Source organism: Corynebacterium sp. HMSC071F07 (assembly GCF_001810285.1).
Lineage (GTDB): Bacteria > Actinomycetota > Actinomycetes > Mycobacteriales > Mycobacteriaceae > Corynebacterium > Corynebacterium simulans.
In genome coordinates, this window is sequence record NZ_KV800715.1 from 1 (window position 1) to 44,729 (window position 44,729).

At 60.2% G+C, this 44,729-nt stretch carries 43 protein-coding genes and 2 pseudogenes; 28 read left to right on the forward strand and 17 right to left on the reverse strand.

The features are described 5' to 3' along the window. Positions 1 to 50 precede the first annotated feature (50 nt). Positions 51 to 304: pseudogene (locus HMPREF2724_RS09520) on the forward strand (polyribonucleotide nucleotidyltransferase); the annotation flags it as partial. A gap of 141 nt (positions 305 to 445) precedes the next feature. Here the strand turns inward: HMPREF2724_RS09520 and HMPREF2724_RS09525 are convergent. Together HMPREF2724_RS09525 and HMPREF2724_RS09530 are read right to left on the reverse strand one after the other, a co-directional pair. Beyond that, positions 446 to 1,234 (reverse strand): ABC transporter permease, encoded by a 789-nt coding sequence (locus HMPREF2724_RS09525; protein ID WP_070588372.1) that lies wholly within the window; start codon positions 1,232 to 1,234, stop codon positions 446 to 448. After that, complete coding sequence (locus HMPREF2724_RS09530; RefSeq protein WP_070588374.1) at positions 1,234 to 1,950, reverse strand: ATP-binding cassette domain-containing protein; 717 nt, start codon at positions 1,948 to 1,950, stop codon at positions 1,234 to 1,236. The genes HMPREF2724_RS09525 and HMPREF2724_RS09530 overlap by 1 nt, the downstream gene beginning before the upstream one ends. A 261-nt stretch (positions 1,951 to 2,211) precedes the next feature. Here HMPREF2724_RS09530 and HMPREF2724_RS09535 point away from each other — a divergent pair, with 261 nt between their 5' ends. Next, entirely contained in the window at positions 2,212 to 4,452 is a 2,241-nt protein-coding gene (locus HMPREF2724_RS09535; protein ID WP_070588376.1) for a polyribonucleotide nucleotidyltransferase, read from the forward strand. Between the two features lie 164 nt (positions 4,453 to 4,616). On the opposite strand, the gene HMPREF2724_RS09540 is transcribed toward HMPREF2724_RS09535, so the two are convergent. Next, complete coding sequence (locus tag HMPREF2724_RS09540) at positions 4,617 to 5,015, reverse strand: VOC family protein (RefSeq protein ID WP_061923103.1); 399 nt, start codon at positions 5,013 to 5,015, stop codon at positions 4,617 to 4,619. A 149-nt stretch (positions 5,016 to 5,164) separates the two neighbouring features. On the opposite strand from HMPREF2724_RS09540, the gene dapB reads away from it, so the two are divergent. The 7 genes and pseudogenes from dapB (at position 5,165) to HMPREF2724_RS09575 (ending at position 15,405) form a co-directional block, all read left to right on the forward strand. Beyond that, positions 5,165 to 5,911 (forward strand): 4-hydroxy-tetrahydrodipicolinate reductase, encoded by a 747-nt coding sequence (gene dapB / locus HMPREF2724_RS09545; RefSeq protein ID WP_070588380.1) that lies wholly within the window; start codon positions 5,165 to 5,167, stop codon positions 5,909 to 5,911. A 33-nt stretch (positions 5,912 to 5,944) separates the two neighbouring features. Next, positions 5,945 to 6,693, forward strand: a pseudogene (thyX, locus tag HMPREF2724_RS09550) (FAD-dependent thymidylate synthase). A 90-nt stretch (positions 6,694 to 6,783) separates the two neighbouring features. Next, positions 6,784 to 7,692: a 4-hydroxy-tetrahydrodipicolinate synthase gene (gene dapA / locus HMPREF2724_RS09555; RefSeq protein ID WP_070588384.1), complete on the forward strand. Its 909-nt coding sequence runs from the start codon at positions 6,784 to 6,786 to the stop codon at positions 7,690 to 7,692. A 2-nt stretch (positions 7,693 to 7,694) separates the two neighbouring features. Beyond that, on the forward strand, positions 7,695 to 9,800 hold the full coding sequence (locus HMPREF2724_RS09560; protein ID WP_083306125.1) for a ribonuclease J: 2,106 nt from the start codon (positions 7,695 to 7,697) through the stop codon (positions 9,798 to 9,800). A 68-nt stretch (positions 9,801 to 9,868) separates the two neighbouring features. Further along, positions 9,869 to 10,507 (forward strand): TIGR03085 family metal-binding protein, encoded by a 639-nt coding sequence (locus tag HMPREF2724_RS09565; protein WP_062038586.1) that lies wholly within the window; start codon positions 9,869 to 9,871, stop codon positions 10,505 to 10,507. 134 nt (positions 10,508 to 10,641) lie between these two features. After that, the gene (locus tag HMPREF2724_RS09570) at positions 10,642 to 14,067 is read left to right on the forward strand and encodes an FtsK/SpoIIIE family DNA translocase (RefSeq protein WP_070588388.1); all 3,426 of its coding nucleotides are present in this window, start codon (positions 10,642 to 10,644) and stop codon (positions 14,065 to 14,067) included. A gap of 219 nt (positions 14,068 to 14,286) precedes the next feature. Next, positions 14,287 to 15,405 carry a TerC family protein gene (locus HMPREF2724_RS09575; RefSeq protein WP_070456461.1) on the forward strand — a complete coding sequence of 373 codons (1,119 nt, stop codon included), beginning with the start codon at positions 14,287 to 14,289 and terminating at the stop codon, positions 15,403 to 15,405. A 3-nt stretch (positions 15,406 to 15,408) separates the two neighbouring features. Here HMPREF2724_RS09575 and HMPREF2724_RS09580 read toward each other — a convergent pair whose 3' ends face one another. Then, complete coding sequence (locus HMPREF2724_RS09580) at positions 15,409 to 15,702, reverse strand: YciI family protein (RefSeq protein WP_070433231.1); 294 nt, start codon at positions 15,700 to 15,702, stop codon at positions 15,409 to 15,411. 67 nt (positions 15,703 to 15,769) lie between these two features. Between HMPREF2724_RS09580 and pgsA the strand changes: the two genes are divergently transcribed. The 4 genes from pgsA (at position 15,770) to HMPREF2724_RS09600 (ending at position 18,226) form a co-directional block, all read left to right on the forward strand. Then, positions 15,770 to 16,351, forward strand: a complete 582-nt coding sequence (gene pgsA / locus HMPREF2724_RS09585) for a CDP-diacylglycerol--glycerol-3-phosphate 3-phosphatidyltransferase (protein ID WP_070456466.1) — start codon at positions 15,770 to 15,772, stop codon at positions 16,349 to 16,351. Next, positions 16,351 to 16,824 carry a CinA family protein gene (locus HMPREF2724_RS09590; RefSeq protein WP_070456468.1) on the forward strand — a complete coding sequence of 158 codons (474 nt, stop codon included), beginning with the start codon at positions 16,351 to 16,353 and terminating at the stop codon, positions 16,822 to 16,824. Before pgsA ends, HMPREF2724_RS09590 begins: the two co-directional genes overlap by 1 nt. A gap of 44 nt (positions 16,825 to 16,868) precedes the next feature. Then, on the forward strand, positions 16,869 to 17,228 hold the full coding sequence (locus HMPREF2724_RS09595; RefSeq protein WP_061923073.1) for a helix-turn-helix domain-containing protein: 360 nt from the start codon (positions 16,869 to 16,871) through the stop codon (positions 17,226 to 17,228). A gap of 134 nt (positions 17,229 to 17,362) precedes the next feature. Next, a complete protein-coding gene (locus tag HMPREF2724_RS09600; protein ID WP_061923070.1) occupies positions 17,363 to 18,226 on the forward strand; it encodes a PspA/IM30 family protein in 864 nt (287 codons plus the stop codon). Positions 18,227 to 18,299: 73 nt separating this feature from the next. On the opposite strand, the gene HMPREF2724_RS09605 is transcribed toward HMPREF2724_RS09600, so the two are convergent. From HMPREF2724_RS09605 to HMPREF2724_RS09615, 3 genes are read right to left on the reverse strand one after another with little or no spacing between them, the layout of a single operon-like run. Continuing rightward, positions 18,300 to 18,914, reverse strand: a complete 615-nt coding sequence (locus HMPREF2724_RS09605) for an energy-coupling factor transporter transmembrane component T family protein (RefSeq protein ID WP_070456470.1) — start codon at positions 18,912 to 18,914, stop codon at positions 18,300 to 18,302. A gap of 31 nt (positions 18,915 to 18,945) precedes the next feature. After that, a complete protein-coding gene (locus HMPREF2724_RS09610) occupies positions 18,946 to 19,638 on the reverse strand; it encodes an energy-coupling factor ABC transporter ATP-binding protein (protein WP_070588391.1) in 693 nt (230 codons plus the stop codon). Continuing rightward, positions 19,639 to 20,211, reverse strand: coding sequence for a biotin transporter BioY (locus tag HMPREF2724_RS09615; protein ID WP_070588394.1), 573 nt, complete (start codon positions 20,209 to 20,211; stop codon positions 19,639 to 19,641). A gap of 117 nt (positions 20,212 to 20,328) precedes the next feature. Between HMPREF2724_RS09615 and HMPREF2724_RS09620 the strand changes: the two genes are divergently transcribed. From HMPREF2724_RS09620 to HMPREF2724_RS09640, 5 genes are all read left to right on the forward strand, one after another. Further along, on the forward strand, positions 20,329 to 20,544 hold the full coding sequence (locus tag HMPREF2724_RS09620; RefSeq protein WP_070456476.1) for a DUF3046 domain-containing protein: 216 nt from the start codon (positions 20,329 to 20,331) through the stop codon (positions 20,542 to 20,544). 210 nt (positions 20,545 to 20,754) lie between these two features. Further along, positions 20,755 to 21,888: a recombinase RecA gene (recA, locus tag HMPREF2724_RS09625; protein WP_061923051.1), complete on the forward strand. Its 1,134-nt coding sequence runs from the start codon at positions 20,755 to 20,757 to the stop codon at positions 21,886 to 21,888. Beyond that, complete coding sequence (gene recX, locus HMPREF2724_RS09630; protein ID WP_070588397.1) at positions 21,889 to 22,485, forward strand: recombination regulator RecX; 597 nt, start codon at positions 21,889 to 21,891, stop codon at positions 22,483 to 22,485. A 41-nt stretch (positions 22,486 to 22,526) separates the two neighbouring features. After that, positions 22,527 to 24,047, forward strand: a complete 1,521-nt coding sequence (miaB, locus tag HMPREF2724_RS09635; protein WP_082778612.1) for a tRNA (N6-isopentenyl adenosine(37)-C2)-methylthiotransferase MiaB — start codon at positions 22,527 to 22,529, stop codon at positions 24,045 to 24,047. An 11-nt stretch (positions 24,048 to 24,058) separates the two neighbouring features. Further along, positions 24,059 to 24,652, forward strand: a complete 594-nt coding sequence (locus HMPREF2724_RS09640; protein WP_061923046.1) for an Rv2732c family membrane protein — start codon at positions 24,059 to 24,061, stop codon at positions 24,650 to 24,652. Between the two features lie 9 nt (positions 24,653 to 24,661). Here the strand turns inward: HMPREF2724_RS09640 and HMPREF2724_RS09645 are convergent, their stop codons facing one another. Then, entirely contained in the window at positions 24,662 to 25,762 is a 1,101-nt protein-coding gene (locus tag HMPREF2724_RS09645) for a GNAT family N-acetyltransferase (RefSeq protein WP_235591053.1), read from the reverse strand. Further along, a complete protein-coding gene (locus HMPREF2724_RS09650) occupies positions 25,752 to 27,059 on the reverse strand; it encodes a DUF349 domain-containing protein (protein ID WP_070433225.1) in 1,308 nt (435 codons plus the stop codon). The genes HMPREF2724_RS09645 and HMPREF2724_RS09650 overlap by 11 nt, the downstream gene beginning before the upstream one ends. A gap of 96 nt (positions 27,060 to 27,155) precedes the next feature. Between HMPREF2724_RS09650 and HMPREF2724_RS09655 the strand changes: the two genes are divergently transcribed. Genes HMPREF2724_RS09655 through dapF form a run of 3 tightly spaced genes read left to right on the forward strand, consistent with a single transcriptional unit; the run spans position 27,156 to position 29,484 of the window. Further along, the gene (locus HMPREF2724_RS09655) at positions 27,156 to 27,761 is read left to right on the forward strand and encodes a hypothetical protein (RefSeq protein WP_070588399.1); all 606 of its coding nucleotides are present in this window, start codon (positions 27,156 to 27,158) and stop codon (positions 27,759 to 27,761) included. Continuing rightward, a complete protein-coding gene (gene miaA / locus HMPREF2724_RS09660) occupies positions 27,755 to 28,657 on the forward strand; it encodes a tRNA (adenosine(37)-N6)-dimethylallyltransferase MiaA (RefSeq protein WP_061923037.1) in 903 nt (300 codons plus the stop codon). Before HMPREF2724_RS09655 ends, miaA begins: the two co-directional genes overlap by 7 nt. After that, positions 28,654 to 29,484, forward strand: coding sequence for a diaminopimelate epimerase (gene dapF / locus HMPREF2724_RS09665; protein WP_070588401.1), 831 nt, complete (start codon positions 28,654 to 28,656; stop codon positions 29,482 to 29,484). The genes miaA and dapF overlap by 4 nt, the downstream gene beginning before the upstream one ends. Here the strand turns inward: dapF and HMPREF2724_RS09670 are convergent. Next, positions 29,481 to 29,975 carry a hypothetical protein gene (locus tag HMPREF2724_RS09670; RefSeq protein ID WP_246815633.1) on the reverse strand — a complete coding sequence of 165 codons (495 nt, stop codon included), beginning with the start codon at positions 29,973 to 29,975 and terminating at the stop codon, positions 29,481 to 29,483. The genes dapF and HMPREF2724_RS09670 overlap by 4 nt on opposite strands. A gap of 43 nt (positions 29,976 to 30,018) precedes the next feature. Beyond that, positions 30,019 to 30,795, reverse strand: a complete 777-nt coding sequence (locus tag HMPREF2724_RS09675; RefSeq protein ID WP_061923028.1) for a hypothetical protein — start codon at positions 30,793 to 30,795, stop codon at positions 30,019 to 30,021. A gap of 79 nt (positions 30,796 to 30,874) precedes the next feature. On the opposite strand from HMPREF2724_RS09675, the gene hflX reads away from it, so the two are divergent. The 4 genes from hflX to HMPREF2724_RS13295 all read left to right on the forward strand — a co-directional run bounded on the left by hflX (position 30,875) and on the right by HMPREF2724_RS13295 (position 34,751). Beyond that, on the forward strand, positions 30,875 to 32,329 hold the full coding sequence (gene hflX / locus HMPREF2724_RS09680) for a GTPase HflX (RefSeq protein WP_070456484.1): 1,455 nt from the start codon (positions 30,875 to 30,877) through the stop codon (positions 32,327 to 32,329). A 30-nt stretch (positions 32,330 to 32,359) separates the two neighbouring features. Next, positions 32,360 to 33,640, forward strand: a complete 1,281-nt coding sequence (locus HMPREF2724_RS09685; RefSeq protein ID WP_061923022.1) for a uracil-xanthine permease family protein — start codon at positions 32,360 to 32,362, stop codon at positions 33,638 to 33,640. A 113-nt stretch (positions 33,641 to 33,753) separates the two neighbouring features. After that, entirely contained in the window at positions 33,754 to 34,353 is a 600-nt protein-coding gene (locus HMPREF2724_RS13290) for a hypothetical protein (RefSeq protein ID WP_246818242.1), read from the forward strand. Continuing rightward, positions 34,308 to 34,751, forward strand: coding sequence for an HNH endonuclease signature motif containing protein (locus HMPREF2724_RS13295; protein ID WP_246818243.1), 444 nt, complete (start codon positions 34,308 to 34,310; stop codon positions 34,749 to 34,751). Before HMPREF2724_RS13290 ends, HMPREF2724_RS13295 begins: the two co-directional genes overlap by 46 nt. An 89-nt stretch (positions 34,752 to 34,840) precedes the next feature. On the opposite strand, the gene HMPREF2724_RS09695 is transcribed toward HMPREF2724_RS13295, so the two are convergent. The 3 genes from HMPREF2724_RS09695 to HMPREF2724_RS09705 are packed head-to-tail and all read right to left on the reverse strand — an operon-like array spanning position 34,841 to position 38,289. Next, positions 34,841 to 35,110, reverse strand: a complete 270-nt coding sequence (locus HMPREF2724_RS09695; RefSeq protein ID WP_061923017.1) for an HPr family phosphocarrier protein — start codon at positions 35,108 to 35,110, stop codon at positions 34,841 to 34,843. Positions 35,111 to 35,161: 51 nt separating this feature from the next. Then, complete coding sequence (locus HMPREF2724_RS09700) at positions 35,162 to 37,285, reverse strand: PTS fructose transporter subunit IIABC (RefSeq protein ID WP_061923014.1); 2,124 nt, start codon at positions 37,283 to 37,285, stop codon at positions 35,162 to 35,164. Positions 37,286 to 37,326: 41 nt separating this feature from the next. Then, the gene (locus tag HMPREF2724_RS09705; protein ID WP_070588403.1) at positions 37,327 to 38,289 is read right to left on the reverse strand and encodes a 1-phosphofructokinase family hexose kinase; all 963 of its coding nucleotides are present in this window, start codon (positions 38,287 to 38,289) and stop codon (positions 37,327 to 37,329) included. A gap of 201 nt (positions 38,290 to 38,490) precedes the next feature. Here HMPREF2724_RS09705 and ptsP point away from each other — a divergent pair, with 201 nt between their 5' ends. Beyond that, positions 38,491 to 40,176 carry a phosphoenolpyruvate--protein phosphotransferase gene (ptsP, locus tag HMPREF2724_RS09710; protein ID WP_070588406.1) on the forward strand — a complete coding sequence of 562 codons (1,686 nt, stop codon included), beginning with the start codon at positions 38,491 to 38,493 and terminating at the stop codon, positions 40,174 to 40,176. Positions 40,177 to 40,227: 51 nt separating this feature from the next. Here the strand turns inward: ptsP and HMPREF2724_RS09715 are convergent, their stop codons facing one another. Together HMPREF2724_RS09715 and lexA are read right to left on the reverse strand one after the other, a co-directional pair. Then, positions 40,228 to 41,013, reverse strand: a complete 786-nt coding sequence (locus HMPREF2724_RS09715; protein WP_061923004.1) for a DeoR/GlpR family DNA-binding transcription regulator — start codon at positions 41,011 to 41,013, stop codon at positions 40,228 to 40,230. A 309-nt stretch (positions 41,014 to 41,322) separates the two neighbouring features. Beyond that, entirely contained in the window at positions 41,323 to 42,042 is a 720-nt protein-coding gene (lexA, locus tag HMPREF2724_RS09720) for a transcriptional repressor LexA (RefSeq protein WP_061923001.1), read from the reverse strand. A gap of 307 nt (positions 42,043 to 42,349) precedes the next feature. On the opposite strand from lexA, the gene HMPREF2724_RS09725 reads away from it, so the two are divergent. Both HMPREF2724_RS09725 and nrdR read left to right on the forward strand, forming a co-directional pair. Further along, the gene (locus HMPREF2724_RS09725) at positions 42,350 to 42,745 is read left to right on the forward strand and encodes a hypothetical protein (protein ID WP_061922998.1); all 396 of its coding nucleotides are present in this window, start codon (positions 42,350 to 42,352) and stop codon (positions 42,743 to 42,745) included. 253 nt (positions 42,746 to 42,998) lie between these two features. Further along, positions 42,999 to 43,457: a transcriptional regulator NrdR gene (nrdR, locus tag HMPREF2724_RS09730; RefSeq protein ID WP_061922995.1), complete on the forward strand. Its 459-nt coding sequence runs from the start codon at positions 42,999 to 43,001 to the stop codon at positions 43,455 to 43,457. 88 nt (positions 43,458 to 43,545) lie between these two features. Here nrdR and HMPREF2724_RS09735 read toward each other — a convergent pair. Further along, on the reverse strand, positions 43,546 to 44,729 hold a 1,184-nt coding region (locus tag HMPREF2724_RS09735; protein ID WP_141748376.1), incomplete at its 5' end, for a DUF3418 domain-containing protein.

The window sequence follows — 44,729 nt, forward strand, 5'->3', positions numbered from 1 at the left end:
CGCGGTACCAACTACCCCAAATCGACACGGGCTACAAGGAGTAGAAAACTTTGAGCGCTAGAAACGCTGTTGAGTTCAACATTGATGAAGAATTCGGTATCACCGAAGCAATCGCCACCCTTGACAATGGCGATTTTGGCACCCGCACCATCCGTTTTGAGACTGGCCAGCTGGCTCGTCAGGCGGGCGGCTCTGTCACCACTTACCTGGACGAGGACACCATGCTTCTGTCCACCACCACCGCCTCCAACCAGCCGCGTGAGGGCTTCGACTTCTTCCGGTGACCGTGGACGTCGAGGAGCGCAGCTTAGAGTAGAGATAAGTCCTCAGTCCAATTCCTGGGCTGAGGATTTTTGCGTTAGTTGGACCGGTCAGATTTGGTGAGTGCCGACTTAAAACTAAGCTCCGGCACAAAATTCATGTGTCGGAGCTTGTTTATTTCTGATTAGGCCACGTTCCGTGCGGAGCGCTTGAAGAAGTAATGGGTTAGACACAAGAGAATAAGGGCAGTTACCACCCAAAGGAGCGCGTAAAAGCCTTGAGCGGTCCAGAAAGCAGTATTTGGATAGAATTCGAGGAGCGCCTTTCCGCTATCAAGCGGGGTCGAAGAGATGGTGTTGCCCGGAACTAAGTTGAAAGACTCATCCATGCCAGCTTGATTCACTTCGCTGCGCTCGACGGGCAACAAAGGGTTTAGCCAAGAAGCACCCGTTGTGCCGATCACCAATCCTAACGCGAAGGTAATAGCGACGCTAGGGATCGACTTCTTAAACAAGATGCCGGCTAATGCAGCAACAGATACGAGCACAAGCGTAGCTAAGGTGGGGTAGATGCCATGACCAGCGATGTAGGAGTAGCTCATCATATTTTCATGAGGTCCCAAACCATTCGCTCGAAGCTGGCTGACTTCGACGATTCCCCATACGAGTAATCCAAAGATCACAGTTGAGGTAAGTGGGCTGATCATCCTGCAAATGAACAATTTGGAAGGTGAAAAATCCTGACCCAATGCCCAAACTATTGACTTTGATTCGAACTCGCGGGAAAAGAGCGCGACCGCCCAAACAATGCCTGCGAACATGGGCACGATTCCGGCCAGCATTTCGGTCATGCCCAAATACGGCTTAAATTTCACTTCATAAGCCGCTAGAAGGCCCAGCAGAACTAGGATTCCGGCGCAAGCTAGCCAAGCAGTTTTGTCGATACGAAAATAGTGCGTAGCTACCTTAAGCATTAGATTCCTTCTTTCGTGAGGTGGTCCAAAACGAACTTCTCAAAATCGCCGTGCTCCTCATTTTCAATTGTTTCTCGGGGAACCGAAACTAAGAGCTCTCCATGTTCAATAACCCAAAGATGCGAAAGAACAGGGGATAGGTCAGAAACGGTGTGTGAAGAAACAAGAATTCCAACGTTTTCTTCTTTCGCTGCGTATTCGAGAAGCTTACGAACCCAAATCTTTACGACTGGGTCGAGATCTGCCATCGGTTCGTCGAGAACCATAAATCTTTTCCCGCGAGCTAACGCAATAATCAATGCCACTTGGGTGTGTTGACCACCTGACAGCTGCGAAATCTTTGCGTTCATCGGAATCCGAAGCGAGGTGATTTTTTCAGTTGCCCAGTCGAGCTTGAAGCTTTCGTTTAAGTCTTTTGCCAATTGAACATGTTGTTTGACCGTAATCCCGGTGTAAAGCGGACGGCCTTGAGAGACAAAAGCTACCGATGACGCTGCGTTGTCAGTTTTCGGATCATTATTAGACGCTATCGAAACAGTGCCGGAAGCGGCGACGAGATTTCCAGTAAGAACCGACATGATTGTGGACTTTCCGGCGCCATTTCGTCCTACCATGGCGACAATTTCGCCGGATTTGAGTTCTGCAGAGAAGTTATCGACGACAACTGTTTTCCCTCGGGATATTTGTAGATTCTTGGCTACGAGTGAGCAAGCCATTTTTCTCCTTAAATAGTTTTTCTAATAAGGATTACCATCTACTGGTAGCCAGCACAGTTCAATCTAATTGGTGAGTGCTATCTAACAGCCGCGGACAAACCCTACGGCTCTTGAAAGCTTGTTTCACCCGCTTTGTAGACGAGCGTAGTCGCGGCAAAAGCGCAGGATATCTGCTAGGATTGTGCAACGTTGTCATAGACAAATTTTTGAGAAGGCGGCACCGATGATCGCCAAAGAAACCTCCAAAGGAGAACGACTTTAATGAGCGCTAAGAACGCCGTTGAGTTCAACATTGATGAAGAATTCGGTATCACCGAAGCAATCGCCCCCCTTGACAATGGCGATTTTGGCACCCGCACCATCCGTTTTGAGACTGGCCAGCTGGCTCGTCAGGCGGGCGGCTCTGTCACCACTTACCTGGACGAGGACACCATGCTTCTGTCCACCACCACCGCCTCCAACCAGCCGCGTGAGGGCTTCGACTTCTTCCCGCTGACCGTGGACGTCGAGGAGCGCATGTACGCAGCCGGCAAGATTCCGGGCTCCTTCTTCCGCCGCGAAGGCCGTCCCTCCACCGAAGCCATCCTGGCCTGCCGCCTGATCGACCGTCCACTGCGCCCGACCTTTGTCAAGGGCCTGCGCAACGAGGTGCAGGTCGTTGTCACGGTGCTTTCCATGGCACCGGAGGAGTACTACGACGTCATCGCCATCAACGGTGCATCTGCTTCCACCCAGCTTTCCGGCCTGCCGGTATCCGGCGCCGTCGGCGGCGTGCGCATGGCGCTTATCGCTGATGACAAGCATCCAGAAGGCCAGTGGGTTGCGTTCCCGAACCACGAGCAGCACGAGCGTGCGCTGTTCGAGATGGTCGTCGCCGGCCGCATTGTGAAGAAGGGCCGCAAGGAAGACGTTGCCATCATGATGGTTGAGGCAGGCGCTGGTATCAACGTTGCAGAGCGCATCAAGGAAGGCGCACCGGCACCGCAGGAATCCACCGTTGCAGCAGGCCTTGAAGCAGCAAAACCATTCATCAAGACCCTCTGCGAGGCGCAGGCAGGTCTGGCTGAGCGCGCTGCTAAGGAAACCCAGGAGTTCCCGCTCTTCCCGCCATACACCGATGACGTATTTGACGCCGTGGAAAAGGCAGCCTCCAAGAAGCTGGAGAAGCTGATGACCATCCCCGGCAAGCAGGACCGTGACGACGCTACCAACGAGTACATGGAGCAGGTCGAGGCGGATCTCCTCGAGAAGTTTGAGGATGAGGATGCCTCCAAGCAGATCCGCGCTGCGTATAACGCTGTCATGAAGGCCATCGTGCGCAAGAAGATCCTCACCGAGGGCTTCCGTATCGACGGCCGTGGCGTCACCGACATCCGTGACCTGGGCGTCGAGGTTGACCTCATCCCACGCGCACACGGTTCCTCCCTTTTCGAGCGCGGTGAGACCCAGATCCTGGGCGTTACCACCCTGGACATGCTCAAGATGGAGCAGCAGATCGATTCCCTGACTCCGGTCACGGGCAAGCGCTACATGCACCACTACAACTTCCCGCCGTACTCCACCGGTGAGACCGGCCGCGTTGGCTCCCCGAAGCGCCGCGAGATCGGCCACGGTGCTCTTGCCGAGCGTGCCCTGCTGCCGGTCATCCCTTCCCGTGAGGACTTCCCGTACGCCATCCGTCAGGTCTCTGAGGCCCTCGGCTCCAACGGTTCTACTTCCATGGGCTCCGTTTGTGCTTCCACGCTGTCCCTGTACAACGCTGGTGTGCCGCTGAAGGCCCCGGTTGCAGGTATCGCAATGGGCCTGGTTTCCGGTGAGGTAGACGGCAAGGAGAAGTTCGTCGCTCTGACTGACATCCTGGGCGCCGAGGATGCATTCGGTGACATGGACTTCAAGGTCGCAGGTACCTCCGAGTTCATCACCGCGCTGCAGCTGGACACCAAGCTCGATGGCATCCCGTCCAAGGTCTTGGCTAAGGCACTGGAGCAGGCACGTGACGCCCGCGCCACCATCTTGGAGACCATGGCTGAGGTCATCGAAGGCCCAGACGAGATGTCTGGTCTGGCTCCGAAGATCACTTCCGTGAAGATTCCGGTCAACAAGATCGGCGAGCTCATCGGCCCGAAGGGCAAGACCATCAACTCGATTACCGAGGAGACCGGCGCTGAGGTTTCCATCGAGGAAGACGGTACCGTCTACATCTCTGCTGCCACGGGCGAGGCTGCCGACGCAGCGATTGAGAAGGTTAACTCCATCGCTAACCCGCAGCTGCCGAAGGTCGGCGAGCGCTTCCTGGGCACCGTTGTTAAGACCGTAGCCTTCGGCGCGTTTGTCTCCCTGACTCCAGGCCGCGATGGCCTCATCCACATCTCGAAGCTTGGCGGCGACGAGCGCATCGAGAAGGTTGAGGACGTCGTCAACGTCGGCGATAAGATTCAGGTCGAAATCGCAGACATCGACAACCGCGGAAAGATCTCCCTGGTTCCAGTCGAAGAGGCTTAAGGCTTAAGGCTTCAGGCTTTAGGCCTTATGACCTAAAGCCTTGAGTATTCCAAAATAGAAAATCTCCTCCGCTCAACATCTGCTTAAAGTTTAAGCTGGCGCTGCTATTGCGGCGTGAAATGTTGAGGGAGGAGATTTTTGTGTCTTGTTAGTTTTGAAAGGCTTTAATGCTTGAGCTGGACTAGCTGAATCAGGTTGCCCACTGTGTCGTCGAAGACGGCGATGATGGAAGGGCCGACGTCGGTTGGCTCCATGGTGAAATTAACGCCCTTTGCGCTGAGCTTTTCGTACTCGGCCTGCACGTCCTCAGACAGGAACTGGGTAAACGGAATGCCGTCTTTTTTGAGTGCCTCGGTAAAAGGAGCTGCTGCTGGAGGGCCATTGGGCTCTAGCAGGAGTTCGATGCCGCTTCCGTCGGCTGGACCGGAGGCGTTGGTGACAGTGAGCCAACGGAAGTCGCCGTGCGTGACATCGTCTTTGACCTTGAATCCCAAGGTGTTGACGTAGAAATCGTGGGCGCGAGCGACGTCGTCGACAAGCACGGAAGCAATATAGATACGCATGGCACAAAGTCTGCGTTGCCAACTGGCGCGTTAGACTGGTCGGCGTTGGGGCAGGCAATAAGGCCTGCGCTAGATGTAGCGTGCTTATACGTATTTAAATTTAGATTGAACATCGAACATTGAATATTGAACAGGGCAAAGGAGCATTTATGGCTATCAAAGTTGGCGTTTTGGGTGCGAAGGGCCGCGTGGGTCAGGCGATTGTAGAAGGCGTTAATGCGGCAGATGACCTCGAGCTGGTCGCTGAGGTTGACCGCGATACCGACCTGCAGGTGCTGGTGGATAGCCACGCCGAGGTTATCGTTGACTTCACCCAGCCATCTTCGGTGATGGCAAACCTTGAGTTCTGCATTGGCAACGGCATTCACTGCGTCGTGGGCACCACCGGTTTCGACGCAGACCGCCTGGCACAGGTCGAGGAGTGGACCAAGCAAGATGGCGCAGGCAACGTCCTGATTGCACCAAACTTTGCCATCTCCGCCGTGCTGACCATGTTTTTCGCAGCACAGGCTGCGAAGTACTTCGAGACCGCCGAGGTTGTGGAGTACCACCACCCAACCAAGCTGGATGCGCCTTCTGGCACCGCCATCCACACCGCGCAGGGCATTGCGGCCGCCCGCAAGGAAGCAGGCCTAGGTCAGATGCCGGACGCTACCGAGCAAGCTCTCGAAGGCGCACGCGGCGCCGACGTCGACGGTGTCCCAGTCCACGCCGTGCGTACCCGCGGCATGGTTGCCCACGAGGAGGTCATCTTTGGCGCCCAGGGGCAGTCCTTGACCATCCGCCAGGATTCCTATGATCGTTCTTCCTTCACCCCGGGCGTGCTGGTTGGCGTTCGCCAGATTGCAGAGCACCCAGGGCTGACCGTGGGTCTTGAGAAGTACTTGGGCCTATAAGTCGGACTATCAGGGAGACATAAGGCACTAGATATGGCACGCATTAGCGAACTGGACGTCCAGCTCATCGCGGCAACGCAGTTCCACCCGCCGCAGGGCATCGAGTGGGAGAGGGAACAGGCAGCCTCCGATGGCGAGGCTCTCGTCGAATTTGCCGGCCGGGCTTGCTACGAGTCCTTCGATAAGCCGAACCCGCGCACCGCGACAAACTCGGCCTACCTGCGCCACATTCTGGAGGTCGGCCACGACGCATTGCTGGAGCACGCCACGGCTACGTTGTATATCCGCGGCCTGTCGCGCTCTGCCAGTCATGAGCTGGTGCGCCACCGCCACTTTCCTTCTCCCAGCTCTCGCAGCGCTATGTCCACCCGGAGGAAACTCAGGTGGTGCTGCCCAAGCTCATTGCTGAAGACGAGCAGCTGACGCGGCTTACTATGCAGGCCGTTGATGAAACTCGCTTTGTCTATAACGAGCTGCTCAGCGCGCTGGAGAGCAAGTTAGAAGATGAGCCCAACGCACTGCTGCGCAAGAAGCAGGCTCGGCAGGCGGCACGTGCGGTGTTGCCCAATCTCACGGAAAGCCGCATCGTGGTTACCGGCAACTACAGGGCTTGGCGTCACTTCATCGGTGCGCGTGCCACAGAGCAGGCGGATACCGAGATGCGCGAGTTAGCTATTGCCTGCCTAAAGCTGTTGCAGGAGCAGTCGCCGGTGGTATTCGATGACTTCCACATCACCCAGCTTGCCGACGGCACCGAAATGGCAGCGAGCCCATACGCCTAGCTCAAGTCCGTGGCGGTGGACATAGCTTGTTCCGCCACGCGACCACCCCGATGAACAAAATTTCGCGGGAAGCGGGTAATCTTGACGGCTATGAGCACAGGTATGACAGCAAAGACAGGCGTAGAAACCTTTGGACGCGTCGGAGTAGCCATGGTCACCCCGTTTGACGGGGATGGCAAACTCGATGTCGCCGCGGGACGCCGGCTGGCAGCTCACCTCGTTGACAACGGTATCGACTCTTTGATTCTGGGCGGTACCACCGGTGAATCGCCGACGACAACGCTGGATGAAAAGCTAACGCTGCTCAAGGCCGTCAAGGAAGAAGTAGGGGACCGCGCAAAGATCTGCGCTGGAGCAGGTACCAACAACACCGCCACCTCGATTGAGATGGCAAAGGCTTCCGCAGAAGCGGGAGCAGACAGCCTGCTCGTCGTGACCCCTTACTACTCCAAGCCTTCGCAGGAAGGCGTGTATGCGCACTTCGCAGCGATTGCTCAGGCAACTGATACCCCAATTTGTCTCTATGACATTCCTGGCCGCTCGGGCATTCCGATTGCGACGGATACCATCCGTCGCCTCGCGGAATTGCCGACTATTCAGGCCATCAAGGACGCCAAAGGCAACCTTGGTGCAGCCACCCCACTTATTCAGGAGACCGGCCTCGCCTGGTACTCCGGCGATGACCCGCTAAACCTGCCGTGGCTGACCTTGGGCGCATCTGGCGTCATCTCCGTGGTTGGCCATGCAGCACCGCGCGGTCTCGCAGATCTTCTGGATGCCTTCGAAGAAGGCGATCTTGCACGCGCAAGGGAGATCAATGCACAAACTTTGACCCCGCTCATCCAAGCTCAAGCACGCTTGGGAGGAGCAACACTCGCAAAGGCTGCCCTGCGCCTGCAGGGCATCGAAGTCGGAGATCCTCGTCTGCCTGTTGTCGCAGCAAGCGATCAGGAGATTGAGGAACTTCGCCGTGATATGGAAAAGGCTGGAGTCCTTTAAGAATGACTGAACCCCGTAACCGTTCCCGCAAGGTTACCCGCAAGGCGGGCCCACCAGCGGAAACCGAGTCCGCCTCCAACGAGGCGGCTTCGCCGGTTTTTCAGGCACCGAGCAACTCGGAGCCAAAACAGGAATCCGGCGACAAGAAGTCCAATAACAACGGCAATTCCGAGAACTCGAACGGCGGCAACCGCCGCTCGCGTTCCCGTGGCTCCCGCGGTGGTCGCGGTCGCGGCCGCGGCGGCAACAACGCCGAGAACAACGGAAATAACAACAACGGCAATAACGGCAATAACAATGGTGGCCGTGGCAACCGCAACAACAACCGCGGCCGCCGCAACGTTCCGAAGTCCATGCAGGGCGCGGATCTGACCAAGCGCCTGCCGCAGCCGCCGAAGCAGCCGAAGGATGCCCTGCGCATTTACGCTCTGGGCGGTATTTCTGAGATCGGTCGTAACATGACCGTCTTTGAGTACCAGGACGAGCTGCTCATCATTGACTGTGGCGTGCTCTTCCCGTCCTCCGGGGAGCCGGGCGTGGACCTTATCTTGCCGGACTTTGGCCCGATCGAAAAGAAGATCGACAAGGTCAAGGCGGTCGTGGTTACCCACGCTCACGAGGACCACATTGGTGCTATCCCGTGGCTTCTCAAGCTGCGCCCGGATATCCCAATCGTGGCATCGCGCTTTACCATCGCCCTGATTGCGGCGAAGTGTAAGGAGCACCGCCAGAAGCCGAAGTTCGTTGAGGTCAACGAGAAGTCCGACGTGAACTACGGTCCGTTCCGTCTGCGCTTCTGGGCAGTTAATCACTCCGTTCCGGATGCACTGGGCATCATGCTGGGCACCCCGGCTGGCAACATCATCCACACTGGTGACATCAAGCTGGACCAGACCCCGCTGGATAACCGTCCGACCGACCTTCCGGCGCTGTCTCGCTACGGCGACGAGGGCGTCGACCTCATGCTCTGCGATTCCACCAACGCGAACATCCCAGGCGTTTCCGCATCTGAGGGCGATATCCCGGCTACCTTCCGCCGTTTGGTCTCCAATGCCAAGCAGCGCGTCATCATTGCGTCCTTCGCCTCGAACGTCTACCGCGTGCAGGCGGCTATCGACGCCGCCGTTTACGCTGGCCGCAAGGTCGCGTTCAACGGCCGTTCCATGATGCGCAACATGGAAATCGCCGAGAAGATGGGCTTCCTTAAGGTTCCGCGCGGCACCATCGTCCCGATCGATGAGGCTGCCAAGATGGCACCACACAAGGTCCTTCTGATTACCACCGGTACCCAGGGCGAGCCGATGGCGGCACTGTCGCGCATGGCGCGTCGCGAGCACCGTCAGATCACCGTTCGCGATGGCGATCTGATCATCTTCTCTTCCTCCCTGATTCCGGGTAACGAAGAGGCCGTCTACGGTGTGATGAACATGCTCTCCCAGATTGGTGCCGAGGTTGTCACCAACAAGGAGGCTAAGGTTCACGCTTCCGGCCACGGCTACGGCGGCGAGCTTTTGTTCCTCTACAACGCTGCACGTCCGAAGAACGCTATGCCGGTCCACGGCGAGTGGCGCCATTTGCGTGCGAACAAGGAACTGGCTGTCTCTACTGGCGTCGACCACGACCGCGTGGTTCTCGCCCAAAACGGCGTCGTTGTAGACCTGCGCAAGGGTCGTGCCGAGGTCGTTGGCCAGATCACGGTGGGCAACCTCTACGTCGATGGTGTTTCCATGGGTGACGTCGATGCCGATACCTTGGCAGACCGCACCAACCTGGGTGCTGGCGGCGTTGTCTCCATCACCTGTGTCATCGACAACCGCACCTCGCGTCTGCTCGAAAAGCCCGCGGTTTCCACCACGGGCTTCTCCGACGACGACCGTGGAATCGTGCCAGAGGTTGCCGAGATCGTGGAAAACACCATGAACGATCTCGCTGCCGAAGGTGAGAACGATACTTACCGCATGGTCCAGAAGGTCCGCCGCAAGGTCACCAAGCTCATGGATTCCAAGTACAAGCGTGAGCCGGTCATCCTGCCGACCATCATTCCGACCAACTCTGGTCCGTTGCTTGCAGACGACGATGAGGTAGAGGCTTCCCGCGAGTCCCTTTAAAAACCTTTAGGCTTGGCAGCGCGTATCGAGCCGCCTTGTTCGTCTGACGGCGTGTGCCCCAGCAGTCTATGCTGGGGCACATGTCGTTTTCTTCTGCTGAGCGCGCCAAGCTGGTGACGCTATTTCATAAGCTCGGACCAGACGCTCCCACCCTCTGCCAGGGCTGGAGCACCCGCGATCTAGCTGCCCACCTGTGGGTGCGTGAGAACCGTCCCGACGCTGCGGCGGGCATGCTGGTCCCACAGCTTGCCGGCCGTCTCGACGCCGCGATGGAGCAGGCGGCTGCCCGCGACTTCACCGAGCTCGTCGATGACTGGGGGAGGGGAGCCGGACGCGCCAACCCAATGCGTCTTGTTGACTCCAAGGTCAATCTCACCGAGCACTTTGTCCACCACGAGGACGTGCGCCGCGCCAATGGCATGAATGAGCAACGCGAGTTCTCCGCGGTGGTTTTGGGCGAGCTGCATAAGGCTCTGAAAATGCTCGCGCCACGCATGCTGAAAAAGTCTTCCAAGCCGGTCGTGTTGTATCCGGAGAACTTTGGCCGGATCGTCGTCGCGGACGATAGGAAGGTTGCCGATCGCGGCGATGACGTCGTCCGCGTGATGGGGCCCGTTCCAGAGCTCGTGCTGTGGGTCTTTGGCCGCGATGCTTGCTCGCTGAAAATTGAGGGCGACGTAAGCGCCGTCGTTAGGTCAACCCTCTAGACTAGATATAGCCACGTACGTCTTGCGGGCAGCCCTGCAGGCCCGCAGACGCATCATTAACTAAGGAAAATACTTCCTCGAAACCCCGTGTGGCGTATGTGATTAGTGGGGTGTGGGCTACTAAAGTGGCTGGCATGTCTGTCAAAAACGCACCGTCACGCGCCTCGCATCGCGGCCGCTCCGGCAAGGGGGCGGCCCGTCCTGCGAATCGATCGCGCCCCTCGGGGCGGTCTGGAGCGGCCAAGTCCACGTCGCGGAATGCGGCAGAGAACCTGACGCTTACTTCCGCCAACCGCGCTGCTGATCCCTCTTATGAGCGGACCGGCAGCGCATTTCGTGCTGTCGGGCGTGGCCTAAGTGCCGCATTCGGTGCCACCGCGCGTGGCATGGGCGATATGACGCGCGGCGTTAGCCGCGGTTTTGGCAATCTGCGTCCGAGTGACGGCGGGGCAGAAGGCTATGAAGAATTCGCATACGACGATGCAAGGGAGCCAGAGGAAATTTCTACTCGCGGCAAACAAAAGAAAAACAAGGTGACCCGCGCAAAGGCCACAGAAGATCGCGCAGCGCGCGAGCATGAGCTCGATGAGCATCCGGCAACTGCTCCTGATGCAATCGCGCGCGAAGAGCGCACCATCCAGATTTCCAACCCGGATGCCGTTGCCTTAACACTCATCGGCGTAGCCATCGTCTTGGCATGCGCGGTTTGGTTCGACATCGTTGGCGTTATCGGCGCCTATCTCACCGACGCCGTGCGCTATGTCATCGGCGCGGGCGCTTACGTCTTGCCGGTCGCCCTGATCGCGCTCGCCATGGCGCTGATGATGGGAGTTTCCGGCGTAGCTGGCCGTCTGCAGCCCCGCGTGATGGGCGGCATCGGCCTCATCATTGTCTCGATGCTGGGCCTAATTCACATCTTCGCCGGTCTGCCCAAGCTTTCCTGGCATGATAACGCGGCTGGAGACGCCGGCGGTGCCATCGGCTTTGCCGTAGGCCAGCTTTTGGAGGCAGCATTTTCCGCCTACGTCGCCGTGCCGCTGCTGATCCTGCTCATCATCTACGGCGCTTTGAACGTCACGGGCATCACCTTGCGCCAGGCCTTCGACTACCTCTCTGCGCTCTTCAACGACCTGATGGCGGGCCTGCGCGAGAAGAAGGCCGAGCGTTATGACGACTATGACGAGGACATCGACGACGATGTCTATGGCCACGTCGACGATGACATCGAAGACATTGCCGAAGGCCGCGAGCGCACCCCACGTGATAAGCGCCAGCAGTCGCAGCCACGTCGCGCGCGGCGCCAGGCCCCACGCCGCTTGGCGACGCCGATGGATAACTACCCGGCAGATTACCAATCGGCCAACCCGCCCACCGTGTCCTTCGATTCCGCGAACACCAAGCCGGCTGCCCAAGAAGAAGAGCAAGCATTGCTTGACGAGGCCGGCCAGCCCACCGAAGCCTTTTCTAACGCCGCGCCGGTCCAGCACGGCCGCCCAGACTTCGCTGGCTCCCGCAACATCGAGGACACCGACGAGTTCCCGGCCGTGCGTGATGAAGAGCAGACCACCGTTTTACCTTCTGCACCGCAGCGTGGGGAATCTGCACAGCCGACTCAGCAGCCAGTCCAGCAGTCGGCTCAGCAGCCGGCCGCACAACCTGCGGCTCAGCCTGTAGCCAAGAAGGCGTCGCCAAGCGTTGCCGGTGCCGCCGCTGCCGGCGCTGCTGGTGCCGCCGCTGCCGGCGCTGCTGGTGCGGCCGCAATGGACGCTGCTTCCGACGTTGTTTCTTCCGCACACGCGGAGGCAGTGCGCCTGTTCCAGCAGCGCTCCGGCCGCGATGCGGCGACGGGCAAGTCCGTGGAGGAGCCTGCTGCGCAGCAACAGGCCGCGCAGGCCCCTGCAGCGCAGCAACCGGCCGCCGCACAGGTTGGCGCGATGGGCAACGAGTCCGACTACGACCTGCCTACCACCGCATTGTTGACCGCGGGCAAGCCCACCAAGGCCCGCACCGAGGCCAACGACCGCATCATCGAGGCGATTACCGATGTCTTCGAGGAGTTCAAGGTCAATGCTCAGGTCACCGGCTTTAGCCGTGGCCCGACAGTCACCCGCTACGAAATCGAGCTGGGACCAGGCGTGAAGGTCTCCAAGATTACGAACCTGCAGTCCAACCTGGCCTATGCCGTGGCGACGGACAACCTGCGCCTGCTGACCCCAATCCCGGGCAAGTCTGCGGTGGGTATCGAGGTTCCGAATGCGGACCGTGAGATGGTGCGCCTGCGTGACGTTCTGGATTCCCCGGCCATATCCAGTGATGAGGACCCGATGCTCATCGGCCTGGGCAAAGACATCGAGGGCGAGTACTCGTCCTATTCCGTGCAGAAGATGCCGCACCTGCTCGTCGCCGGCGCCACCGGTTCCGGTAAGTCGGCCTTCGTTAACTCGATGCTGGTTTCCCTCCTGACGCGCGCGACCCCGGAGCAGGTCCGCCTCATCCTTGTTGACCCGAAGATGGTGGAGCTGACTCCTTACGAGGGCATCCCGCACCTTATTACGCCTATTATCACCCAGCCGAAGAAGGCGGCGGCGGCCCTGCAGTGGCTCGTCGAGGAGATGGAGCAGCGCTACATGGACATGAAGGCTGCCCGCGTGCGCAAGATCGAGGACTATAACCGCAAGGTCATCTCTGGCGAGCACCAGGCGCCGCTCGGCTCCGAGCGCGAGATGCGCCCGTACCCGTACATCGTCTGCGTCGTGGACGAGTTGGCCGACCTCATGATGACCGCGCCGAAGGAAATCGAGGAATCCATCGTGCGCATCACCCAGAAGGCGCGTGCGGCCGGCATCCACTTGGTACTTGCAACCCAGCGACCTTCCGTGGACGTGGTCACCGGTCTTATCAAGACCAACGTTCCTTCCCGCTTGGCATTTGCTACCTCGTCCCTTACGGACTCCCGCGTCATTTTGGACCAAGGCGGTGCAGAAAAGCTCATCGGCATGGGTGACGGCCTCTTCATTCCGCAGGGCGGCCGTCCGGTGCGTATGCAGGGTGCTTTCGTTTCTGACGAAGAGGTTCAGGCTGTTGTCGATGCCGCGAAGGCACAAGGTCAGCCGGACTACACTGAAGGCGTCACGGAAGAAAAGAAGTCCGAGGCGAAGAAGGAAATCGACGACGATATCGGCAAGGACATGGACGATCTGCTCGAGGCAGTCGAGCTGGTTGTTACCTCCCAGCTGGGGTCGACCTCAATGCTCCAGCGCAAGCTGCGCATCGGTTTCGCCAAGGCGGGCCGCCTCATGGATCTCATGGAATCCCGCGGCGTCGTGGGCCCATCCGAGGGCTCCAAGGCCCGTGAGGTGCTGGTCAAGCCGGAAGAACTCGACACCATCATCTGGATGATCAAGGGCGCCGACCCAGCAGAGGCGCCGAAGGAAATCCAGGACGAGATGGCGCAGGCTGAATCGGCGGAAGATTCTTCCGCCGACGATGCCTCCGCCCCAAGTGGCGAGGACACGCGCACTGTCCAAGCGACGTATAACCCGTCCTCCGGCGCCTTCTAGGCAATAAGTTTCTCGCCCCACCGCAGCCATTGCGGTGGGGTATTAACTTTTGTGTAAGATAGTACAAGTCTTGGAGGGGAGTACCCCGTTCCACAGCGATGATCGTCAACACGGCAACTCCGCAGGGAAATGAGTTCCCGGTCTCGCTGGCTCGCAGTAGACGAGTTGGGGGAGACCTCCGGTCAAATCTTTTCTTACTCGACCGGAGGATATTTCTATATGCATGTCCCTTTGTGGATTTGGATACTAACCATCGCCGTCATCCTCGGCTTTTTCATCTTTGACTTCTTGAGCCACGTGCGTTCGCCGCACGAGCCCTCCATGAAGGAATCCGGCTTCTGGACCTTGTTCTATATGGGCATGGCCGTCATCTTTGGCGGCATCGTGTGGGCGTTGTGGGATCATGAGCACGCCATCCAGTTCTTTACCGGTTGGATAACCGAACAGGCGTTGAGCGTGGATAACCTCTTCGTGTTCGCACTGATCATGGGCGCGTTCAAGATTCCGCGCCGCTTCCAGCAAAAGGTGCTGCTCATCGGCATCGTCCTGGCTTTGGTATTCCGCCTCATCTTCATCATGCTGGGCGCGGCAATCATCCAGGCCTGGTCTGACGTGTTTTACCTCTTCGCCATCTTCCTCATCTACACCGCGGTCAAGCTCATCGTGGACGAGGTCACCGATGCCGAAGAGACTGACCCGAATGACATGCTGATCATCAAGTGGCTGCGCAAGGTCATCCACGTCACCCCGCGCTACCACGGTGACAAGCTGACCCACCGCGAGGAGTCCGGGTCAAAGAAGGGCAAGCTGGCATTGACGCCTTTGTTCGTGGCACTGGTCGCCATCGGGCTTATCGACGTCATGTTCGCCTTCGACTCCATCCCAGCGATCTACGGCATTACTTCGGAGCCGTTCCTGGTCTTTAGCACCAACGCCTTCGCGCTAATGGGCCTGCGTCAGATGTTCTTCCTCATCGATGGCCTGCTCGAGCGCTTGGTTTACCTGCCTTATGGCTTGGGTATCATCCTGGGCTTCATCGGCATCAAGCTGCTCTTCCACGCGCTGCACGAGAACAACCTGTCGTTTATCAACGGCGGTGAAAACGTGGAGGCTATCCCGGAGATTCCGACCTTGGTCTCCCTGCTCGTCATCGTCGGCGTGCTGGGGCTTACCGTCGCGGCTTCTGTCCTTAAGAACAAGCGCGACGAAGCGCAGGGCGGCATCACCGTGTCCCACAACCACTACGACTGGGACGAAGAGGGCAACAAGATCGTCCGCACCAAGTCGGGCGAGCTCGTCGGTAAGGCAGCCGATCTGCCAGAGACCGAACTGCCCTAACCTTTAAGCAAAAGAGTTAATCACCGGGTTCCACTCGCGGAATGCGCGCGCAGTAACAGCGCCGCAGACAAAGAATGGATCTTGGTCCATAATTTTGATGGCTTCGGCAACCTCGGTGGCCTCATCGGCAAATTGCAAAACGATGAGCGCACCGCCCTTGGAATCAGTAAAGGGGCCGGAGCCTAAAATTATGCCCTTTTCATTTAGATCACCGATGAATTCGCGGTGCGCTGGGCGGTTTTCCGCGATGGCCGGGTTTTGCGGGTTGTATTCGTAGCTGACTGCGAAGTATTTCATAAACTTATCTTAAAGAGATGGGGGAGTTTGCCGCAGCGGCTTCAATAGGACAGGTAGGATAAAATCCGTGAATCACTCTAGGGCTCGGCAGAAAACGGCGGCGGCGTCGGATGTAAATCCCCACGTTTCCAACTGGAATCTACCCAATATTCTGACGAGCTTGCGCATCTTATTTATCCCCGTATTCGTCTGGTTGGTGCTGGCCGGCCACGACTGGTGGGCGTTTGGTGTATTCGCCGCGTTAATGATTACGGACAAACTCGATGGCGACATCGCCCGTTCCCGTGGCCTCATCACCGACTTCGGCAAAATCGCCGACCCTATCGCAGACAAAGCCTTAATGACCGCGGCCTTCGTCTGCCTCAACATCATCGGCGCTTTGCCGGTATGGGTTACCGTGGTCATCCTTGTCCGCGAATTCGGCATCACCTTCTGGCGCATGGCCCTTCTACGCCAGGGCAAGGTCGTCCCGGCGTCTAAAGGTGGCAAGCTCAAGACCGTCCTGCAGTCCCTTGCCGTGGCGATGTACCTGTGCCCGCTGCCGAGCTGGATGGACATTCCTTCCTTCGTGGTCATGTTTATCGCCGTCGTGGTCACTGTGGTCACGGGCGTGCAGTACCTCATCGACGGTAGGAAGCAGAACTCCTGATGTCTGCGCCCGCGCTTGTCGATGCCCTGCGCAACCGCCACCAGACCGTATCCTTCTGCGAGTCCTTGACTGCCGGCCTAGCGGCGGCCACGCTCGCTACGGTCCCGGGGGCGTCGGCAGTCTTGCGCGGTGGATTAGTAACTTATGCCACCGAGGTGAAGTCTCACTTCTTGTCGGTTCCGGTGGAGGAGCTGGAAGCCCAAGGGGTGGTCTCAGCCAAAACCGCGCAGGCGATGGCCGAGGCTGCGGTGCGCGAGACCGGCGCGGACTGGGGGCTATCGCTGACAGGCGTGGCAGGACCTGACCCGCAAGAGGGCAAATCCGCGGGAACGGTCTTCGTGGGTATCGTTGGCCCCGGGGTTCCTGCCCGTGGCATACAACTGGAGCAGCTATCGGGCAGCCGTAACGCGATCCGTGAAGCCGCTGTGGAAGAGGTCTTGAGCCTGCTTCTATCAACTTTGAAAGAAAATTAGGATTTTCGGGAACAAAGCCGGCCGCAGCGCCGTTGTACAGATTGATGAACACTACTACTGCACTTCTTGAAAAGCCTTTCAACGCCTCGGCAGGTGCTGTTGAGGCTCCCAAGCGCGCGCCGGAGCCGCTGCTGCGTGAGGCTCTGGGACTGACCCTTCGTGCATTCCGCGCCGACAAGGGCGTGACTCTGCGCGAACTTGCTAGCGTCGCGCGTGTTTCCCCGGGATACCTTTCGGAGCTCGAGCGCGGCCGCAAGGAAGTTTCCTCCGAGCTTTTGGCCTCCGTCTGCCACGCTCTAGAGGTCAGCGTTTCTGACGTCTTGATTGAGGCTGCAGGCTTCATGGCGCTGCCGTCCATGGACGAGGAACTGGCAACCACCGCGCCTGCCGCTTCTGAGCTTTAAAACTCTCCGCGTCTCACAGTGAACTTTATGCCTTCAGGCACCACAGTGGGGCGCGGATTTCGTTAGTATTGGTGGGGTAACGAAACACTTTTAGTCACGCGTTAAACGCAACTTAGGAAGGCTTAAACACACTAATGGCGAACCCATTTTCCAAGGCATGGAAGTACCTGATGGCACTCTTCGATTCCAAGATCGAAGAAAACGCTGATCCCAAGGTACAGATCGAGCAGGCCATCGAGGACGCACAGCGCCAGCACCAGGAGCTTTCGCAGCAGGCAGCCGCTGTCATCGGTAACCAGCGTCAGCTGGAGATGCAGCTCAACCGCCGCCTGAATGAGATTGAGAAGCTGCAGGGCAATACCCGCCAGGCGCTGGAGCTTGCTGATAAGGCTCGCGCTGCAGGTGATAACACCAAGGCCACCGAGTACGAGAACGCCGCAGAGGCCTTCGCCGCGCAGCTGGTTACCGCAGAGCAGTCTGTGGAAGACACCAAGAAGCTTCACGATCAAGCCCTTCAGCAGGCAGAGCAGGCCAAGAAGGCCGTCGAGCGCAATGGCATGGCCCTGCGTGAAAAGGTCAACGAGCGTTCCAAGCTGCTTTCCCAGCTCGAGCAGGCGAAGATGCAGGAGAAGGTCTCCGAGTCTCTCAACTCCATGAACGAGATGACTGCTAACGGCAACACTCCGTCTTTGGATTCCGTCCGTGACAAGATTGAGCGCCGCTACACCAAGGCCCTGGGCCAGGCGGAGCTGGCGGAGAACTCCGTGGCTAACCGCATGCACGAGGTGGAGCAGGCAGGCGTGCAGCTGGCTGGCCACTCCCGTCTGGAGCAGATCCGTGCAGAGATGGGTTCCTCCAAGGCTGTTGAGGGCAACTCCCAGCAGGCAATCGAGGGCAACCGCACCGCTGGTTCTGCAGCGGACCAGGCGGCGCAGCCTAACGCCGCTGCTGACGACGCCGTCCAGGCCCGCCTGCGCGAACTGCGCGGCGAGCAGTAGCTTTTAGCTTTAAAAGACCCTCGAGAACTTCTCTCGAGGGTCTTTGTGGATCTAGACGGTATCTAGTCGGTATCTAGTCGCCCACGCCGCGGGCTTGGAGTGCCTCGCCCATGGCTCGGGCGCGGCGTATCGAACGGATGACCACCGGAGTACCGAAAGCTAGCAGGGAAGTGCCCGCACCGCGGGCCTTGCGGGCGTCCATGACCTCTTGAACCGTGCCGAGCATCAGCGGCAGGAGGCGGATCGTAAGTGACATCGCCAGGCTGATATTTTCCACCGGCAGCCCCAGCTTGCCAAGAGGTGCGAGCGCCTTCTCAAAAGACTCCATCATCTCCGAGACCTTAGTAGCCAGCGTGAGGAGTACTGCCGCGACGATGGCGGCATAAATGCTAAAGAAAGTGGTCACCGCCGTTTCAAGGTCTTGCTGCCACCATTGCAGCGCCGCCAGCGCCACGAGCAAATAGAGCGGGGGATAAAGCTGGCCCCAAGCCACGCGCGCAGGGATACGCGCGAGCGGGTAGACCGCAAGCGCGACTACCGCGCAGCCCACGGCTACGGGAATGGTCTTTGCAAAAATCGTGGTGCTGATGATGAAAGCGATGAGCACTACAAATTTCACCCACGCCGGCAGGCGGTGGATGAAGGTATCGGCATCGACATAAAACCCAAGCGGAGTATTCTGTGGCACGAATGTCTCCCTTTGCTACAACGGGCGGAAATTACAGCGGGCGGGAGGCCATCAGGGAGCGATAGAAGTCGATGACCTCAGCGGGCGCGCCGTCGGCAGCAATGCGGTGCTCATCGATGCAAATGGCTCGGTCGAAATCGTGGATGAAATCCAAGTCGTGCGTGACCACGATAAGCTGCTGCTCCAAGCGCGCAAACTCGCGGCGGATGCGGTCGCGGTTGCGCAGGTCCAAAAGAGTGGTGGGTTCGTCGGCGATGATAAGCACCGGCTCCATCACGAGAACCGCGGCCAAAGCCAGCAGCTGCTTCTGCCCGCCAGAAAGTGTATGCGGTGACTGGTCTGCCAGCTCGCGTAGCCCAAAGCGCTCCAGTGCAGCATCCACGCGTGCGTTCCGCTCGGCCTTGCTGAGCTTGAGCCGACGCAGCGAAAAGGCGACGTCGTCACGCACGTTCGGCATCACAATTTGGTTCTCCGCATCGGAGAAGACAAAACCGACCTTGCGGCGGATTTCTTTTCCGTGGCGGGCGACATCCGCGCCGTCGACAAGCACGGTGCCCGAGGTGGGCTCGCCTAGGCTATTGATGAGGCGGGTGAGCGTGGATTTACCGCCGCCGTTCGCGCCGATGATGGCAATGCGCTGCTCAGAAAGCGTGAGGTTTATATCGCTTAAAACCTCTTCCTCGTCGAAAGCGACGCTGACGTTCTGGAACTCGATGGTGGACATTTATGCCTTCTTGGGCTTGCGTCCCATCAGATCCGGAAACGCCGCGTGCACGCCAATCGCGATAGCGACCATGACCGCCAGCTTTAGTGCGTCAGGGCCCAGGAAAGGAATCTGCGCGAGTGCGGCCTCGCCCCAGCCCATGCCCGCGCGCAAGGCCATGCCGATGGTGCCGCAGGTGTATTGCACGAGCAGGCTGACGATGCCCGCGAGCGCAATGACGATGCACATGCCGGCCTTGTTGCGCGGGGCGCGGTAAGCAATCGCGCCGCCGATGGCAGGGGAGATGACATAGCCCGCGATGTAGCCCACAGTAGGCCCGGCCAGTGCGCTCAAAACGCTGCGGCCGCCAGCCAGGATCGGTAGGCCAACGAGACCTAGAACGATGAAAAGTAGGCCTACGTAGAAGCCACGGCGCCCGCCCAAAATCAGGCCAGCAAGGGTGATGACGGCGTTCTGCAAAACGATCGGAACGCCGGAGACCGGGCTGGGGATCGAAACGAACGCGAAGACAATAATGAGAGCGGTAAAGACGGCAACGTAAGCGATGTCGCCCGCGACAGAGTTCTTCTTCATGTTGGGCAGATTACACGCCTGGCATTGCAGCTGGGAAACTCGCCTTTTGAACGGCGTTCAGGCGGGCGTGTTGAGCGGGGGCTGGGGCTTGGCATTTCGGCCTGTAGGATAGCGGGCATGCGATTGACGGAGTATCACCAACTGATAGTCGATGAATTCGGTGAATCCGAAGGCAAGTGGATAAGTCACTCCCACGTGCTGGCTAAATACGGTGAGACTGCTGACGAGCTCATCGAACGCGGGGTAGACCCAGGCGAGGTATGGGAAGGTCTGTGCGATGATTTTGATGTTCCGGAAAACCGTCGCTTGGGCGTGGACTATCCCACGCTCTAGTTGTTCGAACGCATTCGAAGACCTGTGAGTTAAAAACCGGGCGGACACGCGGGGTTTGTATTTTAGTTTCGAACACTTGTGTGTAAGGTGGTTTGGGGTGTCGGGCGTCGGCGCTAGCTTAGCTTTTGCTGCGGAACCGCAGGTGCGGTTTGGCAGTCTAAATCAATGAGCCTGTGGGATGTGCAGGTAAATCAACGTTAGGAATTGAAAATGGCAACGAAGAAGAAGTCCACCGCTGCGGCGGGCAAGGGAGATGACCGCCAGAAGGCGCTCGACGCCGCGATGGCGATGATTGAGAAGGATTTCGGTAAGGGTGCTGTCATGCGCCTTGGTGATGACGAGCGTCCCCCAATCCGCGCGATTTCCTCCGGCAACACCGCCATCGACATCGCACTGGGCATTGGCGGATTCCCGCGCGGGCGCATCGTGGAGATTTACGGCCCAGAATCCTCGGGTAAGACTACCGTTGCGCTGCACGCGATTGCGTCTGCGCAGAAGGAAGGCGGCATCGCTGCGTTTATCGACGCCGAGCACGCCCTTGACCCTGAGTACGCTCGCCTTTTGGGCGTGGATACGGATAACCTGCTGGTTTCACAGCCGGATACCGGTGAGCAGGCGCTGGAAATCGCCGACATGCTCGTGCGTTCCGGCGCTATCGACATCATCGTTATCGACTCCGTCGCGGCCCTTACCCCGAAGGCGGAAATCGAAGGCGAGATGGGTGACTCCCACGTCGGCCTGCAGGCCCGCCTGATGTCCCAGGCGCTGCGCAAGATGACCGGCGCGCTGTACAACTCCGGCACCACCGCCATCTTTATTAACCAGCTGCGCGAGAAGATCGGCGTCATGTTCGGCTCCCCGGAGACCACCACCGGTGGTAAGGCGCTGAAGTTCTACGCTTCCGTGCGCTGCGATATCCGTCGCATCCAGACGCTTAAGGATGGCCAGGATGCGATTGGTAACCGCACCAAGATCAAGATTGTGAAGAACAAGGTTTCCCCGCCTTTCAAGATCGCTGAGTTCGACATCATGTACGGCGAGGGTATTTCGCGTGAGTCCTCCATCATCGACCTTGGCGTGGAGCATGGCTTTATCAAGAAGTCCGGTTCCTGGTTTACTTACGAGGGTGACCAGCTGGGGCAGGGTAAAGAGAAGGCCCGTAACTTCCTGAAGGAAAACAAGGACCTGGCTGATGAGATCGAGAAGAAGATCTTCACCAAGCTGGGCATAGGCGCCGCGGCCGCGACGGGGGAGGAAGTCCACATGGACGTGCCCGGTGCGGACGATTCCTTGACGGATGACGCTGTCGATTTGGTTCCGAACGTCGACTTCGACGACGACTAAATGTCAAAGCCCGCCCCAGAAAAGCTCGAAAAGCTTCGCCAGGCGCTTGCCGAATATGAATCCGGCGCCGCTGGAGGCGGGCTTTTTGATGCCGAAGCAGAAGAAGCAAAAGCCAAGGTGCGCTCCCGCGCGCTGTTGTTATTGGGTCAGCGCGCCCGCTCCCGCAAGGAATTAAGTGACCGCCTCCTTGCCCTCGAATTCGACGCCGAGGTGGTGGAGATGGTCCTCGATGACCTAACGCACGTGGGCCTGCTTGACGACGCCACCTTTGCCAAAGAGTGGGTGCGCCAGCGCCATGCCCGCAGGGGTAAATCCGCGCGCGTGCTAGATCGCGAGCTGCAGGAAAAGGGCGTGTCCCAAGCCCTGCGGAGTGAGGCCTTGGAACAGGTGACGGAGGAGTCTGAGGAGTCCATTGCCCAGGCCTTGGCGGTAAAGAAGGCGCGCTCTGTGAAAACGGTGCCGGCGGATCGGGCGGAACGTGATAAGTACTTGCGCCGCATCGTAGGCGTGCTGGCGCGGCGCGGTTTCAACCAAGGCATGTCCATGCGGATTGCCATTGCGGCGCTGGATGCGCGCATCGCGGAGCTGGAATCCTAGGGTTTATGAGTTGGCTGCTTTGGCCGATAGAATGACCCGACGTGAGTAATCCCCAGACTGAGGCGCCCCGCACCTACGAAGTGCGTACTTTTGGCTGCCAGATGAACGTGCACGATTCCGAGCGCATCTCCGGCTTGCTGGAGGAGGCAGGCTACTGCGCAGTCGACTCCGGCGACGAGCCCGACCTCATCGTCTTTAACACCTGCGCGGTGCGTGAGAACGCAGATAAGCGCCTATACGGCACCCTGGGCGCATTGAAGAAGACCAAGGAGAACCACCCCGGCATGCAGATTGCCGTGGGCGGCTGCTTGGCGCAAAAGGACAAAGACACCGTCCTCGATAACGCGCCGTGGGTCGATGCGGTCTTTGGCACCCACAACATGGGTGCCCTTCCTACGCTGCTCGAACGCGCGCGCCACAATGACGAGGCCCAAGTGGAAATCGTTGATTCCCTCGAGGCTTTCCCTTCCGTGCTCCCTGCAAAGCGTGAGTCTGCCTACGCCGGCTGGGTCTCGGTCTCGGTGGGCTGCAACAACACCTGTACTTTCTGCATCGTTCCTTCCCTGCGCGGTAAGGAAGAGGACCGCCGCCCAGGCGACATCCTGGCCGAGGTCAAGGCGCTGGTAGACCAAGGCGTCTCCGAGGTCACCCTGCTGGGCCAAAACGTCAACGCTTATGGCGTGAACTTTGCAGACCCTGACCTGCCGCGCGATAAGTTCGCGTTCTCGAAGCTGCTGCGCGAGGTGGGAAAGATCGAGGGCTTGGAGCGTCTGCGCTTTACCTCGCCGCACCCGGCAGAATTTACTTCCGACGTCATCGACGCCATGGCCGAGACCCCAGCCGTGTGCCCGCAGCTGCACATGCCGCTGCAGTCTGGCTCCGACCGCATCTTGAAGGAGATGCGCCGGTCTTATCGTTCGAAGAAGTTCCTCGCCATCCTGGATGAAGTCCGCGAGAAGATGCCGCATGCGGCCATCACCACTGACATCATCGTCGGTTTCCCAGGCGAGACCGAAGAGGACTTCGAGGCCACCATGGAAGTGGTAAAGCGCGCCCGTTTTGCTTCCGCTTTTACCTTCCAGTATTCGCCGCGCCCGGGTACCCCGGCGGCGGAGATGGAAAAGCAGGTCCCGAAGCACAGCGTGCAGGAGCGCTTTGAGCGCCTTGTCGCGCTGCAGGACTCCATCCAGGCCGAGGAGAATGCGAAGCTGGTTGGCACCGACGTCGAGCTGCTGGTGCAGGCCGAGGGCGGCCGCAAGGCTGACAAGACTCACCGCCTGACCGGACGTTCCCGCGATGGCCGCCTCGTGCACTTTGCGCCTATCGACGCCGCCGGCACTTCCATCAGCGCAGATATCCGCCCAGGCGACGTCGTGCATACCACCGTCACCGATTCTGGTTCCTTCTTCCTCGTGGCTGACTCCGGCGTTACCGAGCACCGCCGCACTAAGGCCGGCGACATGTCCGCAGCGGGTCAGACCCCAACCACCGCGCCTATCGGCGTAGGTTTGGGTCTACCGCAGGTTGGCGCCCCCGCCACCCAAGATTCCTGCGGCTGCTAAAGGAGTATTTCATGAGCAATCAGTACGACACCGCCCACGCCGCCGAGCGCGCTGCCGCCCAGAAGATGGAACTGGGAGGCTACAAAACCGCGCTCATCGTAGCGGTTGTCGCGTGGGTGGCGTACCTGGTTCTGCCCTATGCCGGCACCGCCCACGGCTGGGAGGTTCTTGGTCTGGACAGCTCGAGCGTGAAGATTTCCATCATGGAGAACATCTCGGGGTGGTGTGCCCTGCTGGGCATCGGCGTGCTGACCAGCCTCACCGTCATCACCCGCCGCTTAAACTACGGCCTTGCTGCATGGATGCTGGTGGCAATCTCGCTGTTTCTTAACCTTTGGGGCTTCTGGTACCGCGGCTCGACCGCTAACGGCGCCTCCATCGGCATGTGGGTCGGCGTGCTCGCTAGCCTGATTGCATTCTTGGCGTATTGCCGCGTGGCCTTTAGGCGCAGCCCCGAGCAGATTGCAGCGGCCGAAAAGGCCCGCGCCGCAGCCAGCTGCCTCGATCAAGTCGGCGTCCTGCAGACGGAGGCCGCGACCACACTTCCTCCGGAGGAGAATCCGCTGCTTATCGACGACCGGCGCCGCCGAGCGCACAAGCGTTAAGCCCTGAATTTAACTCCGGAGATGCAGCTCCCAGGCTGAGGAGGTGGAAATAACCTTCGCGCCTAGGTGCTTATAGATGCGGTTCATCGCCGGGTCCGCATCCGCGACCGAGCAATATGCCCGGCGCGCGTCCGGCCACCAGCGCGCGACCTCGTGCAGTGCGTGCAGTTTCGCAGCCGTGGCCAGTCCGCGTCGACGCCTATCGCGGGCGGTGACCGTCAGCGTCCACTCACAGACCTCCGGGTCCGCATCCGCGTGCCGGGAAAGCTCCGTCAGCGCCACGATACGCCCGGCTTCCTCGATCGCAACCAGAAGAGTATGCGAGCGCCGTGCCCGCAGCCTGCGATGCGCCTCCTCCAAACGCTGCGCGGTCCAATAAATAGGCTCGGTGCTCAAATCGCCGTAGACCGCATCCGTGGAGGCCACGGTCAAAAGCTCCAGGATGTCATCCAGATACTCAGCGGGGATGTCATAGTCGGCAAAGACGTGAAATTTACGCGAGGCCACCGGGAAAGGCCGCGCCGGCGTATCCGGAAACTCCACGAACATCTGGTGCTCGGCGTGCTTTTGTGCAAAGCCCCGCGCGATATACGGGCCCGAGAACGGGTCATAAGAGTAGTCCGCATCGGCAGGGTAGAGCATGCCTACCTGTGCGACGCTGCGGCCGAGCTTATGGGCCAGGTCGAGGGCGGCGTCGACAAGCTGCTCGGCTACCCCGTACGCTTCCGCGGACAGCTCCTCGCCGGGCATGGGCAGCAGGCCCGCCGCGAGAACGCACTCGATTTCCGCATTCTGTGTTTCTTCAAGAAGAGGCAGCGAGATATGGATGAAGCCGTCGAAATCCAACTCCGGGCTGGGCTCCACCGCGGAAATAGTGGGCAAGCCCAGCGCGCCCACCTCCAGTGGGGTAGGAGAAGTTAGCCCAAAGAGATAGGTCTGCGACTCGTTCGAGCCTTGTAGGCGCTGGACCACCCGCGAAGGCGCAGAAGATGCGGCTGGGTCACCGCTGGCCTCTTGCGCATACAGGTTCGCGTCGAAGACGAAGCTACGGACGCAATCTGCTGGCTCTCCGCGGCCGGGGACAATCTGGACGAGCAAATTATTTGTCATTTACAGCAGCTGCCGCTGCGTCCGCGAACTCCTGCCACTGCGCGGCCTGGGCGCGCAGGTCCTGCTCCTTCTTGGCGTTGCCCTTGGCAGCGGCGGCGTCGGCTTGCGCGTTTAGATCGTCGACCTTGGACTGGAACTGCGCCACGCGTGCCTGAGCTTCGGGATCGGTACGGCGCCACTCGGAATCCTCCGCGGCGGAAACGCGCTTTTCCAGGGCCTCAATCTTGGCCTCGTATTCACGGACCTGGTTGCGTGGGACGAATCCAATTTCCTCCCACTTTTCTTGCAGCTCGCGCAGCTTCGCCTTAGCAGCCTCGATGGACTTGGAAGGATCGATCTGTGAGTCGTATTCCGCAATCAGGGCGTCCTTCGCCTGCGCGTTGGCGGCGAATTCCTTATCGCGCTCGTCGTTGACGGCGTTGCGAGCGGAGAAGAAGTGGTCCTGCGCAGCGCGGAACTGAGCCCACAGCTTGTCATCGGCCTCGCGCGGGGCGCGGCCGGCGGCCTTCCACTCGGTCATCAGGTCACGGTAGGCGCGCGCGGTGGCTGCCCAGTCGGTGGAATCCTGCAGCGCCACGGCGCGCTCGACGAGCTCTTCCTTGCGCTTGCGGGCCGCCGCGCGATTGCGGTCTAGCTCCGCGAAGTGCGCTCCACGACGCCTATTAAAGGAGTCGCGTGCGCGCGAGTAGCGCTTCCAGAGGGCGTCGTCAGTCTTGCGGTCGATTCCGCGAATCTGCTTCCACTCCTCGAGGATGGCGCGGATGCGATCTCCCGCGGCCTTCCACTCGGTGGAGTTCGCTGCGATGTCCTCGGCCTCTGCCGCGAGCTTCTCCTTGGCCGCGATGCCTTCCGTGCGGCGGCGCGCTTTATCGGCCTGCGCCTGCTCGCCGGCGCTTACGGAGTGCTCGATGACAGCGCCCAAACGCTTGTCCAAGGCCGCAATATCGCCGATAACGGCAGCGGTAGGCAAAGACTCCCGCAGCTCCGCGGCGGTGGCCTTGATGGTTTCCGCCTCGCCCGGGTGCGCCTTCAAACGTGTTTCCAGCAGCTCAATCTCGGTGGAAAGGTCATCGTAGCGGGCACCATAGTGCGCCAAGCCCTCAGCCGGGGTGCCGGCTTTCCACTCGCCAATCTTGCGCTCGCCTTCGGGAGCATTGACGAAGACGGAACCGTCTTCCTCCACGCGGCCCCATTTGGCCGGATCATTCTTTGCGACCTTAGCCGCCGGCTGTGCGCCCGGGCGAGGGCCTGGACGAGCACCCTTCTTGGGCATTGCACCTGGGGTTGGGATAGACATGGTTGAAACCGCCTTTATGAAAGTCGCGCCGCGCGTCACGGCTGCCTAGAGTGTTCTCCCTAACAGTACCTTCTCCTGCATTAGGATGAGTGAGCAATGTTAAATCTTTTGATTATGCCTTCCTCGCCGGCCTTGGCGGAGGAATTATCTCCCGCAGATGCCCCTAGCCGCGCGCTATTAGGCGCAGCTCGGCAGCTGGTCCGCGAATACGCGTCGGCCAATGAGGAGCTGGTGTTAGACATCGTTGGCTCCAGGGATGCACGCTGGCATACGGCACATACAGGTTCCCTGCGCGCGTGGGGTGTCCCGAGCGTGGAGCTGGGCGAAGGCAATTACCTGCCGGAGCTTATGGCGCGCTACATGCTTGCAGGTGGTCCGGATTATCGCGTGGGCGAGGTCCGCGAGCACCTAGGCACCCCGCGCGCGGGCGTTCTCACCATCGTGTGCGTAGACGGCAGTGCCGGGCTTACCCAACGCGCGCCGCTCGCGCTTATCGACGCCGCCCCTGCGGCCGCCCAGTGGTGCGAATCCCTGCTAGCGGGCGCGGACGAAAGCTGCGATGAAGATAAGCTGCGTGCCGCCGGCGTCGAGGAGACTGCGCTGTGGGCAGAGCTTGCGGCGCTGCGGCCGCTAAAGGCGGAACTGCGCGCGGCGGATTCGACGCTGGGCGTTGGACGATACGTGGCGGGGTGGCAATGCTAAGACCAATCGCAGTCGTAGGGCCTACGGGTTCGGGTAAAAGTGACTTGGGCGTGCAGCTCGCGCATGAGCTAGACGGCGAGGTTGTCAACGTCGATTCCATGCAGCTCTACCGCGGCATGGACATCGGCACGGCGAAGCTCACGATGGAAGAACGCGAGGGCATCCCGCACCACCAGCTTGACGTCTGGGAGGTCACGGAGAAGGCCTCCGTCGCGCGTTATCAAGCAGACGCCATTTCCGACGTCGAGGCGATCATGGCCCGCGGCAAAACGCCCATCCTCGTGGGTGGCTCGATGCTCTATGTCCAGGCGCTCGTCGACGACTGGCAGTTTCCACCCACCGACCCTGCAGTTCGCGCGAAGTATGAACAGCGGAGGGTGGAAATCGGCGTCGATAAGCTGCACGCGGAGCTTGCAGAAGTAGATCCGGCCGCGGCCGCCATCATCGAGGACAAGGACCCGCGGCGCACCGTCCGTGCGCTGGAGGTCATCGAGCTGACCGGCAAACCCTTCAAAGCCAGCCAGCCGCCGAAGGACGTGCCGCCGCGCTGGAACACGCTGCTGTTGGGTCTGCGCACGCAAGCAGATTGGCTCAACCCGCGCATCGAGCTGCGCAGCCGACGCATGTTCGAACGCGGGCTCGTAACGGAGGTCGAGCGCCTGCAAACACAAGGCCTCGTAGAAGATTCCACCGCCGGCCGCGCCATCGGCTATGCGCAGGTATTCCAAGCTCAGCGAGGAGAGCTGACCTGGGACGAAGCCATAGAGCGCACGATTACCGGAACGCGGCGTTACGTGCGCCGCCAACGCTCTTGGTTTAACCGCGACAAGCGCATCAACTGGCTGGATGCGGCCGCCGATACTCGTGGGCAGGCGCTGCGTATTATTGAGGCATGAAATTTGCCAAGGGACACGGTACGGAAAACGATTTCGTCATTATCGAAGACCATGACGGCCAGCTAGAGCTTAGCCCCGAGCGCGTGCAGCGCCTGTGCGATCGCCGCGCCGGAATCGGCGGCGATGGCCTGCTGCGCGTGGTCCGCGCGGGAGCGCTGAGGGAGCCGCTCGCAGACGGCATCGCGGACGAGGATTGGTTCATGGACTACCGCAACGCCGATGGTTCCGTCGCCGAAATGTGTGGCAACGGCACTCGCGTCTTTGCCCACTGGGTGCGCTCCCGCGGCTTGGTGCAGGCCGTTACCTTCACCGTCGGCACCCGTGCCGGTGCGAAAACGGTGACGGTGCATTCCTTCGATGAGTTCGAGGCGCAGGTTAGCGTGGAGATGGGTGCTGCGCGGGTAACCGGAGTTTCCACGGCGTCGATGGCAGGCGAGAGCTTTGCGGGCCTCGGTGTCGACGTGGGCAATCCGCACCTGGCAGCGGTCATCCCGGGGCTTTCGGCAGAAGGCCTGGCCGAGATGACCTTCGAGCAGCCGACTTTCGATGAGTCCTTCTTTCCCGAGGGAGTCAACGTTGAGGTGCTGACTCAGCTTGCTGAAGGCGCCGTTTCCATGCGTGTCTTCGAACGCGGCGTCGGAGAGACCCGCTCTTGCGGCACCGGCACCGTGGCGGCCGCATGCGCCGCGCTTGCCGACGCCGGCTACGGCACCGGCACCGTCAGCGTCCATGTTCCCGGCGGCACGGTGGAAGTGGAGATCTTCGACGAAGACTCGCGTCTTACCGGCCCTTCGCGCATCGTGGCAACTGGCGAGACCGCGCTTTAGTCTTTGTAGTGCGTGCCGAGGGAAAGGGCCGCGCGGCGGGCGGCGAGCCAGGTCTCGCGCAGCTCGGTGGCGCGGTCATCGGTAACCCTTAAGAGGGATTCCAGCTCGTCGGTTTCGATGTCTGTGCGGTATACGCGGATGTCCAAGCGGCTTAAAAATCGCTTGGCACCGTTTAATTCGTAGCGGAAGGCCTCGATGGTGGGATCCGTGCAATCCAGATCCAGCAGCGCGGGGCGGTGCAAAGTGCGGTCTGCAATGGCATCGGTATTTTGCGAATTGCAGAAGGCGTCGAATTCAGCGATCACGTCGCGGATATCGTCCGCGGAAAGATCGATGGAGGTGCGCAGGGCGGCGTGCTCGGAGGCGTCGGGACGTGCAGAGGCGAAAAGCCATATGGCGCCTGCCACCAAGAGCGCAATGAAAAGGCCAGGCAGTTTCAGGGTCACGATGAGCGCAACGGCTGCCACCACCGCGAGGGTGACGGCGAGCATATGACGCCCTGTCGAGTCCATACCTGGCCCTTCTTCGTTTTATTTAGTGGCATCCGCCAGAACCGCAGGAGCAGCCGCCGTCGGAGCCGCAGCCGCCGGTGGGCATTTCGATTGAAGCCGTCAGCATACCAGTTCCAGCCAGAACTTCATCCTTGGCGGGAAGCTTACCGAAGCTGGCCGGTAAGCAGAGGTCGAACGGGAAGACGCCGTCCATGACCAGGTGCATGAACTTTTCGCCGGTAAGCTGGTTTTCGCGCCACTCGGATTCCATCACGCGGGCGGCGAATCGGCAGCCCGGGGTAGGCGCCGCTGCGCCGGAACCCTGCGCGACAATCTCTGCGCCCTCAGACTCGAAGGCCGCCGGGTAAGTATCAAACTCTGCCTCGTAATCTGCGGCGGAGGCATAGCGTTGCACGCCGAAGCCCATGACGCTAAGGCCTACCTGCTGCCACGGCTGGGTTTCTTCGTCTGCCAGCAGCGGACCCTGCGCGAGGTTAGCGGTGGCCTGTGCGAGAACGGTGCCGAATGGGTCCAGGATTTCCATGAAAGCCAGCACGTCGTTGACCATGGACACATGCGCAAAGCCCTGCGTCACGGAATCGAAACCGATGTAGGTGGCAAAAGGCTCGACCGCGAGGATATTGATCTGCGCTCCGGACGGGTCCGCGAATTGGATGAGCTGACCGTCGCGGATCTCGCCGGTGACGGTGAGCTGGTTGGTGGAAATGGCTGCCTCAACGGCGTCTTGCCAACGCACAAAGTTCAGGCCAATTGCCTGCATCTCAGTATTGGCAGTGGAGGCGGGGGAAGATTCGGTCATAGTGGCTATTGTATCTCCGCAGGCTTTAGCTACTAAAAATTGGGGTTTTAAGCCTGCGACGTGCAAGAATAAAAGCAACATGAACGAAAATCACGAAGAACTTCTCGCGCAGGCTTTTGGTGAGGAATTCCAGCCCACCACGGGCGACCTCGACCTAGCCGAGCGCAACGCCTTTCGCCGCGTTTCCACCACCATCCGCGCTGAAGACACCACCGACGGCTATGAGGTGGAGTACCGCAAGCTGCGCCTCGAGCAGGTCGTACTCGTGGGCGTATGGACCGAAGGCACCGTCGCCGAAGTAGAGGCCACCATGGCCGAGCTTGCCGCGCTGACCGAGACCGCCGGCGCCGAAGTCGTGGAAGCGATTTACCAAAAGCGCGAAAAGCCCGACCCTGGCACCTACATCGGCCGTGGCAAGGTCCAGGAACTCAAAGAAATCGTCGAAGCCACCGGCGCCGACACCGTCATCTGCGACGGCGAACTGCAGCCCGGTCAGCTTTCCGCCCTAGAGCGCGAGCTCAACACCAAGGTCATTGACCGCACCATGCTGATTCTGGATATCTTCGCCCAACACGCGAAGTCCAAAGAGGGCAAGGCGCAGGTCTCGCTTGCACAGCTGGAATACCTCTATACCCATACCCGCGGCTGGGGCGGCAACCTCTCGCGCCAGGCGGGTGGCCGCGCGGGCTCTAACGGCGGCGTCGGCTTGCGCGGCCCCGGCGAGACCAAGATTGAGTCCGACCGTCGCCGCATCCGCTCCGAGATGGCGCGCCTGCGTAAAGAGCTGCGCGGAATGAAAACCGCACGTGATATCAAACGCTCGAAGCGTCAGGAGTCGACAATCGCGCAAATTGCCATCGCCGGCTACACCAACGCGGGCAAGTCTTCCCTCATCAACGCGATGACCGGCGCAGGCGTGCTGGTGGAAAATGCGCTTTTCGCCACCCTTGACCCAACCACCCGCCGCGCAGAGCTTGCCGACGGCCGCCAAGTCGTCTTCACCGACACCGTCGGCTTCGTGCGCCACCTGCCCACGCAGCTGGTGGAGGCCTTCAAGTCCACCCTCGAGGAGGTCTTGGCTGCAGATATCATGCTGCACGTGGTCGATGGCTCCGACCCGTTCCCGCTGAAACAGATCGAGGCTGTCAACAAGGTCATCTACGACATCGTGCAGGAAACAGGCGAGCAGGCGCCGCCGGAGATTATCGTCATCAACAAGATCGATAAGGCCGATCCGCTGGTGCTTGCTGAGATTCGCCACGTGCTCGACCGCGAGAACGTGGTCTACGTATCCGCGCACACCGGCGAGGGCATTGATGAGCTGACCTCGCGTGTTGAGCTTTTTCTCAACTCCCGCGATGTGCACGTGCGTTTGCTGGTGCCTTTTACCCGCGGCGATGTTGTCTCCCGTGTGCATGCCGAAGGCACTGTTTTGGGCGAGGAGTACACAGGGGAGGGCACGCTTGTCGACGTCCGCCTGCCTGCCTCCATTGCCCACGAATTGGCGGAGTACGTTGCGGAAGAAGTTTCCTAAAACGCCGCTGGTGGGCCATAATGAAGGCTCGTGAGTACTTTTGGTTGGCGCCTGCACGGCGATGGTAAGAATATTGCACCTGGCGCGGTAGTAGCGCCTGAAGAACGCTTGAGCTGGGGCCGCACTATCGGCATCGGCATGCAGCACGTGGTGGCTATGTTTGGCGCCACGTTGCTGGTTCCCACCTTGACCGGTTTCCCGGTTAATACGACGCTGCTGTTCTCGGGCATCAGCACTATTTTGTTCCTGTTGATTACCCGCAATCGCCTGCCTTCCTACCTGGGCTCTTCTTTTGCCTTCATCGCACCGCTGACGGCGTCGCAGCAGTATGGCATCAGCGCGCAGGCCGGTTCCATTTTGGTGACCGGTGCAGTGTTGATGGCCGTCGGTTTCGTGGTGAAAGCCGCGGGGCGCCGTGTCTTGGATGCCGTGATGCCGCCGGCCGTGACTGGTTCCATCGTGGCGCTCATCGGCCTGAACTTGGCGCCGGCGGCCACGACAAACTTCCAGACCCAGCCGCTCGTTGCGGCGATTACCCTGGCTGCTATCGTCCTTGCAACCGTGGGCGGGCGCGGCATGGTCTCCCGCTTGGGCATCCTCATCGGCGTTGTCGTGGGCTGGGTCTTTGCGGCGCTTACCGGAAACCTAGCGGAAGGAACCGCGCAGACCATCCGCGATGCTGCCTGGATTGGCGTCCCGCAGTTCCACTCGCCGGAGTTTAAGTTCTCCGCCATCGCCGTGGCGCTGCCAGTGCTGGTGGTGCTGATCGCAGAAAACATCGGCCACGTTAAGGCCGTGTCTGAGATGACGAAGCGCGACCTCGATGACCTAGCTGGCGACGCGCTTATCGCCGACGGTCTCGGCACCGCCATCGCCGGTGGCTTCGGCGGCTCCGGCACCACAACTTATGCCGAGAACATCGGCGTTATGGCCGCGACCCGCGTGTACTCCACGGCGGCCTACTGGGTGGCTGCGGTCTTCGCCATCTGCTTGGCCTTCATCCCGAAGTTCGGCGCCCTGATTTTCACCATCCCCACCGGTGTGCTGGGCGGAGCGACTCTCGTGCTTTACGGCCTCATCGGCATGCTGGGCATCCGCATCTGGATGGATAACAAGGTCAACTTCAACAATCCGGTGAACCTGACCTGTGCTGCGGTGGCGTTGATTGCGGGCATCGGCAACCTGACGCTGAACGTGGGTTCCGTTTCCCTCGAGGGCATCGCTTGGGGCTCCATCGGCGTCATTGTGGTCTACCCTGCGGCGAAGTGGCTCTACGAAACCCTTGGTGAGGGCAAGGGCGCCAAGTACTAAAACGGGATACGTCACCAATCTCGCCCCTTTTCGGGGTGAATTTGGCGAAGTTATCCACAGGCCAAAAATTGTCTCTTGTGGGGCTTGGTGAGGGCTTTTTAGGCTTAAAAACCATGAACGCACTAGCAGACTTCCTCGCAGCCCAGGCGCCAGGCATGGCCATTCTTGCCGGCGCCCACGGGCGCAGCGAAGCACAGCTCGTGCAGCTCGGCGCGTCGAACTTACAGGCCCGCGAGCTTATCTATCTGGCGGGCATCTATTTTGGCCCCACCTCCTCTTCGCGCTGCCAGCGCAACGCGCAGGGCTCAGCGCATAGCCTGTCCACGCTGACGATGATCGAAGGCTACATTTCCCGTATTCCACGCCAACGCGATAAGTGGAAAGTACGGGAAACACTCTGCACCAGCACCCTTCCCGCGGACAAGCTGAAGGCAAAAGCCCGCGCGATGGCGAAAGAATACGCCAAGCAACCACAGGAAGGGGTGCGGATTACGCGGCGTCGCCAAGCGCTGTGGTCCCTGACCGTTACCGGCAAGCAGGACATGATTGCCGATATCTTCTCTGCCTTAAACCCGAAGCGCCCGTCCAATCCTTTTACGAGGGATTCTTTTCCGGTGCGCACAAGCCGGTGGCGGGCTCCCACGTCGTCATCACTTTGGACGAGTTCGTGGAAATCGCGCAAGGCGGCGGGGAGGAAATCCAGCTGCGCATGACCAACGGCGCGAGCATTTCTGGCGCGGATTTCGTCTCCCGCGTGCTTTCCGCGCATGGATTGGTCAGCCTCGTGCATCCTTATGAAGGGCCGGTCAATCTTTATCGCACGCGGCGGTTTGCTAATGAAAAGCAGCGCCTGCTGGCCGCGGCCGAAAATCCCACGTGCGCGTGGCCGGGCTGTAATCACCCGGCGGATAGTGCGCAGGTCCATCACCTCACCTCTTGGGCTAGGGGAGGCGATACGAACATCGGAAACCTCGTTACCTGCTGTGCGTATCACAACGGAATAAATGACGACTCTCCGCCAGGAAGTTCGCCGAAAACTTCCCGTGGAAAGCTAGCTCGCATTCGCGGAAAAATCACCTGGTTGCCGCCGTGGGCTTCGCCGGTGAGCTAGAGCCCCCGCCACGCGCGGGCGCTTTGGCATGCTCAAAACTTAAAAAAGACTCCCAAGCTTTAAAGCTCGGAAGTCTTTTAACGCTAACGCTAGGAAGCGTCGAGGTCCTGCTCGATGAGAGCGGCGATCTTCTCGACTGCTTCTGCGTTCTCGGAGGTAACGGTAACTTCGTCACCCTGCTCAGCGCCCAGGGCCATGATCATCAGGGAGGAAGCTGCGTCGGTCTCTTCGTCGTCATCGCTGCCGACGAGGGTCAGCAGAATGTCTTCGTCATAAGCCTCTGCAGCGTCTGCGATGATGGACGCAGGACGTGCGTGCAGTCCGACGGAAGAGCCAACCTTTACGGTCTTAGATGCCATGATGATAAGTCCTTTCGACTATGTGAGATTTCGTGTCTACAAGTGTACGCGTTATGCCGCGGCCTTGGCAGCCTCCGCCTTGGCGGCTGCTTCCTCGACGGTCTTGTTCGGCCAGAACTGCTTCAGCGCGATGACCGCCAGCGCGGAAACCACGACGCCCGCCGCGATAGCCAGGACATAAGCCCAGGCCGGGTCGATGGCGAAGAAGACAAAGATGCCGCCGTGTGGGGCACGCGAACCGACGCCCAGGGCCATCGACAGTGCACCGGTGGTGGCGCCACCGAGCATCATCGCCGGGATGACGCGCAGCGGGTCAGCGGCAGCGAATGGGATGGCGCCCTCCGAGACGAAGGAGAGGCCGAGTAGCCACGCGGACTTGCCGTTTTCCTGCTCCGCCGGGGTAAACAGGTTCTTGCGCAGGAAGGTCGCAATCGATAGCGCAATCGGCGGAACCATGCCGGAGGCCATGACGGCGGCCATGATCTCCATGGAGGCCTGGTCACCAGTGGAAAGGCCGGCGGTGGCAAAGAGATAGGCCGCCTTATTGACGGGGCCGCCCAGGTCGAAGCACATCATCAGCCCGAGGATGATGCCCAGCAGCACGGCGGACGAGCCGGACATGGAAGAAAGCCAGTTCTGCAGGCCTTCCATAATTGCGGCCAGCGGAGCGCCGAGCAGCAGGTACATCAACAGACCTGTGATAAGGCTGGTCAGCAGCGGAATGATGACAACCGGCATCAGGGAACCGATCCAGCGCGGGACCTTCCAGTTGCCGATCCACATGGCGATGAGTCCCGCGATAAGACCAGTGACCAGGCCACCGATGAAGCCCGCGCCGAGGGCGACGGCGATGGCGCCGCCGGCGAAACCAGGAGCGATTCCCGGGCGGCCGGCAAATGCGAAGGCGATATAGCCCGACAGTGCCGCAACGATAAAGCCCATGGCTGCTTGGCCGATGGCAAAGAGCACCGCACCGATATAGAGCAGCAAGCCGGAGCGGTCGAAGCTCATCATCTCGCCGTCGACCTCAACTTGGTGGCCGGGCAGGTTGGTCAACGAGTAGTTGGTGGAAATCGCCTGCCAACCGTTGGCCATGTCGTAGCCGCCGAAGAGGAAGCCGAGGGCGAGCAAAAGGCCGCCTGCGGCGACGAAAGGCACCATGTAGGACACGCCGGTCATGATCGCCTGCTGGATGCGCTTGCCCCAGCCGAGTGCTTCACCTTCTTCTCCGCTGCCTGATGCGCTTCCGGACGCGCTTTCCGATGCCGCCGTTCCCGCCACGCGCCGCGCATTCGGGTTCTTGGCGGCGGCGACGGCCTCATCGAGCATGACGCCGGGCTCGTTGATGGCGCGCTTGACGCCGGATTCGATGACGGGCTTGCCGGCGAAGCGTTCACGTTCGCGCACTCCGACGTCGGTGGCGAAAATGACGGCGTCAGCGGCGTCGATCACCGATTGCGAGACGGAGGTGTTATTCGAGGAGCCTTGGGTCTCGACGGTGAGGTTTATGTCGGTGCGCTCTGCCGCGGTTTGGGTCAGGGCGTCGGCAGCCATGTAGGTATGCGCGATGCCGGTGGGGCAGGCGGTGACCGCCACGATGTTGGTGGCTGCGTTCTCGGTAGTTGGTGTTGCGGTAGCGGACGCCGCCGTAGCGGCGGAAGTTGATGCCGCGGAAGCAGATGACGCCGCGGAAGCAGAATTCGCAGGTTTCTTGGGCTTTTCCGCGTTGACCACATCCAGCACCAGCTTGACGATTTCCTCCTTGGTCGCCGCAGTACGCAGCGCCTCGAGGAAGTCCTTCTTTACCAGCGCGCGGGCCAACTTGGAAAGGATCTTTAGGTGTGCCTTACCGCCACCGGCGGGGGCAGCGATGAGGAAGACCAAGTGGGCGTCACCGTCAGGACCGGAGAAATCGACGCCGCGGGAAAGTCGCGCGAAGGCCAGCGTTGGCTCGGTGACGACCTCAGAGCGGCAGTGTGGAATAGCAACGCCTCCGGGCACGCCGGTGCCAGCCTTGGCCTCGCGGTCGATGGCCGGTTGGGCGAGACCCTCGACGGAGGTCGCGCGCCCCGTCTCGTGCACCAGGGTGGCAAGGTTTGTGATGACAGATTCGACACTGTCGCCGAAATCGGCGTCCAACGCGACCAAGTCTGTCGTGATGAGATTGGATGCCATGAGGACACTCCTTTAATGATCAGAGTTGTAGTTAAACGCGGTTATAGGGTTAAAACTTTGGTTTCTGCGATATTGACTTGTGCAGGCTTTGGTAGCTGGGTGCCGGGCAGAGCCGCAGCGGCAGAACCGTAGGCCACGGATTGGCGCAAAGCTTCCGCAAAGTCCTTCCCTGCGCGGCGGGCCAAAATATAGCCCGCAAGTGCGGAATCACCCGCGCCGACGGTGGATGCGACAGCCGTGGGAGGTGGGGTAGCAGCCCAAGCGCCATCTGCAGTAACGAGAACTGCGCCAGCACCGCCCAAAGTGACGAGAACCTCATCGACGCCGCGGCCAACCACTACGCGCGCGGCTTCGACGACGCCTGAGTAGTCGCCCTGTTCCGCGGCCGCCTCGAGTGCAGTTCCGTCAGTATCGGTGAGCTGGCCGAGCTCAAGCCCATTGGGCTTGATTAGATTCGGCGCGGACTCGTTGAGGCGCTCTGCAAGGGCGACCATCGGGGCGTCGGAAGTGTCGACGGCGATGCGTGCTTGGGGCGAGGCGGAGCGGATGGCGTCGACAAGCGTGGCGTACCAATGCGTGGGAACGCCTTTGGGCAGGGACCCCGCAAGCACCACCCATTCCGCGCCGATGGAAAGCGCGGCCAGCGAGGAGGAAATGGAAGACTGGACTGTCTCGTCGAGCTCAGGGCCCGGGCCGTTGACCTTGGTGGTGCGGCCATCTGGTTCGGTGATGGTGGTGTTGGTTCGGACAGAACCGGGCATAGATACGGCATCGAAGGGAATGTTGCCGTCTTCCATCAAGGTGAGGAAGTGATCGCCCTTGCGCGCGGGCAGAAGAGCGACGGATTTCTCGCCGGCAAGGTGCACCGCGTGCGTGACGTTGACGCCTTTGCCGCCTGCGACCTGAGAAACCTGGCTGGCGCGGTGAACTGCGCCCGGATTGATGGCTTCTTGGAGGTTTAGGGTGGCGTCAATACTGGGGTTGGGGGGCAGTGTGAGAATCATTGTGGAGACTCGTCCCTTTCGCAGTTTGCGTATATTGGGAGAAAGCTAGCTGGACGGTGGTCGAGCGCAGATTTCTGCTCCCTGTTGATTGTTGTCTGGTTATGCCCGAAAGTCAATCAAAAGAGTGTGGTATTCGTTGCTTTTTCACCCGATCTGTGATGATCTAGGGGGAGAGCAAATCCCCTCCCGAAGGAATGTGTGATGGAAAACGAATCTCAATCAACCATCAAGGGTACTGGCGTCGTCGCCGGTGTCGCCTACGCCGAGGCCGTGTGGGTGCGTCCTCGTCCAGAACTGCCCACTGCTGGGGAGCTAATCGACGAAGAAAAGCGCGACGGCGAGTATGACCGCTTCCTAGAGGCCGTCGATATCGTGGCAAGCCGCCTCGAGCAGCGTGCGGCCGGCGCAGAAGGCCAGGCGGCTGAGGTGCTGGGCGCTACCGCCGGCATGGTCAAGGACCGCGGCTGGCACAAAGCGGTGCGCAAGTCCATCCGTGCAGGCCGGCCGGCGGAGTACGCAACCGCGAGCGCGACTGAGAAGTTTGTCACCATGTTTGAAGCAGCAGGCGGCGTGATGGCCGAGCGCACGACGGACCTAAAGGACGTGCGCGACCGCGTTATTGCGCAGCTGCGTGGCGAGCAGGAGCCAGGTCTGCCGATGGTCAACGGGGAAGCAGTGCTGCTTGCTGATGACCTCGCGCCCGCAGATACCGCAACCCTCGACACCGCACACATCAAGGCTTTGGTCACCGAGCTCGGTGGCCCGACGAGCCATACGGCGATTATTGCCCGCCAGCTGGATATTCCATGTATCGTGGCCGCGGGCGCGGAGCTGCGTGACATTGAGGCCGGCACGCTCGTGTTCGTGGACGGCTCTATTGGCACAGTGAACTTGGGCGCAGACCGCGAGGAGTCTTTGCGGGCGGTAGAGGAATACCGCGAGAAGGCTGCGCGAGTGGCGCAGTGGCGTGGCCCAGCGCAAACTAAGGATGGCTATCGCGTGCAGCTTTTGGCTAACGTCGCGGACGGCAACGCGGCGCGCATCGCGTCGGACTCCCAGGCAGAGGGCATTGGTCTTTACCGCACTGAGCTTTCCTTCCTCTCTGCGAGCGAGGAGCCGACGGTGGATGAGCAGGCGCGCATCTATGGGAAGGTCTTTAACGCCTTCCCGTCTTCCAAGGTGGTTGTTCGCACCTTGGATGCGGGTTCAGATAAGCCGATTTCTTATGCCACCCTGTCTTCCGAGGAAAACCCTGCGCTTGGCGTGCGTGGTCTGCGTATCGCGCGCGATAACGAGGCGCTGTTGACTCGCCAGCTGGATGCCATTGCGAAGGCTTCCGCAGACCGTGGCTACGATGCTCCGACGTGGGTTATGGCGCCGATGGTCGCTACCGCCGTTGAGGCGAAGTGGTTCGCGGGTCTTTGTCGCGAGCGTGGCCTTACTGCGGGCGCCATGATTGAGGTTCCCGCAGCGGCTTTGATGGCCGATACCATCATGCCGCATCTAGACTTCGTCTCTATTGGTACCAATGACTTGACGCAGTACACCATGGCAGCGGATCGTCTTTCCCCGCAGCTGGCATATCTTACTGACCCATGGCAGCCGGCGGTGCTGCGCCTTATCCAGCACACCTGCGTGGTGGGCCAGGATAACGATGTTCCGGTTGGCGTATGCGGCGAGGCGGCAGCGGATCCGCTGCTTGCCTGCGTGCTGACTGGCTTGGGCGTGAACTCGCTGTCGGCGGCTTCCACGGCTGTCGCCGGCGTGGGCGCCCAGCTTGCGGAGCTGACGTTCGAGCAGTGCCAAAAGCTTGCCGACGCCGCCATCAACGCCGAGGGTCCATCCGAAGCCCGAGCGGCAGCGCTCTCTTTGTTGGACGAATTCTAAAACATAACGATAGCCCCGCTTTTTGCGGGGCTATTTTTGTATGTGCCGATGCTACTTATCGGCGGCGATGACTACTTCGATTTCGCGCTCGCGAAGCGCCTCGATGAAGCTTTCTGGTGCGGCGGAATCGGTGATGACGACGTCGATATCCGCGATAGAGGCGAAGCTGACCAAATAATCGTTACCGAGTTTTGAGGAATCGCAGAGGACCACGACCTTGTGGGCGTTGGTGACAAAGGCAGACTTGATGGCTGCCTCTTGGGAATCTGCGGTAGACAGGCCGTGGTCGAGGGTGAGCGCATTGGTGCCGATGAAGGCGACGTCGGCACGCATGAGCGCCATGGTGCGCAGTGCAGTATCGCCCACGACTGCCTGGGTGATGGCGCGGACGGTGCCGCCGAGCAGCTGAACGTCGGGAACGCCGTTGCTTGCCAAGGAAAGCGAGATGGGCAAGCTATTGGAAACTATCGAAAATTGCCCTGCGGCGAATTGTTGGCCGATGAGGTCTGCCAGGGCATTGGTGGTGGTACCCGCGTCGAGGAAGACGCTGCCTCCGGCGTCTGGGAGGAACTGCATGGCGGCGCGTGCGATGGCAATCTTGGCGCCGGTAGCGGAACGCTGCCGGGTGTCGAGGGTCAGCTCTGCGGTTTGGAAGGACTGAGAGGCCACAGCGCCGCCATGCACGCGGTGTACAACGCCTTCGCGGTCTAGAACCGCGAGATCGCGACGAATGGTTTCAGCGGTGACGTCGAAGCGCTCGGAAAGCTCGGTGACGTTGACGCGTCCCTCAACTGCGGTGAGGGAGGCGATCTGACGGCGACGCTCCTCTGCGTACATAGGGTCCTCCAAAGGTCTGCCCAGGAACGGGGTGGGGGCTAGACAACCTCCGTTTATTGGGGGTAAGCGGAAGCTGTTGCCGGAATAATACTGGCTTGTCTCTAGTTTTCCAGAAATCCCTACGAATCGGAACGAAACAAAGAGTTTCACATATCGCCAATCTTGCATGCGATCGCCGAAATTTTCTTTAGCTGTAGATTTGCAAAATGTGACATTAAACGCCGGCCAATGGACAACCGGAAAATTACGCATAAAAGGGGGTATTTTCGGGCAACCGTTGGCTGGCGTTGAAGCAACAGAAGTGGGTGATTAGAGCTTGCGGAATACAGAAACTACCTTGCCCATGATTTCTGCATCGTCACCCTTGATTGGGGAGTAAGCATCGTTGTGGGGCAGGAGCCACACGCCCGAGGAATCCCGGTGGAATTCCTTGACGGTGGCTTCCTCGCCGTCGAGAAGCGCGGCGACAAACTCGCCTTCCTCGGCCACCGACTGCGAACGAACGATAACCCAGTCACCGTTGAGGATGCCTGCGTCCTGCATGGAGTCTCCCACAACCTGGAGCATGTATAGCTCGCCGTTGCCAACTACGTCATCAGGCATGGGGAAGTAGGTGTCGATGTTTTCTTCGGCGGTAATCGGCGAACCTGCGGCAATGCGGCCGACCACCGGAATATAGGAAACTGCGGAAGCGTCCTCTGGGGTGGCGTCGACAGGCTGCTGCGGTTCTTCCTTGGGTGAGGCCTTGCGTCCTGGCTTCTTGGGCTCTTCCTCATTGAGGTGGCGTACGTCGACGGCGCGGGGCTTGTTTGGGTCGCGGCGTAGGAAGCCTTTTTCTTCTAGTTGCTTGAGCTGATAGGCCACGGAAGAGGTGGACTGGAGGCCGGCAGCGTCGCCGATTTCGCGGATGCTTGGCGGGTAACCGCGGAGCATGACTGCGTCGTGAATGACGTCGAGGATGCGGCGTTGACGCGGCGAAAGGGAGTTGATGTCGGGCTTAGCGGAGTTTTTAGCTGGCTTGCGTGGCACGGTTTCTCCTCGGCGGGGTTGGAAGTTGCCGCGCGGCTTCCGTCGCGGCTTGGGTTGTTCGAACTTGGGTTGTTCGAACTTGGGTTGCTCGAACTTTCGAAAAACCTCCCTTCTTTTCTACCACGTGGGGGACAAATGTTCGAGAAATTTGCCGGAGGTGTGGACAAACTTTCGAAAAGTTGTTATAAATCGAACATAGCAACTAATTCGAACGGATTAGCGATGGAACTTTTCGAACGTGTCGCAGCAGAAAAGTACTCTGCAACCATCAGTTAATCGCAACGTACAAACACTGGAGGATCTCACAATGGCTATCGCTCTCAACACCGCTTCCACCCATGTTACTTCCACTAACGCTCGCCGCGCGTACCGCGCTCGCGTCGTGCCGGCAGCCTCTGTTTGGGATGCAGATGTCTACGATGTCCGTCTCGCTGGGGTAGCCACAACACCCCACGATGTTCGAACTCTTAGCGTGGATAATCGAACATACGGTGCCCCTATCCGCCGCTGCGCGAATGCTGAAGCCGCTGGTCATGGCGAGCCAGAATATTCGCGTGCGCAGTCGAATCGTGCGAATTATCTGTTGGGCGCTGTCTTTGGTGCAGCCGTGTTCGTCGGAACTGTATTCGGAGGATTGACTGCTGACACTGGTGCTGTCCACACTGAGAACACCCAAGTGGTCCAGGCAGGCGTTACGCACTAGCCGCCGCTGCACGCTAGCCCGTCGCGCGTTAGCTGCCGTCGCGCGTTTGGCGTCGCGCGTTTGGCTAGGCGGAGCCCTTGGCGTGCGGTTCTGTGGGCGTGCGGCGCTGTTGGTGTGGGAAAGTAATCACTCGGCTTGGATGCCGGCCGGAAAATGGCATCCCCAGTTGTTTGGGCAGTACACTAAATGCGGTCTTAACGCCTGCCTTCCACGTGTGGGAGGTGGATGACGTGAAAGTGAAAGGAACCGTGCGGTGTACTGCCCGTTTTGTCATTATGAACAGTCGCGAGTCATCGACTCTCGTGTAGTCGACGCCGGCACCGCCATCCGCCGTCGGCGCGAGTGCGCCTCCTGCAAAGGCCGTTTCACCACGGTGGAAAAAGCGGTTCTTTTGGTGGTTAAGCGCAACGGTCTGGCGGAGCCGTTCAGCCGCGACAAGCTAATCCGCGGCGTCCGTCGCGCTTGCCAGGGACGCGACGTCAGCGATGACGCTTTGAAAAAGCTCGCCCAAGAAGTAGAGGAGACCGTGCGCAGCCACGGCTCCTCCCAGGTCAACGCCAACGACATTGGCCTTGCAATCCTCGAGCCGCTGCGTGACCTTGATGAGGTGGCCTACCTGCGCTTCGCGTCCGTTTACAAGTCCTTCGAAAGCGCCGACGATTTCGAATCCGAAATTCGCCTGATGCGCCGCCGCGACCGCGATAACTTTTAAGAGCCGCAGTGCCAGCCGAGGGCTGGTGCTCGTTTGCGGATGGCGGCGAACAGCGTATGGCCACGTCTGGAGCTAGACGACGTGGTGATTAGCGGAGCTTGTCCGCCGCCTTTTGGATGCGGCGCAAGGATACCGGGTGCGCGGTGCCTAGGCGCTGAGCAAAAAGTGAGACGCGTAGTTCCTCGACCATCCAGTAGATGTCCTTGACCTCGCGGGTTTTGGCGCGTCCGGCGGGCAGGTTGCGCAGGCGATTGTTGAGGTACGCTTTGGCCTCGTCGACTTCGGCCTGCCGGTCCGCGTCTTTGTCCGGGTCTATTCCCATCTCATCTAGACGAATCCGCATAGCCTGTACGTAGCGCGGCAGATGGCGCAGGTGAGCCATGCCATGCAAGGTGATGGCGTTTTCGGGAAGCAGGAACTTCAGCTGCTCGCGCATATCGTCAATGGCAGGGCCTTCCCATTGTTTGAGCTCGGCGCGCAGGTTCGCATACTCGGCAAGCCCTGGTGCGATTGCCACCACGGATTGTCGGACGCGGCCAGGCACCTGGGGCTTGACGACGTCGCGAAGCTTGGCGAAGCCCTCCGGCGACCGAGGCGCACCGCCGGCTTCGACCATGAGATCGCGTATGGCAGCCACCCGCGCATCGCCGACGAGGCCTTCGGCGCCGCCGTGCGGGTAGGCGTCGACAGCCACTCGCTGCTGCAAGGGCAGCCCCTTGACCATCTGTTGGTGATTGACGTTAATCTCCCGCAGGAGCAGCGTCAGAGTGGTGGTCAACATAGCAGCGTCGGCAGCGGCCTTGGTGGGGTGAACCTTCAGGGAAACGCCGTCCGCGGTTGCCACGAGCGCGGGGTACGCGGTGACCTCATGGCCGTCAACCACCGTTTGGACTTCCTCGTCAATAGTGCCGAGCGTCTCCGGCGTCCACTCTTTGACGGCCTTCGACTCAGACTTGCGTCCGACCCGCGAGACTGAGGACTTGATGTGCCCCGCCTGGCGCTGCACGAGCGCTGCGAGGTCCCGGTCAGAATCGATAACCTTCCCGCGCTTATCCACCGCAGCGTAGTTCATCTGCAGGTGCGGCGGCAGGCTGGAAGGCCGGAAGTCGGAAGCGTTGATCCCTTGGCCGCCGAGCTCGCGGAGGACGTCGGCAAGCTGCTGCGTCAGGGGGCCTTCATAAGGAAGCAGACGCGGCAGGGCACGCTCTGCGAACTCCGGTGCGGGAACCACGGTGCGGCGCAACGCCTTCGGCAGGGAACGGATTAGCTCCG

Excerpts from the sequence above, each read along its gene's own strand:
- HMPREF2724_RS09695 (WP_061923017.1), bottom strand. The coding sequence starts at position 35,110 with ATGGCATCTAAGACCGTAAAGGTTGGCTCTTCCGTCGGACTGCACGCA.
- HMPREF2724_RS09640 (WP_061923046.1), top strand. The coding sequence starts at position 24,059 with ATGAGCAATCAGTACGACACCGCCCACGCCGCCGAGCGCGCTGCCGCC.
- HMPREF2724_RS09540 (WP_061923103.1), bottom strand. The coding sequence starts at position 5,015 with ATGCGTATCTATATTGCTTCCGTGCTTGTCGACGACGTCGCTCGCGCC.
- HMPREF2724_RS09645 (WP_235591053.1), bottom strand. The coding sequence starts at position 25,762 with ATGACAAATAATTTGCTCGTCCAGATTGTCCCCGGCCGCGGAGAGCCA.
- HMPREF2724_RS09600 (WP_061923070.1), top strand. The coding sequence starts at position 17,363 with ATGGCGAACCCATTTTCCAAGGCATGGAAGTACCTGATGGCACTCTTC.
- HMPREF2724_RS09675 (WP_061923028.1), bottom strand. The coding sequence starts at position 30,795 with ATGACCGAATCTTCCCCCGCCTCCACTGCCAATACTGAGATGCAGGCA.
- HMPREF2724_RS09620 (WP_070456476.1), top strand. The coding sequence starts at position 20,329 with ATGCGATTGACGGAGTATCACCAACTGATAGTCGATGAATTCGGTGAA.
- HMPREF2724_RS09700 (WP_061923014.1), bottom strand. The coding sequence starts at position 37,285 with ATGGCATCCAATCTCATCACGACAGACTTGGTCGCGTTGGACGCCGAT.
- HMPREF2724_RS09590 (WP_070456468.1), top strand. The coding sequence starts at position 16,351 with ATGTCTGCGCCCGCGCTTGTCGATGCCCTGCGCAACCGCCACCAGACC.
- HMPREF2724_RS09580 (WP_070433231.1), bottom strand. The coding sequence starts at position 15,702 with ATGAAATACTTCGCAGTCAGCTACGAATACAACCCGCAAAACCCGGCC.
- HMPREF2724_RS09715 (WP_061923004.1), bottom strand. The coding sequence starts at position 41,013 with ATGTACGCAGAGGAGCGTCGCCGTCAGATCGCCTCCCTCACCGCAGTT.
- ptsP (WP_070588406.1), top strand. The coding sequence starts at position 38,491 with ATGGAAAACGAATCTCAATCAACCATCAAGGGTACTGGCGTCGTCGCC.
- HMPREF2724_RS09655 (WP_070588399.1), top strand. The coding sequence starts at position 27,156 with ATGTTAAATCTTTTGATTATGCCTTCCTCGCCGGCCTTGGCGGAGGAA.
- HMPREF2724_RS09615 (WP_070588394.1), bottom strand. The coding sequence starts at position 20,211 with ATGAAGAAGAACTCTGTCGCGGGCGACATCGCTTACGTTGCCGTCTTT.
- dapB (WP_070588380.1), top strand. The coding sequence starts at position 5,165 with ATGGCTATCAAAGTTGGCGTTTTGGGTGCGAAGGGCCGCGTGGGTCAG.
- miaA (WP_061923037.1), top strand. The coding sequence starts at position 27,755 with ATGCTAAGACCAATCGCAGTCGTAGGGCCTACGGGTTCGGGTAAAAGT.
- hflX (WP_070456484.1), top strand. The coding sequence starts at position 30,875 with ATGAACGAAAATCACGAAGAACTTCTCGCGCAGGCTTTTGGTGAGGAA.
- HMPREF2724_RS09535 (WP_070588376.1), top strand. The coding sequence starts at position 2,212 with ATGAGCGCTAAGAACGCCGTTGAGTTCAACATTGATGAAGAATTCGGT.
- HMPREF2724_RS09560 (WP_083306125.1), top strand. The coding sequence starts at position 7,695 with ATGACTGAACCCCGTAACCGTTCCCGCAAGGTTACCCGCAAGGCGGGC.
- HMPREF2724_RS09530 (WP_070588374.1), bottom strand. The coding sequence starts at position 1,950 with ATGGCTTGCTCACTCGTAGCCAAGAATCTACAAATATCCCGAGGGAAA.
- HMPREF2724_RS09565 (WP_062038586.1), top strand. The coding sequence starts at position 9,869 with ATGCTGGGGCACATGTCGTTTTCTTCTGCTGAGCGCGCCAAGCTGGTG.
- recX (WP_070588397.1), top strand. The coding sequence starts at position 21,889 with ATGTCAAAGCCCGCCCCAGAAAAGCTCGAAAAGCTTCGCCAGGCGCTT.
- recA (WP_061923051.1), top strand. The coding sequence starts at position 20,755 with ATGGCAACGAAGAAGAAGTCCACCGCTGCGGCGGGCAAGGGAGATGAC.
- HMPREF2724_RS09610 (WP_070588391.1), bottom strand. The coding sequence starts at position 19,638 with ATGTCCACCATCGAGTTCCAGAACGTCAGCGTCGCTTTCGACGAGGAA.
- HMPREF2724_RS09650 (WP_070433225.1), bottom strand. The coding sequence starts at position 27,059 with ATGTCTATCCCAACCCCAGGTGCAATGCCCAAGAAGGGTGCTCGTCCA.
- HMPREF2724_RS09725 (WP_061922998.1), top strand. The coding sequence starts at position 42,350 with ATGGCTATCGCTCTCAACACCGCTTCCACCCATGTTACTTCCACTAAC.
- HMPREF2724_RS09575 (WP_070456461.1), top strand. The coding sequence starts at position 14,287 with ATGCATGTCCCTTTGTGGATTTGGATACTAACCATCGCCGTCATCCTC.
- dapF (WP_070588401.1), top strand. The coding sequence starts at position 28,654 with ATGAAATTTGCCAAGGGACACGGTACGGAAAACGATTTCGTCATTATC.
- HMPREF2724_RS09595 (WP_061923073.1), top strand. The coding sequence starts at position 16,869 with ATGAACACTACTACTGCACTTCTTGAAAAGCCTTTCAACGCCTCGGCA.
- dapA (WP_070588384.1), top strand. The coding sequence starts at position 6,784 with ATGAGCACAGGTATGACAGCAAAGACAGGCGTAGAAACCTTTGGACGC.
- HMPREF2724_RS09705 (WP_070588403.1), bottom strand. The coding sequence starts at position 38,289 with ATGATTCTCACACTGCCCCCCAACCCCAGTATTGACGCCACCCTAAAC.
- HMPREF2724_RS09525 (WP_070588372.1), bottom strand. The coding sequence starts at position 1,234 with ATGCTTAAGGTAGCTACGCACTATTTTCGTATCGACAAAACTGCTTGG.
- HMPREF2724_RS09570 (WP_070588388.1), top strand. The coding sequence starts at position 10,642 with ATGTCTGTCAAAAACGCACCGTCACGCGCCTCGCATCGCGGCCGCTCC.
- HMPREF2724_RS09670 (WP_246815633.1), bottom strand. The coding sequence starts at position 29,975 with ATGCTCGCCGTCACCCTCGCGGTGGTGGCAGCCGTTGCGCTCATCGTG.
- HMPREF2724_RS13290 (WP_246818242.1), top strand. The coding sequence starts at position 33,754 with ATGAACGCACTAGCAGACTTCCTCGCAGCCCAGGCGCCAGGCATGGCC.